We start from the raw sequence: 57,671 nt of genomic DNA on the forward strand, positions 1-57,671 counted from the left end.
ACAGTTGTTTCAACCTATCAGAAAATTGCATATCATCCCGCAATGATGCAACGCCCCACCGTTAGTATCAAACACTAATTCCATGGCATTATCATTATCGGATTTCTGAGTTATTCAGGAAACCCTACTTAAAAGCCTAATATAAATCACCACTTTCCTGTAAAGAATGTAAACGATGATAAATTCCCCCTCGATGGAGTAACTCCTCATGGTTGCCCACTTCCGCAATTTTGCCCTGATTTAGTACAATAATCTTATCCGCTTCTCTGACAGTGCTAAGACGATGGGCAATAATAATAGTAGTGCGCGTACCAAAAATTGAACGCATCGCTAACTGTATTTCCCTTTCTGACTCATAATCAAGACTAGAAGTAGCCTCATCAAACACTAATATATCAGGATTAACTAATAGCGCCCGTGCAATACCCAAGCGCTGTTTTTGTCCCCCGGATAACCTTACCCCCCTTTCTCCTACGATGGTATTATATCCTTCGGGTAATCTTTGGATAAATTCATCAATGCGCGCAATTTGACAAGCATTTCTTAACTCCGTGGCAGTAACATCAGGATTACCGTAGATGAGATTATCTAAAATTGTACCGTTAAACATATCCACCTCTTGATGCACGATAGCTAAACGGCGACGATAACGAGTAATATCAAGACTGCGAATATTTGCCCCATCCACGAGAATTTCCCCCTGTAAAGGTGCGAAATAACGAAACAATAATTTAACTAGAGTTGATTTTCCTGAACCAGAGCGCCCGACTAATGCTACTGTTTGATAAGGCTCAATGACAAAGTTAATATTATCTAACACTAGATTATCAGGATGATAACCGAAAGAAATATTTTGAAAGTGTAATTTTCCAGTGAATTGATAGGGATTTTCTGACAAATACTCAGGCAGTAAACTAGAGGCATCCTCTCCACTGGGTAAATTCATAAACTCATGGAAACGAATCATCGAAGCATAACGGCGTGCGAAAACTTCCGCTAAATTGCTGAGGGGTTCAAGTTCTGAATACGCCATACTAGCAAGGGTGTAAGTAGTGATAAAATGCCCCAGCGACATTTCCCCTCGAAAAGTAGGAATTAAAACACCGATAAAGACTAGGAATAATGATAATTGTACGACAGTGCGATTCCAAGTGGCTAACTTCACATAACCTAAGTGAATGCGATTAATTACCACTCGATATTCACGGTTTAAACGTTTCTTTTGTCGGGCTAATTCCCGCGCTTCAGTGGCAAAAGATTTGACCGTTTTTATGTTAGTAATAATTTCAGAAGTGCGACTTTCGGTATTTTCTTGATGGGTGTCTAAAAGTTGCTCTCGAATAATTAATTTTTTTAAATGAATAAAAGTCAAGGTTAAAATTAGGATAAAAGAAATAATAAAACCAAGAGCAATCCATTTTTCAATTAATAAAATAACTACAAAAATTCCTAATATTCTAATTAATTTAGGTAAAAATTCTCCTGCTATTTCAGGATAAGTCCAAGTATGGTTAGATATACCTCTGGATATTCTTCCAGCTATTCTACCCGGGTTATTTTCATCATAAAAATTAAGAGGTAATGTTAATATTTTTTCGATTACTTTTTGGGAATGATCGCGCCGTGACTTTAGCGTAATTTCCCAATGAAACCAAGAACCTAGCCATGATTGGACGGGCGCTCTCACCACTGCAATTACAAAGATTAAAAGACAAATAGCGATTAAATTAACTGATTTTTCATTGGTAGATAAACTAGAAATAAAAGTAAATTTATTAATAATGTTTTGTAGAAAAATATCAATATTTTGATTAGATAAAATGTTGAGTATTTGCCCAATTAAATAAGGAATAATAAGGTCAATTATTTCTAAAATACCAGCAGCACCAATGCTAAAAAATACTGTTAATTTATATTTACTGTAATATCTTAGTAAATCTCGAAAAGAAGCCATTATCTTTACTGGGGAATTTTTCGTTAAATAGGTAAGTAAATAGCAAGGGAAGGCAAGATAAGAGAGGGGAAGGCAAGGGGCTTAAGCCCCTTGTTATATCATTACTCATATACAATCAATTTTACCAAGAATTTATAGCGTTTTTCACTGTGATGATATACGTCTAAAGCCTTATAATTGTTAATATTTCATTCTCCACTATAAAATTGACAGTAAATTCTCTTAGATAAAAATGGAAAAAATCAAAATTGGCATAATTGGCGGTAGTGGGTTGTATAAAATGGAGGCCCTCGAAAATGTTGAAGAAATAGCCATAGATACGCCCTTCGGTAAACCTTCCGATAATTTTATAGTTGGTACTTTAGACGGCACAAAGGTGGTATTTTTAGCCCGTCACGGTAGAAATCATCATCTTTTGCCCACTGAGTTACCCTTTCGTGCCAATATTCATGGTTTTAAACAACTAGGAGTTGATTATTTAATTTCAGCATCGGCAGTTGGTTCATTACAACAACACATTAAACCCCTTGATTTTGTTATACCACATCAATTCATTGATCGCACCAAATCCCGTCAAGATACTTTTTTCGGCAATGGTATTGTTGCCCATGTGGGTTTTGGCAATCCCGTATGTACTAAATTAGCAGATATTCTCGCTCAAAGCATCGAAAATTTACAATTAAGCGACCTTGACTATCATCAAGGTGGTACTTATGTATGTATGGAAGGACCTGCATTTTCTACGGTAGCAGAATCCCATTTGTATCGCAGTTGGGGCGCTGATATTATTGGCATGACGAATTTAACGGAGGCAAAACTAGCGAGGGAAGCGGAAATTGCTTATGCTACTTTAGCTTTAGTTACTGATTATGACTGTTGGAATCCTGACCATGATCAAGTTACTGTAGAAACAGTAATTCAAAATTTACATCAAAATGCTGTGAATGCGCAAAAAGTGATTAGAGACAGTGTAAGATTAATCAGCGCCCACCCCTTCATCAGTGATGCTCATTCTGCGCTAAAAACATCGATTTTTACCCCTTTAGATACAGCGCCCCTCACCACTAAAAATAATTTGTTACCTTTATTACAAAAGTATTTATAACAATAGATAATGGACAATGGATAATTGATAATGGACAATGGATAATTAATTCTGCGCCTACCTATTCATAACTCATAATTCATAATTCATAATTATTTCTGCTTCCTAAAATCTAATCAAAAATGAAACAACTAAGAGAATTATTATTTAGACAACCGAAAAACCAGCGCCCTTCACCGCCCATAAAAACCAAAGGATTACCACCCATGAAAAAAACGGGGCGCGGTATCCAAATTAAAAACGAAGGGGAAATCGCCATTATGCGTAAAGCTGGGCAAATAGTCGCCACAGTTTTAAAAGAAATTATGGAAATGACTAAACCGGGCATGACTACCGCCGATTTGGATGCCTACGCAGAAGAAAGAATTAGGGCGATGGGCGCTAGTCCTAGTTTTAAAGGCTATTATGGCTTTCCTGCTTCTATCTGTGCTTGTCTTAATGATGAAGTGGTTCACGGTATCCCCAACCATGATAAAGTGATTAAAATGGGCGATATTGTCAAAATTGATACGGGCGCTTATTATCAAGGATTTCATGGTGATTCTTGTATTACCTTCCCCATGGGTACGGTAAAACGTAGTACACGTCAACTATTAGAAGTAGCTGAAAAAGCCATGTATTTGGGCATTGAGCAAGTTAAAGCCGGTAACTATTTAATGGATATAGCTGGGGCAGTGCAAGATTATGCAGAGAAAAATGGTTATTGTGTGGTAGAAAACTTTGTGGGGCATGGTGTGGGGCGCAGTCTTCACGAAGAGCCATCGGTGTTCAATTTTCGCACTAGAGATTTACCCAATGTTAAACTACAAGCAGGGATGACTTTAGCCATCGAGCCCATCATTAACGCTGGTTCTAAACATACTAAACTATTAAAAGACCGTTGGACAGTTGTCACGAAGGATAAACAGTTATCGGCACAATTTGAGCATACCGTATTAGTTACCCCTACAGGTTATGAAATTCTCACCGACAGGGGATAGATAACGGCACATTTGCAACTTTGAACCAAAAATTTAAGTTTTGGAAAGGGAGGTAAGGGAGAAAGGACGCTTTTTTAAGTTAATAATTTAATCAATTCTGCCACTCCTTCGGGATTATCAAAATGCAAATTATGTCCTCCTTCAATAGTACATATTTGCTCCTTGACAAATACTTGTTTTTGTGCTAACAAATCTTCAGGGCGATTAAAATTACTTTGACTGCCATAGATAACGGTGGAGGGCGCCCTCCGCCGTGCTAATAATTGTAAGTATTGATGACGAGGAATAGTATTAAAACCGACACCTACCCTTGTCGCCAAGAGAGGAGAATAAGTAAATGTCACCCCATTTTCCACAGATTTTGTCATTCTGGTGGCTAATTTTAAAGCAAAATCATCATCTAAATTAGGGCTAGTTTTTTGCAGTCTTTGCGCTACTGTGGCAACACTATCATAAACGGGTAAAGCAGGTATATTTAACAAATAATCTAGTTGACTGGTGAAACTTTCTAAGTCTTTTTCTCCTTTACTTTCTGCTGGTAAAATTGGTTCAACTAAATATAATTGCTCGATTTTTTCTGCTCGTGTATTAACATAAATACTAGCAATCATTGAACCAAAAGAATGACCTAATAAATTAACTTTATTTTCAGCAGAAAAATGATTAATTAAACAATCTAAATCAGCGACAAAATCTAGTAAATTATAAGCGCACCCCATCCCATTATGTTGCGATTTGCCATGCCCCCTTAAATCTGGAGCGATGACATAGTAACCTTTTTGAGCTAATTTTTGAGCAACTTTTTCCCATGCCATGCCCTGATCTAATATTCCATGAATAATAAACATGATAGGATTATTTTTATTACCCCAAGTGCAAACACATATATCTAAATCTCTAATTTTTACATAACTTTCTTCTACCTCAAAAAGTTGTGATTCTTGCGGTAAATTATAATTAAATTTCTCAGCAAGTTGAATAGTTAAAGGATTAAGTAAAATTGGTAATTTGATATTTTGCCACTGAGTCGCCAGACTACTATCTATTTTATTTCTAGTATTAAAATTAGGATCACCCACTGACATGGATTGTTGATATAATCCCCCTGTCATTCTTTCCCCTTCGTAGGGATTTAACAAAGATTTATCAAAGTCAATTTCTAAGAAATTACAGATATTTTGCAATTCTTTTTCAGGATTAGTTACTAAATTTTCATAGACAACGGTTAATAATTTATTGTTGTCGATAACTTGATGAAATTTGCTAGTATTTTGATTACTTTGATACCAAATATTTTCCGCTATTTCATAAGGGTTAGCATCTTTTAACGCCAATAACTTATCCATTCTCATTCTCGCAAAAGATTCAATCACCGCATAAGGATGACGCACTAAATGGATATATTTAGCTTGAGAAAAAGTTTTTTCTGCATTAAATAAAGTCTCTTTACTATTAGCATAAGTGGGAGATTTATCAACTAAAATACGATTTTGACAGAAAGATTGCAAAATTTCATATACTTCCCCAATGGTTAAATTTTCCTCAATCCATTGGTTAATTAAATCCTCACTTTGTGCCACTGTAATTGATTTTAACTCCATCAGCGCCCTCACCAGTCCTTCTTGCAAGTGGGATGAGGCTAATTCCGTTTGTCTTTCCTGCATTGTCGCAAAAGGTAACAAGTGTAATTCTGGGGGAGAGACTAATTGCGGATGACTAGCTAACATTACTCGCAACAAAGTTGACCCAGAGCGAGGACTTGATAAAATAAAAACGATAGGCTGGTGATTAGTGGGATTAAAAGTGATTTTTTCCTCTGTCTTGTCTTCCTCTGGGGTAATGATTAAAGATTGAGTGGAAGGCTTAACGGCAGTTTTTTCCCCATGACTTACGGCAAATTCATCGGCAAGATAACTCGCTAAAGCAAAGAGTTGAGGGCGCTCGTATATCTCACGAGGGTATAACATAATATTTAAGTCAGTTTTTAGGTGATTAATGGCTTCCATCACCATTAACGAATCCATCCCTAAATCCACCAGACTATCTTCTGCTTTTATCTCGTTTTTATCTTGGTGAAGTATCTTGGCAATGGTTTCCCTGAGATAGTCAATTAAAATATTTTCCCTTGCTTTAATATCTGTGGTAGTTTGTAAACGTTGAAAAATTAAGCCTTGTTTTTCTTCATCCGTAGAAGTCGGAATAAGTTTTTGTAGATAGGGAGAGGGTGGGAAATTTTGACTAATTTTTTGCCAGTCAATATTAAGTATTCCCACTTGTGGATTATTTTCTTGAAGAAGTTTACCGAGAAGATTAACAGCGCCCTCCGCCGAGATACTATTAACTCCCATATGATTAAGATGGGATTGAGTTGTGATTGCCATACCAATATCCAGCGCCCCCCAATTTATAGTTAAAGCAGGTAAATTGAGAGAGTGTCGATAATAGGCAAAACTATCAAGGTAACTATTAGCAATGGCGTAATTACTTTGCCCCATTGATCCTACCATAGAAGCAAGGGAAGAATACATAATGAAAAAATCAAGGTCAAAATCAAGGCTAAGTTGATGTAAATTATTAACACCCATAACCTTTGCGGAAATAACTTTGTTTAATTTTTCTTCTGTCATGGAGGCAATGACACCATCATCTAATACTCCAGCGCTGTGAATAATTCCTTTGAGGGGTGGTAAATTATTTTTGAGATGCTGGAAAATTTCTGTTAAGGAATCTAATTGATTAACGTCTCCTTGAGAAATAGTGATATTAATTCCTTGTTGTTGCCATTGCTTAATTTTTTGTTGAGTTTCTCCATTAGGTTGACTGCGAGAAAGTAAAATGAGATTTTTTGCGCCTTGTTTGATTAAATAGTTAGCGCTAACTAAACCCAGCGCCCCTAAACCTCCCGTAATCAAGTAGGATGATTTACTATCAAGGCTAAAGTCTTTTTTATTGTTAACGGTTAAAGATTTTCTTTGCAGACGACAATAATAAGGAAAATTATTTCTAATTGCCGTCATAGTTTCCTGTTGAGGATGATTCAGCAGATAATTAAAGAGATTGAGGGGAATATTATCGGAGTCTATATCAATCATACCGCCCCAATATTCAGGATGTTCTAGGGCGATAACTTTGCCTAATCCCCATAATCCGCCACCATCAGGGTTAATTTTTTCCTCGTTGTTAACTTGCTGACTTCGTTGAGTAATGAGCCATAACTTAGCATATTTTTGAGTATTTGTCAAGGTTTGTAACAAATTTATAACAGGAAGACATTGTAAATAGTTATTTTCCTTGAGATTATTATTTTCTTGACTACTCCAAGTATAGATAATGTGACGGGGGAGGGCGCTGGAGATAATTTCCTCATACTGTTGACGATTATCGACATCAAGATAAAATATTTTTTCCCTGACTAAAACATCATCAGCTAATAATGTATTACCTTGATTGATAGAAAGATTATCTTGTTTCTCACGGTGATAAATTAACGGCGACTGATTTTCTCCTTTTTCATAAACCACAGATACTTGATTACCAGCGAGGGTTAAATCTCTAGCCAATTTTTCTCCTAATCCTTGTTTATCTGCAAAAATAAGAAAACTTTGAGTTTGATTGTCTGCCATGGGGTTAATTTTGTCTTGCCGTGAATAAATATCTCTTTGTTAACTTATATCATTATCAGAGGTCAAATTTGTAGATAATTCCCCCGTAGGTTGGGTTGAGGCAACGAAACCCATAAAAATGCAACGCCCGAGGATTTTAATACAGGCTCAATCATTGAGGGAGTTTCTTTTTTAAATCCTTTTGATGATGATTTTAGACTAATTTAGTCAGCGCCCTTCACCATGGCGGAGGGCATTTAACCCAAAGTATCAACTACCTATTTAAAATTTTGCCATTATAAAAAGGTTTTTTGACAACTTTAAGGGGGAATAATTTACCCCGTATTTCTACTTGTAAAGATTGCCCTACTTTTGCTAACTCTACGGGTAAATAACCTAAAGCAATGGGTTTACCGAGAGTGGGGGATAATGTGCCACTGGTGACAATACCAACAGTTTTATCATCTTTGATGAGGGGATAATCATGGCGCGGAATATAGCGCCCTTCACCTTCCAGAGCCACTAAACGCTTACTTACACCTTCTTTTTTTTGCCTAACTAAAATATCTTTACCGATAAAATTGCGCCCGTCATCCACATTTACTAACCAACCCAATCCCGCTTCTAAAGGGGTGATTTTTTCAGTAATTTCCTGCCCATAAAGACTCATACAGGCTTCTAGCCTGAGGGTATCCCGTGCTCCTAATCCGCAAGGAGTTACCCCCTGAGATGTTAATTTAAGCCAAAGATTCTGTGCAAGGTGGGGGGATACCATGATTTCAAAACCATCCTCTCCCGTGTAACCAGTTCGAGCTATAAAGACTATTTCATTGTGCCAATTAATAGTGAGATGTCCAAAGCTACTTAGTTGATTCAAGTCAACACTGAAAAAAGATTGTAAAGAATCCACCGCTTTTTTTCCCTGTAGCGCTATTAAGGCTAAATGATCAGAATTATCAATTAATTCGATACCACTGGGCGATAAATGTTGTTGCAACCAAGCCCAATCTTTACTACAGGTAGAAGCATTAACAATCATTACCCCCGATTCTATTTTATTTGAATCAATACCTTGATAATAAAAAATAATATCGTCAACAATGCCCCCTTGTTCATTTAACAATACTGAATATTGAGCTTGACCTGCTTTTAAATGACTTAAATGGGAGGGAATCAGATATTCAATCTGAGAGCGTAAATTTTGTCCCTGTAACTGAAATTTACCCATGTGAGAAATATCAAACATTCCTACGGTTTCTCTTACCGCTTGATGTTCTAGTTTTAGACTACTATATTGCACAGCCATTTCCCACCCGGCAAAGTCAGTGAATTTGGCTTTTGCTTTTAAGGAAAAAGAATGTAAAGGAGTTTTTTTTAAATTTTCGCTCATTTAATATTAACGCATAGACTCTAATCATCAATTATATAGAGGTTGCCGAAAAAGTGGAGGGAAAAGAGCAAGGGGCAAAGGGCAAAGGAAATCATCAATATTAGAGTTGTTGCGAAATAGGAGATCATAAAAAAAAGCTGACTGGCGTTACTGAATTGTGGCATGAAACATTAATGAATTACAGCAAATATATAATACTCAAAATATTATTACTATTCCCTACCCCAAGCAAAAACATATTTAAAATCAGCAATGTGAAAAACTAAATTAAGTTACAAATATACAATTAATTTTGTACCATAACTGACCTTAAATCGTCACCAAAGATAAAGCCTCCCCCGTAAGACTAAACGCCCTTACCTCAGTAATTTTCACCGGCACAACTCGCCCTTTCAACTCCTCAATATTTCCAGCAAAGAAAGTTAAACGATTACCGTCAGTTCTGCCCACCACTTGCGTGGTATCTTTAGGGTTAACATCCTCTACCAAAACTTGTTGTACAGTGTTAAAATAACGCTGAGAACGCTCACCAGCTTTGATTGCCACTAGATGATTAAGCCGTTGTAAACGATCACTTTTCACCTCCTCACTAAGCTGATTTTCCCATTCCGCCGCCGGAGTATTAGGGCGAGGAGAATAAGCCGCCGTATTTAATTGATCAAAACCAATATCTGCAACTAACTGTAACGTTTTCTCAAATTGCTCCTCCGTTTCCCCCGGAAAACCCACAATGGCATCAGCACTAATGGAAGCATCAGGCATATAACCACGAATTTTGTTAATAATATCTCGATAACGTTCATGGGTATAACCCCGTTTCATGGCTTTTAAAATCTCATTATCGCCCGACTGGAAAGGGATATGGAAATGTTCACACACTTTCGGTAACTCATGACAAGCACGAATTAAGCGCTCAGTAAAATAACGGGGGTGAGAAGTGGCAAAACGTATGCGCTCAATACCTTCCACGTCATGGATAAAATAAAGTAAATCTGTTAAAGTGTGCTGATTTCTACCTGTTTCCGTTGTGCCGGGTAAATCTCGACCATAAGCATCGATATTTTGCCCTAATAAAGTTATTTCCTTAAAACCTTGACGGGCTAAGTCTTCAATTTCTGCTTTAATAACCTCTGGAGTGCGCGATTGTTCGACACCTCTAGTATTAGGTACTACGCAATAACTACATCTTTCATTACAACCATAAATAATATTAACCCAAGCAGTAACAGAGCTTTCACGGCGAGGTTTGGTAATGTCTTCAAAAATATGCACTGCTTCCGTGGCTACAATCTGATTACCTGCAAATACTTGCTCAAGAAGGCTCTCAAGGCGATTAGCGTGTTGTGGCCCCATCACGAGGTCTAATTCTGGCACACGGCGTAATAATTGCTCTCCTTCTTGTTGTGCTACGCATCCAGCCACCACGAGGGTTAAATTAGGCTCTTGATGTTTTCTTTTTGCTTGTCTGCCGAGATAGGAATATACTTTTTGTTCCGCATTGTCTCGAATACTACAGGTATTATAAACTAATACTTGGGCTCGGTTGGGGTCTTCTGTGAAGGTAAAACCCATAGTTTCCAAAATTCCTGCCATTCTCTCGGAATCAGCTTTGTTCATTTGACAACCGAAAGTTGTAATGTTATATAGTCGTTGTTGATCTGTCATTTTTTATAGAAGTAAATGTAATAGAGATTAATTTTTGCTTAACCTTTATAGTATATATCAACAACAAAAACGAGGATAATTAGTAATTGATAATTGATAATGGATAATGGATAATTGATAATGGATAATTGATAATTAATTCTTTGCCTACCTATTCATTCATAATTCATAATTCATAATTCATAATTTCCTTTGCCCTTCTTTAAATAATTGTCTTTGGTATTCTGCTAAGAGAAAAGCGGTGGCAATGGCAACGTTAAGGGATTCTACACCGTTGACGAGGGGAATTTTCACTTGATGGGTGGCAAGGTTGCTTAAATCGGAAGATAAGCCTTGAGATTCATTTCCTAATAAGATTAAAGTGGGTTGAGAAAAATCAATTTGTTGAGGGGTAAGATTCCCTGTTAGAGTAGTGGCGACAATTTGAAAGCCGAGATGACGATAGTTATTAACATGGGTAACCAAATCAGGCTCGGTTTTTGCTGGTAATTTGAACCATTCACCCACGGATGATCTTAACACTTTGGGGTGATCTAAATCAACGCTATCAGCACTAAGCCACAGCGCCCCTACCCCTACACCTACACTGGTACGAATTATTGTACCTAAATTACCGGGGTCTTGAATAGTCTCCAATACCAAACCTAGTTTAATGTTTTTTGGGTCAATATTAATATTCAGTTGCCGTGGCGCACTAGCAACTATACCATCGGGGTTGACGGTAGTAGCAATTACTTTCATCACTTCATGGCTAACGGTTTCCACTCTCTCGGCATTCTGTTGTAGTTTTGCCCACAAATCGGGGTATTTTTCTTGCCATTCCGGAGTAGCCAATAGGCAATGTAAGGGGTAGTTAACTTGCCAAGCCACTTCCAAAAGGTTTTTCCCTTCTAATAAGCATAAACCCTCTTGATGACGGTGTGGAGGGCGCTGTAATTTTCTAATTTCTTTGATTAAAGGGTTTTTTGTGCTAGTCAGCATTTTTAGAAGGGGAGACAGGGAGACGGGGAGACGGGGAGACGGGGAGACAGGAAGACAGCGGAGACGGGGAGACAGGAAGACGGGGAGACAGGAAGACGGGGAGACGGGGAGACAGGAAGACGGGGAGACAGGAAGACGGGGAGACAGGAAGACGGGGAGACGGGGAGACGGGGAGACAGGGAGACAGGGAAGCAGAGGAAGCAGGAGAGGATTATAATTCATAATTCATAATTCATAATTCATAATTCATTATTTGATGCGACTGAGGAGATAATCAGTTAATTCTAATAACGCTTCTGCGGAGGGGGAGTTACTTAAACAATCCAGATTTTCCCTTGCTAAATCACTATGATAAGAAGCCAGCGCCCTCGCCCTTTCAATACCATCACTATCTTTAACCAATTCTAGGGCTTTCTCTAAATCCCCATCCTCGCTAAATTCCCTCTCAATTAACATGGTGAGACTCGGTTTTTCCTCCATGGCAAAGATGACGGGCGCTGTGAGATTACCACTGGCTAAATCTGAGCCTGATGGCTTACCTAATACCTCCGTAGGGGAAGTAAAATCTAAAATATCATCAACGATTTGAAACGCTAAACCCAAATTTTTACCATAATCATAAATTTTGTCCGCTACTATCGCCCCTGAATCACTCAAAATTGCTGCCGCTTTACTACTATTGGCAATCAAGGAAGCGGTTTTAAAATAACTTTTCTGTAAATACTTTTCTAAAGATACATCTGTATCAAAACAACTCAAACCCTGCTGAATTTCTCCCTCTGCAAAATCCCTAATCACTTCCGACAGTAATTTGACTACCTGTAAATTATCCAAATTAGCTAAATACCAAGAAGACTGGGCAAACAAAAAATCTCCGGCTAATACCGCAATACGATTGCCAAATAAACTATTTACCGTAGGCACTTGACGGCGCAATTCGGCATCGTCCACCACGTCATCATGCACTAAACTAGCAGTATGTATCATCTCCGTAATTTCCGCTAAACGCCGATGACGCGCCGTAATTTCTTTACCCTCCATAGTAGCACGAGAAACTAATAAAACAATTGCCGGGCGGATTCTTTTGCCTCCCGCACTGAATAAATGTTCTGCCGCCGCCCCTAAAATGGGGTGCTGGGCGCCCACCAATGCAGTTAAATTGTCAATCAACAGGCGCAAATCGCTTTCAACGGGATGGAATAGGGAAGTTACAGTTGTCATTGATGAGTTAGCAAAAATAGTTTACGAAAGTTTACATATCTTATTATTATTCTAAGCTATGGTTTACTTACTGTGTCAGTAAGTGTTGATCATATCTCAAGACTGGGTAAAAAGAAAGGCTGAAAAGCTAGATAATGTAATGGTTATGGTGCTGTTAAAAAAAAATATTTTTTTTCTAATTTTTCTCATATCTGTGTTATCATAATCTTAGGGAATGATAAACATTCCTGAAATAAGAGAAACTAAAACAGTCGTGATAGTTTGGGCTTTGTTTTGTCGTTAATGGATGAACGAGCTTTCGACTGTTAGTAGGTTTTTAACTTCATTGTGATGAGAGTCAGGAAAAACAAATCAACTTCCCCAGTGGTTGATTCTATTTTGCCTTGTTTTCTGTTCTAAATCGAGATTTACTTTTCCGTCAATGTTGAAAGGTTGATCAACAATTTAGCATCATTATCAATTAATTTTATCCTTTATGGCTTATGCCAGAACCAAGGAAGTCAGCCTCTCTTTTGATGGTTTGATTTTCATTGCTATGGATTGCTGTGGATTGAATGCCAGAACGATAATATCAATATTTGTTGGTATTTTTCAGCGCCCTTCCCTAATTTTTTATTCACTCTTAACTCTCTGGAGGATTTTCCATGTTGATTCCATTTCTCGCCCTTGTCTATGTTCTTTTGATATATTTATTATTAACCATTGCCCAGAAGTTAAGAAAAGTCAATGGTAATGGATAATTAGGTGGTGCTGAAAAAGTATCTTGGTGAGGGGAGGTGTCAGGCATCAGGTGTTAGGTATTAGGTTAAAGAATTGACAAAAAACATATCTTAATTGATTTTTTATGTTCAATTCTTTGAGCAAATTATATAATCGTCTGAAACCTGCAACATGAAACCTATTATCCTTCAATGGTCGAAAAAACTTGATAATCTCGGTGTGCCAAGACGGTGAAAGCTACTAAACAACCAAACAGCGCCCCCCCCACCGTATGATGTGCTACGGTTAAAGGCTCAACCTGTAAATGAAAATAAAAAGTAGCCATACCTAATAATAGTTGAGAAATTAGTAACAAGGCGATCATTTGAGCTAAATTACGCAATTTTGTTGCCAAGGCTGGAGTGCGCCAAGCTAAAACAACTAAAATAACACTGCTAATAGTGGCAGGAAAAACCCCGATAATGTGGCTATTCATGACAAAACAAAGCTCTTTTGCACCCCAACACTGATGCGCCGCCCATTGAGTGGCAACTAATCCCCCCAATAAACATTGTACATAAACAAAAATTGCCGAGATTAAACTAACTATTTTCAAATTTCCTACGGTGGCAGTACCTTGATAAGGAGTTAATCGACAGGCAATGGTTACTAGGGTAGCAAAAAATAATAAAGCCGTGGCGAGGTGCGCTGTGACAATATCAAAACGTAATAATTGGGTAACGGTTAACCCTCCTAAAACTCCTTGAATAATAATTAACAGGAGAGCAAAACTACAAGCCCAAGGCAACCAACGGGGTAAAGCTGACTTTTGCCACCAACTATAACTCACTAATCCCAGCGCGCTCAACCCAATCAGAGAAGCATCGAGACGATGAAACCACTCTAAAAATACCTGTAAATTCATTTGCTGAGTAGGTACTAATTGCCCATAACATAAGGGCCAATCAGGACAAGCTAACCCAGCATTCATAACTCTTGTGGCGGCACCGATAGCCATTAAGATTAGAGTAGCTATGGCCATTTTCCATACTAACCATAACACAATTTTGGCAGGGAGGGCGCTGGGTGAAGGGCGCTGGAAAGATGTTGATAAGATTGAATTCGTCATGATTACTCAGCAAAATAAGTATTTAATCCTAGCTTAAGGTCAATTCTCCTTAAACTCACTAATTTTTTACATTTTTACCGTATTTTTGTTACAAAACTTAATAAGTTTAAAACAGTTTGGCTCTTCTACAGTGGTTATGATAAATTCATGAAAAACAATGGCTAAAACGCTTATTTTAGAAACTTTATACTATTATCAAAATATAAATCTTAATTATGTATAGCAGTCCTAAGTCATTTGTGAGAACTTACCATACATAAATATTTTGGCAAAATTAAAATACTATTTTTTTAAATTCTTAGAGAATCAAAATTAATGAAATTACCCGATCTTACAACAGCAGAAATTGACCGTATTATTGAAATGGCATGGGAAGATCGTACCCCATTTTCTGCCATTGAATTACAATTTAACCTCTCGGAAAAACAGGTTATTAAGTTGATGAGACGGGAAATGAAAGAATCCAGTTTCAAAATGTGGCGCAAACGAGTCTCAGGAAGACAAACCAAACATCTTAAGAAACGCAGTTTTATCGAGGGAAGATTTCGCTCCGCTAACCAAAATAGTTAATAATTGACAATGGATAATGGATATGTAAAGGTTTCAGGTATCGGGTGTTAGGTATTAGGTTTGAAAATTACACCGCGAAACCTGCAACCTGAAGCCTGAAACCTCGTTAACTTTGCTCTTTTAAGTTTTGTTGCAAAAATTCACGCTATGATGGGATACGACAAGTCCTCATGGTTATTGTTTAAGAATGGAAGAAAGATTGCCCACTCATCGCATGGAGATCACAGATGATCTCCATAGACTTTTACAGATATTGCCGTTAAATATTCAAAATGCCATTGCTTCTCACCCTAATCAAGAAAATTTGATTGAAATTGTTTTAGATTTAGGCAGAAAACCAGAAGCTAGATTTGTCCAGCGCACGTCATACCTCAGTGAGCAACCCGTCACGAGAGAAGACCTTGAACACTGTATCGCTAGGATAGGACATTTCAGCGCTGATAACCGTGCCGGAATTGAAAGCACCTTGCACCGTATCAGTGCCATGCGCAACCGCCAAGATAAAATTATTGGTTTGACCTGCCGTATCGGTAGGGCGGTATTTGGTACAATTTTGATGATTAAAGAATTGGTAGAAAGTGGGCAATCTATCTTATTATTAGGTCGCCCCGGAGTAGGAAAAACTACCGCTTTGCGTGAAATAGCAAGGGTTTTAGCCGATGAATTAGAAAAAAGAGTGGTTATCATCGATACTTCCAACGAAATCGCTGGAGACGGAGATATACCCCACCCTGCCATCGGTAGAGCGCGCCGAATGCAGGTAGCGCACCCCGAACTACAACACAAGGTAATGATTGAAGCCGTAGAAAATCATATGCCTGAAGTGATCATCATCGATGAAATCGGTACAGAATTAGAAGCTCTCGCCGCGCGTACCATCGCCGAAAGAGGTGTACAGCTAGTGGGTACAGCGCACGGCAACCACCTTGAAAATCTCATCAAAAACCCGACCCTCTCCGATTTAATTGGAGGCATTCAATCCGTTACTTTAGGTGACGATGAAGCCAGAAGGAGAGGATCGCAAAAAACTGTTTTAGAAAGAAAAGCGCCCCCCACCTTTCAAATTGCTGTGGAGATGTGGGAGCGTCAAAAATGGGTAGTCCATGAAGATGTGGCTCAAACCATCGATCATATTTTGCGCGGGAAGCAAACTATTCCCCAACTGCGCCAAGTGGATGACGCTGGAGAAGTTTCTATTACCAGAGACCCCAGTTTAGCACCCGTCAATGACATTGCCAGACCCCAAGAACCCACTTGGGCAACTATGATGGAAGCGCCCCCCAGACCAACCGGATTAAGGGCTTCAGGGAAAATGATCCCTTTGCCTAGTCCTGATTTTGAGCAAATGTTGGCTAACTCTTGGTATCAAGAGGATGAAATCATTAATAAAGTGCGCACTCCCGGACCCAATGGGGAAGATTGGCCTGTTTACGTTTATCCTTACGGTGTCGGGCGCTCACAATTAGAGCAGGTGATCAGTGTTTTGAAAATGCCTGTAGAGTTAACGAAAGATTTAGACTCCGCTGATGCGGTGTTGGCTTTACGTTCTCAAGTGAAAAATCATGGTAAATTAATGGAGTTGGCGAAAAATCGTCAAGTACCTATTTATAGCATCAAATCCAATAGTATTCCCCAAATTACGCGCACATTGCGTCAGTTGGTGAATATGGATAATCCAGACTCACCCGAATCCGCAGATTTACGTCTATTTACTAAAGCTGGTAATGATGACGAGATTGAGGCATTGGAGGAGGCGCGCTTGGCAGTGGAGCAAATCGTTATTCCTCAAGGGCAACCAGTGGAATTATTACCCCGTAACGCTAAAGTTAGGAAGATGCAACATGAACTAATTGAGCATTATCGCTTACGTTCTGATAGTTTTGGGGATGAGCCTAATCGCCGTTTGCGCATTTACCCGGCTTAAAATTTCAGTAAAAAGTAAGACGTTTTTGACTTACTTTTTCTATTGACAAGGCAAGGGGATGTGCGCCCCTTGTTACCTCCTGCCCTGTTTCATCTTCGTAATTTACCCACCGTGTAATGAATTACACGGCTAACAAGTTTACGTTCAATAAATTGAACTAAGATTATTTTTAATTGATTTGTAAGTGATCAAATGAACCTGATATTAATTATTAAAAATTGTGACTCTTCTACAGTAGTTAAGATGAATTGGCAGAAAATAATTCCTATGAATATTACTGACATATAGCGATCCTAAATCATTTGTGAAAATCTTAACGTGAGTTCCCCCCTTTTTAAGCAGGGCGTTTTCATTCTCAAAAATGTTAGTTTCTCAAACTAGCCAATAATCTGAAATTCAGAGGTTTTTAACTACTAATAAATCAATTAATAGTAAAAAATCCTCCTGTCTCCCTGTCAACCTGTCTTCTTGTCAAAAACAAATCAATTTTGATCCTGACTTTGAAAACGCCCTGCTTTTTAAGGGGGGTTAGGGGGGATCATATATGGCTCTGCGCCACTTCGTGATCGATTTCTCATAACTCATTTAGGACTGCTATAGCAAAATAAAAATTATAAATTATTAAATAATAATTTCCTGTTGCCTACCTTAACTAACAATTTACAAACATAAAATAAAAGAGCCAAAATTATGACTATCACCCCAGAATCAGTACACAATTTATTACATTCCGAAAATTTTGGAGAGCGCATCAAAGGTATTAATCAATTACGAGAATTAGATACGAATATCGCCTATGAATTGATCCTTCCTCTAATTAAAGATGATAACGTGCGAGTGCGCTATGCCGCCGTTTCTCAACTGGATACCTTGGGGGGCGCTAATCTTGATCAATGTCGAGAAATATTATTAGATCGTTTGTACCATGACCCTGAGTCAGATGTGAAGGCGGCGGCGGCGGATGCCATTGCAGGATTGAAGTTGACTTCTGCTTATCCTGATTTGGAGAAAGTTTACTATGGTTGTGAAGATTGGTTAATTCAATTTAGTATCGTGGCGGCGCTAGGTGAGTTGGGTGATACCAGAGGTTTTGATTTATTAAAAAGCGCCCTCCAATCAGACAATAGTTTATTACAGACAGCAGCCATCAGCGCATTAGGTGAGTTGGGTGATAATCGAGCGGTGGATTTATTAATCCCGTTTGTGGATAGTGATGATTGGCAAATTCGCCATCGTTTGGCAGGGGCGCTGGGCAGATTAGGGGGGGAGGGCGCTAAAATTACTTTGCAAAAGTTAACCGAAGATAAATCAGATGCTGTGGCAGAAGAAGCAAAAAATTACCTTGTTTAGTTCGGGATTGCTGAAAAACTTTTGTTGTTAAGAGAGGGAAATGGATAGGGAAAGAGGAAAAGCGCCCTTCACCCTTGCAAAAAATTATAAAATAACAACCAGCCCCCTCAACTTTTCCTGATTTTTTAATTATTTTTGTTCCTTCTTATTTTTTCTAATCTTTACTTTTCATTGATAATATTCACGACATTTTGCTGGTAAATATTGTAATATTTCTTCTCTGTCTTTATTCATATTTAGGGTCTGCTGAATAAATCAAAACCCTTGTTAAATAAAGGCTTCAAGTCTATTCTACATAACAAAAAGTGTCATAAATTGACTTTTTTTTCCAAAAATACTGTATTTCCTTCTTCCCTATCAAAAATTGTTGATACAAATGAGCAATCTATGAAAAGTAACTATTTGGCTAAAGTCTTTAATTTATAAGCATTTCACCTGAAACCTGACACCTGAAGCCTGATACCTCCCCTCACCAAAATACTTTTTCAGCACCACCTATTTACTATTCCTTCTTTCTCATTTATTTTTACCACATGAATTCCTTGTAAACATTGAAATCACTCATTGTTACCTTATCTGTTCTTTTTCCTAATTAAGGTTTATCTGATATTGTTTGATAACTTGTAAGACTATTTCTATAAATAATTCTGTTGATCCATACTCATATAACTCATCCAGTTTCCTTCGTAATTTATCGTCATTTAAGTATTCTTTTTTTACATTTTTCCTAATAATTTTTCTAGGGCTTTATCATTAAAAAATTCTGAAAATAAGTACAGAGGTTGAGAAAGAAAGCCCAAACCATTGAGAATCATTGCTTTTACCACTAATCCTTTACTAATTTTTTCAGTAGCAATAAAGGGAAATTTTTGCTAAATAATCTCCACAATCCCTATATCATCAATTATTCCAGCTATGATACCTAAATGGTCAAGATTTTGTACTTCTACATTTACGAATTGAGACATTTCTTCTGCCTAATTTGATAATGACAATTAATTTACCCTATTTTCTGGCTACTTCTATTCTTCTTTGTTGTCATATTTTTGCTTTTTTTTGAAGTATGCGGAAGGTGGGTTTGAGTATTATATATTTGCTGTAATTCATTAATGTTTCATGCCACAATTCAGTAACGCCAAAATACCTTGTCAGGTTTTAAAAGAAGGGTTTTTAAAACTTTGATTATTGGATAAGGCTAGAATTGTGATACCTAAGTTTTGTTATGGTAAAATGTAACAAAATATTAAGAATGTGAGAGATGACAAAAGAAAATAACCCTTTGCTAATTGGTCAGGGATTACCCCAATTTACAGAGATAAATCCAGCGCACGTCACCCCGGCTATAGAACAATTATTACCCACTTTACAAGCAGAATTAGAGCAGTTAGAGAAAACATTTACACCGACTTGGGAAGGCTTAGTAAATCCCCTCAATCGTATTGAAGAAAAATTACGTTGGACTTGGGGTATAATTGGGCATTTAATGGGAGTAAAAAATAGCCCTGAATTACGCACCGCTTACGAAACAGTACAACCAAAATTAGTACAATTTGCCAATCAATTAAGCCAAAATAAAGCCATTTACGAAGGTTTCAAGCAAATTCGTCACAGTGAAACATGGCAAAATCTTGATGGCGCACAACAAAGAATTATTGCATCAGCGCTAAAAGATGCGGAATTATCAGGAGTTGCTTTAGAAGGAGAGAAAAAAGAGCGTTTTAATCAAATTAAGCTCAGATTAGCAGAATTAAGCACCAAATTTGGTAACAACGTTTTAGACGCAACCAAAGCATTTAAACTAAAACTGACAACCGCCGAAGAAGTGGCAGGATTACCAGCTAGTTTACTGAGTTTAACTGCACAGATGGCGCGCGCCGACGGCGAAGAAAACGCCACCCCCGAAAATGGACCTTGGTTAATTACCCTTGACTATCCCAGTTTTGGTCCTTTTTTGAAATTTAGTGACAGACGAGAGTTGAGAGAAAAAGTTTATCGTGCCTTTGTGACGCGCGCTAGTAGCGGAGAATTTGACAATAATCCTTTAATCACCGAAATTTTAACCCTCAAACAAGAACAAGCAGAGATTTTAGGTTATGCTAACTACGCTGAAGTTAGTTTAGCTCGAAAAATGGCGGATACCGTTGCCACTATCGAGAAATTATTGGAAGAATTACGAGTCGTTAGTTATCCTCAAGCCGAAAAAGAGTTGGCAGAATTAAGAGAATTTGCCCAAATGGAAGACTTGCAACCATGGGATGTGAGTTATTGGGCAGAAAAACGCCGAGAAAAGCTGTTTGACTTCACTGAAGAAGAATTACGCCCTTATTTTCCCTTAAATCAAGTATTAGAAGGGTTATTTGGCTTGGCAAAACGAATTTTTGGCGTGACAATTTCCAGCGCCCCTCACCATGTACCCCTATGGCACGAGGATGTACAATATTTTCAGGTAGCGGATGAAAATGGCGAAAAGTGTGCTTATTTCTATCTCGATGCCTATTCTCGCCCTTCGGAAAAGAGGGGAGGGGCTTGGATGGATGATTGTATTGGTAGAGCAAAAATCATCGAAAACGGCAAGGAAATCACCCGTTTACCCGTAGCTTATCTTACCTGTAACCAATCCCCCCCAGTAGATGGCAAACCTAGTTTAATGACATTTTCAGAAGTGGAAACCCTTTTCCATGAATTTGGTCACGGTTTGCAACATATGCTTACTAAAATTGATTATATTGGCGCTTCTGGTATCAATAATGTGGAATGGGATGCCGTGGAGTTACCCAGTCAATTTATGGAAAACTGGTGTTTAGAAAAAAATACCCTCTTTGGCATGGCAAAACACTATGAAACAGGGGAAACATTACCTCAACACTATTATAATAAGTTAGTTGATAGTAAAAACTATATGAGTGCTTCTGGAATGTTACGTCAGTTGCATTTTAGTTTACTAGATTTGGAATTGCATTCGAGTTATCGAGTTGGTGACGGAGAATCACCCCACGATGTCGCGCGCCGTTTGGCAGAAAAAACACTGGTGATGAAACCCTTACCAGAAGATAGATTTTTATGTGCCTTTGGGCATATTTTCGCGGGGGGATATTCCGCCGGATACTATAGTTATAAATGGGCAGAAGTATTAAGCGCTGATGCGTTTTCAGCTTTTGAAGAAGCTGGTTTGCACAATGAAGAAGCCATCCAAGAAACTGGTAAACGTTTTCGTGATACCGTCTTAGGTTTAGGGGGAAGTATCGCACCTATGGAAGTATTTAAGCAATTCCGAGGACGTGCGCCTCAAACTGAGGCATTATTAAGACATAGTGGTTTACTCGCTTCTTAATAATTTAGGTGTCTTAATAATTTAGGTGGGCAATGCCCACCCTACAAAATCTTGTGTATAGCAATCAGGAATGATTCGTGAAAAATCAATTATTAAAAAAAAGCATCAAATATACTATCCCTGTTGCCTTTTGCCCCTTGCCTCTTGCCTCTTACGATAAGATAATTCTCATGACTCGATTACCATTGCTATATCGTTATCTTTTGCTTAATATCAGTGAACAATTTATCATATAGCGATCCTAAATCATTTGTGAGAATCTTAACGTGAGTTCCCCCCTTTTTAAGCAGGGCGTTTTCATTCTCAAAAATGTTAGTTTCTCAAACTAGCCAATAATCTGAAATTCAGAGGTTTTTAACTACTAATAAATCAATTAATAGTAAAAAATCCTCCTGTCTCCCTGTCAACCTGTCTTCTTGTCAAAAACAAATCAATTTTGATCCTGACTTTGAAAATCCCCTGCTTTTTAAGGGGGGTTAGGGGGGATCAATTTCTCATGACTCATTTAGGAATGCTATATTTAGACCATTTCCCTCATTTTTTAATCAACCGCTAAATAATCTTGATTTAGTTTCTATACCAAACCAGTGAAGACGAGAAGGATTTAAGGCAAGAGACAACCCTTTTTTATCCCAATCGAAAGCAGGATTAATTAATACCCTTAAAACTTCATGGGAATTTTGTACTTTCAAACTAACTAACAATTCTCTGCCAAAATTTTCCACTAAAAAAACATCCCCTTTTACTACTAAGTGATCGTCCTTTTTAGCTAAAGTTAAATCTTCAGGGCGAATACCAAAATAAATCATCTCTTTATCATAGGAATCATCTGGTAAAGGAATAGAAAACTCACCGAGAAAGGCTTGTTTCTGATCGCATTTTAAAGATAATAAATTCATCTGAGGACTACCAACAAAACTGGCTACAAATTTATTAGCAGGATAAGAATAAATACGTTCTGGGGGATCGAGTTGTTGTATCATGCCATCAAGTAAAACTGCCACCTTAGTTGATAAAGTCATGGCTTCTGTTTGATCATGAGTGACATATACTACGGGCTTATTTTGACTTGCAAATAACTGTTTTAACTCCTCCCGAACTTGTTCCCGAAGTAGTGCATCAAGATTACTTAAAGGTTCATCTAGCAAAAATACCTCTGGTTTGCGCACCAATGCCCTCGCTAAAGCCACTCTTTGCCGTTGCCCTCCTGATAGTTTACCCGGTTTGCGATTCAATAAGGTAGTTAAGCCCAAATTTTCACTAACAGATCCTACCCTTTCTTTGATTTCTGGTAGGGCAATTTTGCGTATCTTTAGGGGGGAGGCAATGTTTTCCCATACCGTCATGTGAGGGTAAAGGGCATAACTTTGAAATACCATTGCCATGTTACGATCACCCGCAGAAAGAGATGTTAAATTATTGTCACCAAGAAAAACTTGTCCTTGACTGGGTTTTTCTAGCCCCGCAATTAATCTCAGTAAAGTAGATTTTCCGCATCCAGAAGGACCTAAAAGAGTTAAAAATTCCCCATCATTTACTATTAGAGAAATATCCTTGACTGGAATAACATTTGGAGCAAATTGTTTACGCAGATTTTCTAATTTTAATTGTGTCATGATTTTTTATATTTATAAACTAAATGACTTATTTTTTATGACTAATTCCTTATTAAGATTTATCCTTTAACTGCTCCTGCTGTGATACCTTGAATGATACGTTTTTGAAAAATAAGAACCAAAATTACAAGGGGTAAAGTGCCAACAACAGTTGCAGACGCAATGGCACCATAAGGAATTTCAAAAACACTTGAACCGCCAATTTTAGCGACAGCAACGGGGATAGTTTGTAAAGATTCTTTGGTGATAAAAGTCAGGGCAAAAATAAATTCATTCCATGCAAAAATAAAAGCTAAAATACCTGTAGTAATAAGAGCAGGAGTTGTTAAAGGTAAGACAATCTTTAGTAAAATTGGGATTGTTTTATAGCCATCCATTCGAGCTGAATCTTCTAAGTCTTTTGGTAATTGTAGGAAAAAACTGCGTAAAATTAAAATAGTTAAGGGTAAATTAATCGCAGTATAAGGAATAATTAATGATAAATAGTTATTACCTAATCCCAAAAATTTAACTATTTCTAATAAACTGAAAAATAAGAGGACATAAGGAAATAAACTCACTACTAAAATGAAAGCAAGAATAACATTTTTTCCCGGTATATTGAGCCGTGATAGAGTATAGGCGGAGGGCGCCCCCAACCCTAAGCAAAGCATTGTAGAAATAAAAGAAATAATGGCACTATTGACTAAATAAAGAAGAAAATTTAAACCTAAATTATTATACTGTGTTAAAGTTAATTGAGCAAAACTAGGAAAATAAACTGTAGGAATTTTGATAATAGCTTCATTGGTTTTAAAAGAAGTTAATAATTGCCATAAAACTGGAGTAATGCAAAATAAAGTTATAAAAATAATGCCTAACCAAAGTAATAGTTTATTTTTGTTAATTGTTGTATTCATATTTTTAAATTTTAGTAAAGTTAATAAAAATTAAATTAAGTAATAAAATTATTTTTCACTAGAAATATCAACGTTTGTTTGAGAAAGGAAAAAAGCAATAATTCCCACCGTCAAAATTAATAAGAAAAAAGTTACCGTCACCAAAGACGAACCATAACCAAAATCTAAATAGCGACGAATGGTAGCATAGATATAGATAGCAATAGTTTCCGTTGCACCGGCTGGGCCTCCTTCTGTCATCACTTGCACCAAATCAAATACCCCAAAAGATTGAGCAAAACGAAATAAAAGAGCAATCAAAATTTGTGGAGTTAACAAAGGTAAAGTTATCTGCCAAAAACTCTGCCAAGAATTTGCCCCATCCATTTCATGGGCTTCATATAATTCAGAAGAAATAGACTGCAATCCTGCTAATAAAATCAGGGCAATAAAAGGAGTTGTTTTCCACACATCCGCCACAATCAAAGAAAACATTGCCGTCAAAGGTTGCCCTAACCAAGGAATACCCTCTTGAATCAGATTAAGACGCATTAAAATGTCATTAACGACACCATATTGATCATTAAAAATCCAAGCCCATGCTAAACCCATGACGGCGGTAGGTAAAGCCCAAGGAATTAAGGAAATCGTGCGCACCAACCCCCTTCCCAAAAAGGCTTGATTTAACACAAGGGCAAAAATCATGCCGAGAATTAATTCCCAGAAAATACTAACACCAGAAAAAATCACGGTATTGCCCAAACTTTGCCAAAAGCGCCCGTCACCCATGAGCCGATTATAGTTGCTTAATCCCGTAAAAATTGGTTCTAATTCTGTACCTAAATTTTGCTGAAAAAAACTCATCCAAAAAGAATGAATAATCGGATAAATAAAGACTAAACCTAATACTAATAAAGCTGGAATAATCAGTAACCATCCAGTTTTTTGTTCTTGATCATAATTTTTGATTTTCATAACTGATAATTTTCATCTTGACAAATATTGCGATTATCTACCTAACAATCTTCTAGTTTCATTGGCTGCTTGTGTCATAGCATTTTCCGGTGTCATTGTCTGAGTTAAAGCCGCACTTAAATAACGTTGTAAAATATCCGACGCTTGGGCATATTGGGGGATTGGAGGGCGCAAAACAGCATTTTCTACCACAGCAAGTAAATCAGGGTAATAATCATATTTAGCAACAATTTGCGGATCATTAAAAAGAGATCGTAAACTAGGAACATAACCAGTTTCCAAGATAAATTGCCGTTGACTATCTTCCCTCGTCATAAACTCAATAAAACGCCATGCTTCTTGGGGATGACGACTAGATGCCGAAATACCAAAACCCCAACCTCCTTGACAAGCACCACTTTGATAATTAGGTTGATGCATCATCGGTTTTAGGGCAAATTTACCTCGAATATCCGACTGAGAAGCTAAACCAGCCACATAGGGCCAATTTCGCAAAAATACGGTATCTCCCCCTTGAAAAAGCCGACGAGTTTCTTCTTCTGCGTAGGTAGTCACTCCAGCAGGAGAAATCCCTTTTTCAATGGTATTCAACAAAAATTTGACTCCTTCAATGGCTTGAGGAGAATCTAAGCCCACCTCAAGGGTATCAGCATTAATCCAATAAGCACCAAAACCCTCTAAAATTTCGGTAAACATGGCAGAAAGTCCTTCATATTGTCTTCCTTGCCAAACGTAACCCCAACGGGCAACATTTTTATTTTGTAAATCTTTAGAAATGTTAATTAATTCCGCAAAAGTATTTGGGGGATTGTAGCCATTTTGTTCTAACAAATCACTGCGATAGTATAGCATTCCAGCATCAGAACGAAAAGGCATTCGATATAGTTGGTTTTTATATTTTCCCCCCTCAATGTCGCCCCTTAAAAAAGTCTTCATTTGTTCATCTGTGACAAACTCATTTAAAGGTTTTAACCATTTGGCGGCGGCAAATTTTTGCACCCAAACAATATCTAAATAAACTACATCATAAGGGGAATCTCCTAATAAAAAAGCGGAAGTATATAAATCTTCGACTAAATTGGTGGCATTAGGTGCAGAGATTACTTCTAATTCAATATCAGGATTTTCCTGCTCAAATTTTCTAACTAAAGACTGCCATTGTTGTGCTTCTAAGGCTTGAAGCATTACCGTAATTTTTGTCTGCCCTTGACTAAAACTAGAGTGTGCTAAAGTCGAGGTGACAACAATTATGAGAATAAAAAGGGTAATAAATTTTAATTTTTGTTTGACCAGATTAAAGAAGGTATTGATCACTGTTAATATCATCACTGATTTTCACCTTTGAATCTTTATCCCTTAATGATACCAAAGAATCTCCCTATGTCCCTGATGTCTCCAGATAAATTTGCCACATTTGTTGATAAGCGCCCTCCATCTCTTGCGCAAATTGTCGAGTATTCCATAACGGTGACGTGCGCTTGGATTGTTTCAACTTCCAACTAATATCACGGCGCAAACCCTCATCAGCGCCCATCCTGATACCCCAGTGGATATATTCTTCCTCACTCCACGCTATACCTTCCGTGATACCGGCATTCACCAAATAAGTATAACTATTGCGTGCCGCAAAACTTTCCCCTACCCTCGTCACTACGGGAATTTCTCGCCATAACGCCTCTAGGGTTGTCGTTGAACCATTGTACGGGAAAGTATCAAGCACTACATCAGCAATACCCATATTAGCACGGTGAGTTTCTACACTAGCATCGGATTTAAGGAAGCGTAATTTATCAAGGGAAATATTATTTTCCTTCGCTACCTCTGTAACTAAATCCTTTAACACTCTTTCGTCCTTTCTAATTTTAGTAAATAAATAGCCTTTTGGGGTTGCTTCAATGATTTTTAATTGACATTTTAAAATATCAGGATTTAATTTAGCAGGATTTTGTAAGTTCATAAATACTACTGCGTCTTGTTCAATGTCTAAATCTTCCCTTGTGAGGGTGGGAGTGCCAACTTCAAAACCGTCAACGGCTAAATAGGTATGGGGTAAGCGCCAAATTTTTTCTTGATAATATTTTTGGGCATGGTCTGGTAAAACGTAGGGATCAGCGATAAAATAATCAATACTGGGTAATCCGGAAGCATCTAACCCTAACCATGTCACTTGGACGGGCGCCGGTTTACGACATAAAATCAAATCAGTAATATTGCCCGTAATACTATCCACATCCACCAAAATATCAATTTGGTCTTGATTAATTTTATGACCAATTCTGTTAATGTCTCTATCTCCAAAATAAAACTCTTTAATTTTGCTGGATTGATACCATCTTTTGGTAACATCATCTTGATGTCCTTGCACTAAATAAACATAATTTTCCACTTTTTCAGGATCAGAATGATGTAATAACCAGCGCCCGAGAAACCCCACGGAATGACGGCGAAAAGTATGCCCAATATAACCAATTTTTAACGGTCTGATTTCTTTTGTTTGGGCATAGGAAAAAACATTTTCTTCTGGGGGTTTATGAAAATCATAAAAGATTTTCGCAATATTATTACATACCGTGCGATAATTATTTAAGCTATCTTCTAAATACAATGAAGGCATTAAGTAAGATAAAAATGCTTGTTTAAAAGTGCTATTTTTTAAATCTGGTGTATCATTAATAAAATCTTGCCAAATTTGTCCTTGTTGCTCTCGAATGTTAACAATTTTTGACCATTGTCCTGACATCATATAACCTGTAAAAAGTAAACTATTGGCTAAAATAGTATCTTGTAGTTCTGATGATTGAGCTTTTAATCTTTGGGCAATATCAATGGCTTCTGGATATTTATTAACGGGAGTATAAAGGTGAAATAAAGCATGATAAAACTCAACATATTTTGGAGCATATTCCAGCGCCATTTTCAATAAATCAATACTGTAATTATGGTATAAATTTTCCATCGCCATAAATTGCGAACAGTATTTAATTTTTTCTAAAGTTTTTTGATCTGCTTTAGTGTAAATTAAGCAACTACGGGCAAAATCAATGCTAGTTTTATTAGCAACTCGTAATACTTCCCCTAAAACTTCTAATAAAAAATCTAAGTCAATTTCTGGGGGATTATCACCGCTTAAAACCTCTAAAATATCAGATTCAGTAATAAATTCAAGCTCAAATATTTTGAGAGTAATTGACAATTCAACTATTAATAATTGATTATGAATACTACTGGGATTAATGTCCTTAAGAGTTTGACAAATACCCCAAGCAAGGGCGTTATTATCTTTACTTTGTAGCGCCCTCCCCTCGTCAAATAAAATCTTAGTAAGTTGCTGAGTATATAATTCTTCTTCCGTTTCGTCAGCTTCACTAAAAGGGATAAACCAAGTGGTTTGCGCTTCCGCTTCTTGCTCATTTAATAGGTATGCTAAACCTAAATACCAATAATTTGTAACCTCATCGGGGTTATTTTCGATGATTTCTTCGTAGTGTTTGATTACAGCAGAGTAATTATTTTCGGTGAGAAAGTCGGTGACGGCAGAATCCCAATTATTCATATTATTTCTTGATGTGACATTAAAGCTATTATGCCCATATTGTAGTGAATAATGATATTAAGTTCTGATAAATATAGCAGTGCTAAATCATTTCTAGCCCATTTGCAAGTATGTATCTAAACCAGTGATAATAATGGGATTTGCTCCTACCTGTAGATTAAAGTACAGGGCACCACCACTAAGCCTACCAGTATTCCTAGGAAAGAAAATGGTTAAACTAGCGTTAGAGAGAATTGCCAGTGGATAGAAACACAAACTGGCAATCATTTTCACTGAAATGATTACCAATAGGGTGTTCTCTTTGTGTACTATAATTTATTATTAGATGAAGTGCGGAAAGTGGGCTCAAAATATTATTACTACTCCCTATTCCCTACCCCAAACAAAAACATATTTAAAATCAGCAACGCCTAAATTTGCCTTTTCACCTTTTGACTATAGTTTAACCATGAGATGGCGCCCTTCATCGAAGCTGATAAAACCCTGTTTTTGCAAATCCCCTAAAAGACGAGTGACAGTGACTCTAGTAGTGCCGATGGCGCTGGCAAGATTTTGATGGGTAAAACGCACCGTTAAACGTTTTTGAGAGTTAACATTTTCGCCAATATGATCAGCCAATAATTTTAGCAAAGAAATTAATTTATCTTCCACTCTTCTTAAACCAGCAATAGCCACTAACTCTTCCGTTTGACGAAGGCGAGAGATGGTTTGATTTAAAACTAACTGAGCAATTTCGGGAGAATTTTCAATTTCTTTGAGACTATACCATTGTAAATAAACGTCACCGTGAGCCCTTGCCTGAAAATTATCCAAAGAAGTTAACCAAAGCCCAAAAAAATGATCTGTATGTGCCCACCCCAGCCAAGTTTCCTCCCCTTCGCTATCCATTTTCATTAACTGTACAAAACCTCTACTAACCTGCCAAACTCCTTGGGTTAAAAGAGGGATTTCTTCTCCTTTACTATAAAAATGCAACTTTCTTTCACCCGGTTGGATTCTTGTGTTTAAATGCTGTTTACTAGGATAACTAACTAACATGGTGGTGTGCGCTGGATTACATGAGTTTAACCACTAGCATAAAAGACCAAAGTTAATAACAGGTAATGAATAGTTTAAATTTTGGTGAGGGAAGGTGTCAGGTTTCGGGTGTCAGGCATCAGGTGAAATGCTTATAAATTAAAAACCTTCGCCAAACAGTGACTTTTTATAAATTGCTAATTTGTATCAATAATTTTTGATAGAAAAGAAAGAAATACGGTATTTTAGAGAAAGAGAACTATGTTTAGCACTTTTTTTGAGTTTTATTGTGCTTAAAATCTTTATTTGATAAGAGTTTTGATTTATATCAAGTCTGCTTGGTCACTTACAAATTAATTAAAAATAATCTTAGTTCAATTTATTGAACGATCGGGCCATTAGCCGTGTAATTCATTACACGGTGGGTAAATTGCGAAGATATAATCTATTTGTAACTAATTATCCGAACTCTTGATATTACTCAGCAGATATTAAGTAGGTAATCAAAATTAATTGTGATTTTTATTTTTCTCGAAGCTATGACAACAAGGGGTTTATGCCCCTTGCCCTTTTCCCTTCACCTATTTATGACACAGGGATAGTAAAACCTCATCATTCTCAATTTTCAGCGCCCTCCTCCTCATCCTCAACCATTGGAGGCACAAGGGCAATCCCAGCAATAGCATCATCACCATCAAGTTTCTGCACCTTCACCCCACTAGCATTACGAGATTGGAGAGAAACCGCATTAACATCACAGCGAATGATGATACCACGGGTGGTAATAATCATGAACTCATCATCACCATTAACAATGTGTAGCGCCGCTAATTCTTCATTAGACTTACGGAAACGAATCGCTTTTAAACCCAACCCAGCGCGCCTCTGTAGCCTAAACTGAGACACTGGCACTCTTTTACCATAACCACTGCTAGTTACCGCCAAAGCCCAAGGAGCATCCTTCGCCGAATCTTGGCTTAACTCTTCTTCGTTATCATCATCTACCTCATTTTCCTCAGCTTCCTGAATCTGTGCTACAATTTGAGAAGGAAGAATATCCATACTAATAATCTGATCTCCTGAACGTAATTTCATGGATTTAACACCCTTTGCCGTACGTCCAAGGGGTCTTAGTTGGTTGTTATCCGCATAGAAATGGATTGCCATACCGCGCCGAGAACCAATTAAAACACTATCTTCCGCCGTCGCTAACCTTACCCAGCGCAATTCGTCTTCATCATTTAAACCAATGGCAATTAAACCGTTACTGCGAATATGGGCAAAAGCAGAAAGGGCAGTTTTCTTAATTAAACCCTGCTTAGTCAACATTACCAAGTATTGATTATCGGTAAATTCACTCACTGCCACAATGGAAGTAATTTTTTCTGAGGCAGAAATGGGTAATTGAGAAATAATCGGTACACCCCTTGCGGTGCGAGAACTTGAAGGGATTTGGTACGCGCTCAGGGCATAAACTACCCCACGATCACTAAAAAATAGAATGGTATCATGTTCACATCCCGTCAAAAAATGTTCTACGAGATCATCATCTTTCATTTTTGCCCCTGCTTTACCTCTGGTGGCGCGGTTTTGAGCCTCAAAGGTATTAACGAGCATTTTTTTCAAATAACCTTGTTGAGTTAAAATAATTGCTACTTGTTCATTGGCAATTAAATCAATATCAACTAAATCACCATCCCCTTGAATAATCTCCGTGCGTCTGGGGGTAGCGTGAATATTACGAATTTCGGTTAATTCCTCTTCGATAATGGCGTTAATGCGTTCCCGACGGGCTAAAATGTCTTGATAGTCGGTAATTTGGGTCATCAAGTCTTGATGCTCGGCTTCGATTTTTTCTGCTTCTAAAGCCGTTAATCTTCTTAATTGCATTTGCAAAATTGCATCCGCTTGAAATTCAGATAAAGATAAATCTGTCACTAATTGCTGTTTTGCCGTAGCAGAATCCGCAGCGCCCCTAATCAGTCTAATTACTTCATCGAGATTTCCTAAAGCAATTAAAAGACCTTGTAAAATATGATCTCTTTCTTCTGCTTTTCTGAGTAGATAACGGGTGCGTCTGGTGATGGCTTCCACTCGAAATTCGAGGAAAACTGATAAAAATTTGCTTAAAGTGAGTAATTGAGGCTCATTGCCCACCAATGCCAACATATTTGCCCCAAAATTACTTTGAATGCCTGTTTGTTTGTAGAGGTTATTTAAAACTACTTTGGCGTAAGCATCCCGTTTCAATTCAATGACAATACGCATCCCGGTGCGATCGCTTTCATCTCGAATATCGGAAATACCGTCAATTTTTTTATCATTAACCAACTCGGCAATTTTTTCAATGAGGGCGGCCTTATTGGTTTGATAGGGTAACTCGGTGACGATAATCGCTTCTTTGTCTTGTCGCCCTCTCGCTGATACTGTTTCAATATTAGCTACACCACGCATAGTGATGGAACCGCGCCCGGTTGTATAGGCATCTTTAATACCTTGTCGTCCGAGAATTTGCCCTCCAGTGGGAAAATCAGGACCGGGGATGTATTGCATCAATTCCACATCGGTCAAATCTGGGTTATGAATCATGGCGATAGTGCCATCGATCAATTCCCCTAAATTGTGGGGAGGAATATTGGTAGCCATACCCACAGCGATGCCGGTAGTCCCATTTAATAGTAACTGAGGGATGCGCGCTGGTAATACAACGGGTTCTTGTTGCGATCCGTCAAAGTTATCAATCCAATCCACTGTTTCCGCTTCAATGTCTCGTAATAAGCCGTTGGTAGCGAGGGATTGCAAACGACATTCAGTATAACGCATGGCTGCCGGCGGATCGTTATCCACACTACCGAAGTTGCCATGACCATTGATTAGAGGGTCACGCATGGAAAAATCTTGAGCCATTCTCACCAGCGCATCATATACCGCCGTATCACCGTGGGGGTGGTATTTACCTAATACTTCCCCTACTACCCTCGCACATTTACGGAAAGGGCGCTCTGGGATGAGTCCTAGTTCATACATGGCGTAGAGAATACGGCGATGCACTGGTTTTAAACCGTCCCTAGCATCTGGTAGCGCCCGTCCCACGATGACACTCATGGCATACTCTAAATAAGAGTTGGACATTTCACTGGTTAGATTTGTAGGGACAATACGTTCTTGAATGGTCATAGGTTATAAGTCACGAAATTAACCTTATTTTATCACATTCTCAGTTTTTCTCTCCTTGGTGGAGGGCGCTTTTTCCATGTCAGTATCGAAATTGATTTGTTTTGCACACAGTGGAAAGGGTAGAAAGGAAGACAGGATGATACTTTTTATTAACTGAGCAATTATTTATAGCAATTCCCGTTTTGGTGAGGTACAAAAATTTTTGTTGAAAGGCAAGAGGCAATTTAAAAAAAGTACCTCATTATGATGAAAAATACTATAGTTCATGAACTCTAAATTATCTCAATTTATAAGTGAGAGGTTCACAAAAATCATCAATGCCTTTTTTGACTGCATAAATCACCACTGGAGTCACCAACAACGGTGGACAAATTTTCAACTCAAGAAGATACTTAACTGTAGCCTCAATGTAGTTATCTTGTAAATCTGCTCTTAATTCCTCACGACACAGAGCGACACGACAACGTTTGGCTAAACCATCTAGCCAATCAATGCGATCTGGAGTTTGCCCTATGGCTAAAGCCATAGTGGTGGCAGAGTCTTCTAAATCACCCTCACCATCGGCGATCATTTCCAGCGCCCTCAACCCTATTGCACAATCGGCTAACTGTTCTTGATAATAGCTTATTTCTTCTGGTGTTAATAATTCCATAGTTTTAATAAAGGGCAAAGGGCAAAGGGGAGAAAAAATTTAGAATTTAGAAAACAATTACTTCTACACGGTGAAACAGGCATCTTGCCTGTATTTCTGGAGAGGTCTATTCTACATTCTGCATTCCTTCCATTATCAATTGTTATTAGTATTCTCCACCAACGCCAATTTTAGTATTATAAATGGTAGCCGATTCAATATTAATATTATCTAAAATTGCGTCATCGATTTGCACATCGTAAAGAATGGCATAACTCAAATCAGCGCCCCTCAAATTAACATCATTCATGGTGGCGTTAGTTAAGAAAGCCTCGTGTAAATCTGCATTTCTTAAACTCGCACCATCTAAATCTGCCCCTTCGAGGTTAGCACCTTGCAAATTAGCACCTCGTAAATCTGCATTTCTTAAATCTGCACCGATGAGGTGCGCACCGCTTAAATCTGCTCCTTTTAAGTCACAGCCCATACATTGATTAGTTTCTATTAATTGCTTCACTTGCTCTATATTTCCTGCTGTGACGGGGTGAAGGGCGCTGAAACTTAGGGCGATACTACCTACTACTGCTAAAATCTTTTTCATAATGATTTTGCCCTCTTACTTTTTAATCTACCGCTATTATAACATATTTACCTTTGTTTTAAAATCTTATAAATATTGTTGATTTATATATAAATATAGATTAATCACAGAGTGATTTATTATACTTAAAGCCCAATAATAAAATTATATTACAAACTAATAGAATCATGTCAAAAAAGAGAGATCATTTATTTTTATGCCTAGAAGTTTTTTTACAAGAAGGGGGAATACAGTCCTATTTACAGGATGTCTTTCATGCTTATAGCAAATTAAACTATCACGGGGAAGTATGGGTTTTAAGAGATAAATTTACACCAGAAAATCATAACTCTTTTGCTGGTTTAAAATTTCGTTGTTTTGCCCACCAATCCCCAATTATTGGACGCTTAAATTTTACAAGAGCGTTGTTACAATACTTAATTTTCCAGCGCCCTTCCCATGTGTATTGCACCCATATTAAATTAGCTAATCTCACTGGTTTACTATGCAATACTTTGCAGATTCCCTACACAGTTTTAACCTATGGTAAAGAAGTATGGAAACAAGTTAGTACAAATGAACGACAAGCCTTAGAAGAAGCCCAAGCCATTTGGACAATTAGCAATTACAGCGCCCGTCTCACCGCTTTACATAATCAACTTAATGCCGATAAATTTCGCCTTTTGCCCTGTGTAGTGGATGAGGAAAAATTTACCATACAACCCAAACCACCGCAATTATTAGCAAAATATCAATTAACTAATCAGCGAGTTTTATTAACCGTAGCGCGCTTGTGGGCTACTGATATTTACAAAGGTGTCGATGTCACCATTCGGGCGCTACCGCAGATTTTAGCAGTATTTCCCGATGTAGTATATTTGGTGGTGGGTAGAGGAAATGACCAACCCCGTTTAGCCCAACTGGCAAAGGATTTGGGGGTAGAAAAACAGGTGATTTTTGCAGGATTTATCCCCAATGATGAATTAGTGGCTCATTATCAAGTCTGTGATGCTTATATTATGCCCTCCCAAGAAGGTTTTGGCATTGTTTACTTAGAGGCAATGTGTTGCGGAAAGCCCGTTCTCAGTGGTGATGATGATGGTTCGTCAGACCCTTTACAGAATGGACGTTTGGGGTGGCAAGTTCCCCATCGTGATGTAGATGCTGTAGCACAAGCCTGTATGGAGATATTACAGGGTCATGATGTTAGGTGTGACGGGCGCTTTTTAAGGGATGAAACCATTAAAAAGTTTGGTCAAACTATCTTACATCAACGTTTACAAGCATTAATTATGAATTATAAATTATAGATTATTACATATCTCCTTTACCCTTTGCCTTTTTAAGGCTATTTTTGTTCAAACAGCGTTGTTTATGCCTATTTTTTGACCCTTGTAATATGCAGAAAACCTTAATAATTGTTATTTTTTATTCTCATTCGCAAACTCTAAGTAGGCATAGTCCAATAAATTAGATTAAACTAAAGTTACTAAAAATCTTCTTGTTAAAATTTTGAAATGAATAAATTAGACATAATTGAAGCGAAATCTAATCTATCAAAACTTCTTGATTTGGCTATTCAAGGAGAAGAAATCGTTATTACTCAAAATAATCAACCCATAGCTAAAATCTCTCCGATTAAACGGCTATTAAAGCGAGGAAGTGCTGAAGGAAAAGTATGGATGAGTGACGACTTTGATCAACCACTAGAAGATTTTATGGAATATATGTAATGAACTTTTTATTAGATACACATATATTTCTTTGGTTTGTTAATGACAATCCTCGATTGAGCAATAATCTTAAAGATGTGATCGAAAATGAGAGCAATTTTAGCTATCTTAGTGTGGCAAGTCTTTGGGAAATGTCTATTAAATACAGTTTAGGAAAGTTAAAATTAGAACCTTCTTATGAAGATTTTGTCGAGAAAGAGGTAAAAGAAAGTAATATTATTTTACTAGATATTGAGTTGAAGCATCTTGAAATTAACGCAACTCTCCCTTTCTATTTTCTTCCTAAAAAACTAAATTGAAAAGCCAAAATAAGGGAAATATAAAAAAAATATAAAAAGAAATTCTTATTCATGGTCAAAAGTGACATTCATTAGCTACATTAGAAGTCAACTATTAATCTCGTTTGATTGTGGGCAAATTTAGTATTGCAGGTCACAAATTTAGTTAAGAATAAGTGATTTATTAAATATTGTCTCAAAACAACGGGACTGCGTTAAAAAGAGGAGTAATCAAAATGAATCAGTTAATCAGCGCCCTTCACCTCCATAATGAAGCAATCAACACAGAAACAGACCGAGATTTGACAGAAATCATTGCCGAATACACTGACGAAATCGATGCGAAAAAATCAAGGGGAAATAGCCCCAAAGCAGAAGATTCTGTAGGTTCTTTTTTCAAAGAAATGGCGCGCTACCCCCTCCTCAGTGCCTCAGAAGAAATTGATCTCGCCTATGCTGTTAAATTTTTAATGGAATGCGAAGAAAAACAACAGTTGTTACATCATCAATTACAGCGCACTCCTAGTAAAAAAGAACTAGCTCAAGTGATGGGCTTAGAAAATGAGCGTCAATTAGACAATCGCTTGTATAAAGGAAGAGTTGCCAAACGTAAAATGATTCGCTCTAACCTGCGTTTAGTAGTATCCATTGCCAAACGTTATCTTAATCGTGGTGTGCCTTTCTTGGATTTGATTCAGGAGGGCGCTATTGGCTTAAATCGCGCCGCCGAAAAATTCGACCCCAACAAAGGCTATAAATTTTCTACCTACGCCTATTGGTGGATTCGTCAAGCTATCACTCGCACCATCGCCAATGACTCTCGCACCATTCGTTTACCCATTCATATCGTTGAAAAACTAAATAAACTCAAAAAAGCTCAACGGGAATTAAAACAAGACTTACAGCGCAACCCCACCGAAACCGAATTAGCGGACGAAATGGGCATCAATCAACAGGGTTTACATCAGCTATTGCAACTAAAAAGACAATCTTTATCACTTAATCATCGAGTGGGGAAAGGAGAAGACACCGAATTATTAGAATTACTGGAGGACACAAACTTACTACTGCCTGAAGAAAAAATAAATGAAGCGATGATGCACCAAGAAATCGTTTCTGTGTTAACCGACGTTTTAAGTGAAAGAGAAAAGGAAGTAATTGTTTTGCGCTATGGTTTAGCTAGTTCTAAACCCCATACCTTAGAAGAAGTGGGACAAATTTTTGATCTGTCGAGGGAGAGAGTGCGCCAAATCCAAACTAAAGCAATGCGTAAACTTAGAAGACCTCAAGTTGCTAGACGTTTAAAAGGTTGGTTAACTTAAACAAACACCGTATATCGGGCTTCTAGCCCGATCACTCATCCCAAATATTATTGAGAGCAATTAAAATAAAACCAATGGCAGCTAATCCTTTGAGTAATTTTACTGGTAAAAATTCACCGATGGCAACTCCAGCAATTACTCCCAAGAAACTAGCTAGAATTAGGGCAACGATTGAACCAAAAAAGACGGCTTGAGGTGATTTTGAACCACCACTGAGGGCGATGGCAGCTAACTGGCTTTTATCGCCTATTTCTGCGACAAATACGGTGACAAAGGTTAGGCTTAATAATTCCCAATCCATAATATTTTTTGTTAAATGTTTCCTTCCAAGAAATTATAACACTGGTCAAAAGCGCAACGACTTTAATAATTTATAATTCATGATTAGGGTGTGCTGAATAAATCAAAACCCTTGTCAAATAAAAGTTTAAAGTCTATTCTACATAACAAAAAGTGTCATAAATTGACTTTTTTCTCTAAAAATACTGTATTTTTCCATGCCAATCAAAAATAATTGATACAAATGAGCAATTTATGAAAAATAACTATTTGGCTAAAGTCTTAAATTTATAAGCATTTCACCTGAAACCTGACACCCGAAGCCTGACACCTCCCCTCACCAAAATACTTTTTCAGCAACCCCTACTTACTCATCCTCATCGCAGATAATTTCAATGGTGCGGGGTTGAGATGACTCTTTTTCTTCCTTTACCGTATTATTTTGTTTTGCTTTAGCTTGGTTAATGGTTTCATCAACAAATTTTCGAGCTTCTTCCGTTGTCATTTTGCCTTTATTCACCATATCATCTGCCATTTGCTGGATTTCTTGAGCAAAATTAGGATTATTGATAACTCTCTCCGCATTTTTGCGCACCTCCTCTAGGGTGTCTCCCGCTTTTTCGGCAGCATAACCAGCAATACCAATACCTAGATATAAGGCTTTTTGTAAGAAGTTTTCGGGTTTGTTTTCAGGGGCGCTCATTTTTCCTAACTCTTGTATAGATTGACAGTATTATCCTAGCTTATCCTCATATTCTCGACCGATTAAAATAATGTCGTGATTCCCCCACAGTGTGATATTCGGGCGAGAAGCCCGAAATATGGTCGATGTCTATAATTATTCTGCCGTAACTTTTCCTCGAAATACAAAATAATTATAAATGTTATAAAACAACATAATAGGGATTAAAAATCCAATAAACACTAACATAAATACCAAAGAACTAGGAGATGCGGCCGCTTGATATATGGTAATACTAGGGGGAATAATATAGGGAAAAACTACCAAAGCTAAACCCACAAAAGTTAACAAGAAAATTAGGATAGTAAGAATAAAAGGAGTTCTTTCTTGCTTTTTGTTTAGGCTAATAAATAACAAAACAACTAAACCTAATCCAATGATGGGAATAGCACTGAAAATATAAATAAAAGGTTCTTCAAATAGTCGATTTCGTGCAAAGATAGAAAAAATTGGGGTTACTGTAGTAATGGCAATAGCACCTAGTAAGGTAGTAATCGAGGCAAGTTTAGCAGTTTTATAATGGGTTTGCTGTAAACTACCAGAAGTTTTCATAATCAGATAACAAGAGCCAATCAAAACATAACCTTGGATTAAGGTTAAGGCAATCACCACACTACGCCAGTTAAACCAATCCCAAGTTGAGCCGATAAAATGCCCTGTTTCATCCACATGGATTCCTTCGATTACACCAGCAAGGGCAAAACCTTGCCCTATAGTTGCAACTAAACTACCAATGCCAAACGCTAAATTCCAAAAAAACTTTTGGTCAGAATTTTCTCGAAACTCAAATGCTACCGTGCGAAATACTAACCCCATTACCATCATCATAATAGGAATATAAAGAGAGCTTAAAATAGTGGCATAGGCAAGGGGAAAAGCCCCAAATAAACTACCCCCCATCAAAATTAACCAAGTGGCATTAGCATCCCAAACGTTACTTAAACTTGTCATTAATATTCCCCTCCTCTCCTCAGTAGAAGAAGTTAGGGAAAGAATGCCTACCCCCAAATCAAAACCATCTAACATCACATACATGAACAAAAATAACGCCAAAATGGCAAACCACACTAGGGGCAGTAAATAGTCTAATGATTCCATTACAAAATTCCTCGCAATTAATCGATAATTGTTGTTAGTTGATACTTGAAACGTAACTATCCAATATTTTTAGTAATATCAAGTTCGGATAATTAGTTACAAATAGATTAGCTCTTCGCACTTTACCCACCGTGTAATGAATTACACGGAACCAATAGGTTTACGTTCAATAAATTGAACTAAGATACTGATATTACTAATTTGTAAGTGATCGCGCAGCGGCAGCCTTCGGCTGATCAAACAGACTTGATGTAATCGGGCTAGAAGCCCGAAATACAGTCAAAAAAGGCTACTTTTTACAGAAGTTTATCCCTTAGCCGTTAATTAATAGGGCGACTATTAGGAATATGTTTAGCTGGATTTACTTCTAAAGGTGTTACTTTTTCTGTAGCGCCCGGCAAAGGCAAATCAAAATCAGGTCCTTTTCTGATGATGCGACTGCCGAAATATAAGGCAGAAAAGAAAAGTAAGGTATAGATAACTAGAAAAATGCTTAAAGAGGTTAGCACATTTCCTGATGGTAAATTAGATACGGCATCGGCGGTGCGAATTTGCCCATATACTACCCAAGGTTGTCGGCCTACACAGCGCACGATCCACCCTGATTCTACCGCTAAATAACCAGTAGGGGCGCTGAATACCCATGCCCACATTAATAGTTTTTGATTAGCTAAATTTTCGGGGGTGAATTTGCCCCTAATCCATTGAATTACTGACACTGCCATGATGCCCACAAACAAAAAAGCAATGCCACTCATGAGACGAAACGCATAATATACTAAACCTACCATGGAGGGACGATCTTCAGGTTTCCACTCTTTTAAACCCATGACAGGCTCACTGAGACGGGGTTTAAATTCTAAGATATAACTTAGGGCATTGGGTACTTTGATTTCCCAGTTGTTACTTTCTGTTTGATTATTTGGGGAAGCCAAAAGACTCCAATCTGCTTTCTCCCCTGCTGGTACCGTATCCCACAACGCTTCCATGGCAGCTAATTTGGTGGGTTGATAGTGATATACTTGCTCGGCGCTTAGATGCCCGACATAGACTTGTAAGGGGGTAATGGCGATGGCTATTACTAACACAATTTTAAGGGAGCGAGTAAAAAAAGCCTGATGATGTTTTTTGAGTAAATACCAAGCACTAATGCCTCCAATCACGAATAAGGAAGTTTCAAGGGTAGCCAAAAACATATGGGAAACACTTTTCACCATGAAAGGGTTTAACATCCCTTCAAAATAGTTACTTACCACAAATTTTCCTTCCACAAATTCACCACCGGCAGGGGTTTGCATCCAAGAATTGGCGATCAGAATCCAAAAAGTAGAAAGGTTTGCCCCAACTGCTACTAAAATAGTCGCCATGTAGTGGATAACGGGGTTTACCCTTTCCCAACCGAATAGCATGATGCCCAAGAAACCAGCTTCTAGCATGAATGCCATGGTTGCTTCAAAACCAAGAATACTACCAAAAAAGTCTCCTACTGACTCGGAGAAGGGCGCCCAGTTAGTGCCGAATTGAAATGCCATGGGTGAGCCAGAAGCCACGCCAATGCCGAAGTTTAGCACATACAATTTAGCCCAAAAACGAGCGTGGTAGTAGTAATCTGGATTTTTAGTTTTTAGCCATAATCCTTCCACAATTACTAAATAAATTGCCATGCCCGTAGTTAATACGGGCCACAGCATATGAAAAATTGCAGTGAAGGCAAATTGCATTCTTGATAAAACTAGCGTGTTTGAAAGAAAGTCCATAGTTATAGAAGTGAGGAATTACATTCTCTTTTATTCTAATCACTATTTTTCTTTGACTAACTGTCTTTTTTTGTAAATTGATGATTTATTCACGGTGTTATGAATTAAACGGCTAACAAGTATCGCTCCATTAGCCCATTAAAATAACATTATCGATAACGTGAATAACGCCATTATCTGCTTCAATGTCACTGGCGATAACGGTGGCATTTTTTACCTCAAAACTTTCATCATTACAATCAATAGTAATGGGAGAACCTTCTACAGATTCCACTTGATCAAGTTTTTCTAAGTCTGCTTTAAATAATTTTCCTGATACCACATGATAGGTTAAAATCCGAGCTAATTGGGGAGGATTTTGTACTAAAGTTTGTATGGTGCCGGGGGGAAGTTTGGCAAATGCTTCATCAGTGGGGGCAAATACGGTAAAAGGTCCGGGACTTTTTAATACTTCCACTAAGTCGGCAACCTGCACGGCTGTCACAAGGGTTTTGAAGTTATCGTTATTAACAGCGATTTCAACTATATTAGGCATTTTCTATTATTGTTGTTAACTAATTCTAATAGCTATTGTATAGGATGGTCGTTGATTTTTTTCTCGATAAGTTTTAACTATTCTTAAGTTGTCGCTCATATAAATATGTTCAAAATATGGTTTAGCTTGGGCTGTTGTTTGTAGTTTTTTGTACCATTTTTTATTAAATCTATTTTCTTTTACTTGTACTGATTCGGGATTAAGTTTGTTTTTTTTATCCAAATTTTTAAGGGTTTTGTTAAACCATTTTTCTGCTTTTTCTTGGTTAAATGATGATAAGTTTGCTAACGATATTTTTTGATTGACGGCAATATTTTCAATTACCCATTGTTGATTTTCAATGTAATATTTTTGAATGATCATTAAGTCATAAGCTGGGGAAAATATTTTTTTGAGAAAATTAATGCCATTTACTGGTAAATATCGAGCTATATTAGCATAATAATTTTCGTTAAATATTTGATAGGATTGATTGCCAATACGACCGGGTATAATGTCCACAAAGGGAATTGTTGTCCACAGGGGAAGCCAGACACCGATGAGGGGCGCTGTTTGATTCTCTGGATTCGGAAATTTTGATGCTTTTTTTAGGTTCTCAATGATTGGTAATAATGTTTGTTGATAGTAGTCATTTTTTTGTTTGAGGGGTTCAGTATCTTTGTTAATTATTAGGTTTATTAATTCGGCTTCGGGCGCTGAAAATTTTGTTTTATCTATTATTATTTTATCTTTATTTTCTGTTTGTAACATTTGTTTTTGTTTTCATGAAATAAACTATTAAAATTAACTAAAAATACTTAAAATTTTATCAGATACAACAGTTTTACTCCCTTAAATCTCTCTTTGAGTAGTAGTAAATTTTTTTTCGTTGATCTCAAAATACTTTGCCCTCTCCCCAACCCCTCTCCCACAGGAGAGGGGAGTAATATTTTCTAATAATTGATTAGTTTGAGAAACTAGGATTTTTGAGAATGCAAACGTTTTGGTTAGTAAGGGGAGGAAGGGAGAAGATTTTTTTAATTTATAAGAATTTCACCTGAAACCTGACACCTGAAGCCTGACACCTCCCCTAACCAAAATACTTTTTCAGCAAACCCTAATTATGATTATTTTCATAGGCAGAGACAATTTTTTGGACGAGGGGATGGCGAATAACGTCGGCTTGGGTTAGGTAGCAAAAACCAATGCCTTCGACATTTTTGAGAATGTGACTGGCAACGATTAAGCCTGATTTTTGATTGGTGGGTAAGTCGGTTTGGGTGACATCTCCTGTTACTACCATTTTTGAGCCAAAACCAAGACGGGTTAAGACCATTTTTAGTTGTGCTGGGGTGGTATTTTGGGCTTCATCCACGATAACAAAAGCGTTACTTAAAGTTCTACCTCTCATGTAGGCGAGGGGCGCTACTTCAATTTTGCCTTTTTCCATCAATTCGGGAATTTTGACGGGATCGATAAATTCATATAAGGCATCATAAAGGGGGCGCAAAAAGGGATCAACTTTTTGTTGTAAGTCACCGGGTAAAAAGCCTAGTTTTTCTCCTGCTTCTACGGCAGGGCGTGTTAAAATTAATCTCTCACACTGATTTTGGAGTAGGGCTTGTGCGGCTAAAACGGCGGCGAGAAAAGTTTTTCCTGTACCAGCTGGACCGATCCCAAAGGTTATATCATGGGTTTGAATAGTTTTAATGTACTGTTTTTGTTTGAAGGTTTTAGCTCGGATAGATTCGCCGTTACGGGTGCGCGCTAATACTTCTTGTTGTATGGTTTGATATTCGCCCATTTGATCGGTATTGAGGGCATGGAAGGCGGTGAGAATATCAGGCTCTGTAATTGGTTTACCCTCTTGCCAGTAAGTTTGAAGGGCGCTGATAATAGCTAAACTACGCTTAACGGCGTTGGTTTTACCATAAACTGCTACTTCTTGCCCTTGTAAAGATAATCCAGCGCCCGTCATCCTAGCAATATATTTTAAATTTTCTTCATTACTACCAGCCAAAGCGATGGCACTTTCAATACTAGGAAGGGCTATAGTTTGATTATCTTCACTCATTAGCTATTTTGTCGATATTTTATTTTTTACTCTATCATAATTTATAAGGTAGGAGAGCAGTTGAGTGCTTCGTTACAAATAGATTATATCTTCGCAATTTACCCACCGTGTAATGAATTACACGGCTAACAGTATTTCGTTCAATAAATTGAACTAAGATTGTTTTTAATTTATCTATTTATAGGTGATCAAACGAACTTGATATAATGCCAATGAAAACTTTATTTCTCAGGATATTTTTCATCTAACGTTAAAGCAATTTTAGAGCTAATACCAGCCAACCAATTTTCATCCTGTTTGCTATAACTGCGAGGGATATTAGTTGCCATCATCATCACTCCATCATGATTTAATGGTAAACAAATTAAACCTTGAATATTATCAGGAAAATAATCAAATTCTACTTTACCCGGATAGTGTTTTAAATCCACTAAATAAACTGGCTTCTGAGTCTTAATTACTCTTTCAGTAATTGCTCCTAATTTTATTTCTTTTTTATTACTTAAAATACCTCTTCTTAGTAAAGTTTTACCTTGATAAAAAATAATAATAGATTTAGTTACTGTATTATTAATAATTAAATGACTAGCCCAAGCTAATTCAGTTTTCAATGATTCTGATAAATTTTGCTCCAATTCAAAGCCTTCTTCCCCGTTTAAAATTACACTCTGAGGAGGAACTGAATTAATCTCTCTAGCTAAAATGCTAGTCAGAAGTAACATCGCACATAATAAGATACCGAGAGCGTCGGAGCGCGCTTGAGAGTCTAAAAGAGTGGGAGTAACTAATCGATTAATCATTAATAAAGTTCCCCCTAATATTCCAGCGATTAAGGGTAAGTTTTTTAATAATTGATTGGTGTCTGATTTTTTACTCTTTGTCATACAAAAAGATTATTAAGTTAATAATGTGTTGGGTTTCGTCTGCTCAACCCAACCTACATAATATTTTAATTAGTGGGAACTCTTTTTTCTCCCGGTTCTAGGATACGCTGAAATAAATATCCTGTACCTCTAGCGGTGAGGATTAATTCAGGATTACTAGGGTCCTCCTCCAATTTAGCGCGCAAACGGGAAACATGGACATCCACCACTCTAGTATCCACATGACGCTCAGGGGTATAACCCCATACTTCTTGTAATATTTCGGAGCGTGAAAAGGCATCGCCAGATTTGCTCACTAATAATTCTAATAGGCTAAACTCCATCCCTGTCAAGCGAATGCGTTGATCTCCTTTATAAACCTGTCTTTTGTTGGTATCGATACGGATGGCGTTAACAGAAATCACCCCAGAACTAGGTATTCCAGCGCCCCCCTCCTTATCCACACGTCTTAAAACTGACCTAATTCTCGCTTCTAATTCTTTGGGGGAAAAGGGTTTAACCACATAATCATCAGCGCCTAACTCCAAACCCGTAATACGATCAGCTACATCACCCAGAGCGGTTAACATGATGATAGGAATATCTGATTCTTTGCGTAATTCCTGACAGACACCATAACCATCTAATTTGGGCATCATGACATCTAACACCACTAAATCAGGTTGGGTTTCATGAAAAGTAGCAATGGCATCTTCCCCATCGGCGGCGGTGACTACGTCATAACCAATCATGGATAAACGGGTTTCGAGAATCCGTCTAATACTGGCTTCATCATCAACTACTAATATTCTTTCTTTTTGGTTTTCCAATGAACTAAACTCCTTTGTTCTTTAATCCTTAAAATTAATTATATGTTGATCAAAATTAATTTATATTGTTTGCTTTGTTAAACGCTATATTAGTAATTTACAATAATTTGGCTTAATTTTAGTGATCTAAGTCAAAAATCAGGTAAAGGGCAAGGGGCAAAGGGCAAAGGTTAAAATGCTTTAAAATAAATGGCATTAAGTGATACGTTTACAGTGCATCAACTGTTAATCTATATCAATTATTTTTGGTAATGGTGTAGGAAAGAGGATATTTTTAGAGAAAAAGGTCAATTTATAGCACTTTTTGTAATGGAAAATAGACCTAAACCTCGTCTTTTCAGAGGTGAGCAAATTTAATGGCAATCCAAGCTATCTTTAAATTTACCTTTGCCCTTTGCCGTTTTGAGAGTACAATATTTTAAGCAAAAAATTGATTATAAATAAAAAGTATAAATATAATGGAGCATAAAGGCGTAACAATTTGGTTTACGGGGTTAAGTGGTGCGGGAAAAACCACCATTAGCCAAGTGGTAGCCCAAAAACTGAAAGATGCTGGTTATAAATTAGAAGTGCTTGACGGCGACATCGTGCGCACTAATTTAACTAAAGGATTGGGTTTTAGTAAGGAAGACAGAGACGAAAATATCCGCCGTATCGGTTTTGTCTCGAATCTTTTAACCCGTAATAATGTGATTGTCATTGTCTCTGCCATTTCTCCTTATCGTGCGGTTAGAGAGGAAGTGAGGGAAAAAATCGGTAATTTTGTGGAAGTGTTTGTTAATGCACCTTTAGCTACTTGTGAGGAGAGAGACGTTAAGGGTTTGTATAAAAAGGCGCGCGCCGGGGAAATCAAGATGTTTACGGGAATTAGTGATCCTTATGAAGCGCCCCTCACCCCTGAAATTGAATGTAGGACTGATTTAGAGGAGTTGGACGAAAGTGTTAACAAAGTTTTAGATAGTCTCAAAAATTTAGGTTATCTTAGTTAGATTATCGCCCTTTGCCCTTTTGACAGGTAGAGGGCAGGGGAAAATATTTAGGCTAAGATAATGTTAAATGTTTACTTTCCGATGAAAATATGCAAGGAATTGATTTTGTAATTGACGAAAAAGGCATCAAAAAAGCTGTATTAATCGATTTAGAACAGTGGGGAGAAGTTTGGGAAAATTTTTATGATATTCTGGTTTCAAAACAAAGAGACGATGAAGAAGAAATTTCATGGGAGGAATTAAAGCAAGAATTAGAATCTGAGCAAAATTTACATGATTGAATATCAAATAAAGTTCAAATCATCAACAGTTAAAGAGTTTAAAAATTTACCCTCAAGTATGCAAAAGCGTATTGGTGATATTTTAGAAAAAATGAAACAAAATCCTCGAACTTCTGGAGTATTAAAACTGAAAGGGGATAGCCAACTATACAGAGTTAGAGTAGGAGATTATCGTATAATTTTTAATATTGATGATGAGCAAAAATTAGTTAAAGTTACTAGAATTAGACATCGTCAAGATGTTTATAAAAAATGATTATTTTTGATAGTATAAATTGGTCTAATCCTTGGTTAACCGCCGTAATTTTAAATACCATTTTAATTATTTTGGCGTTTATTTTGCCCAAAAAGTTATTAACCGTCATGGGTTATCTTAATGCTTGGTTTTTGGGGATAATTGTCTGGGGTTGCTTGGGGTGGCAAGGTTACACGGTGGTGATGTTTTATTTCCTCGTGGGTTCAACGGTAACGCGCATCGGGAAACAGGAAAAGGAGGCGCTGGGTATTGCGGAAAAGCGTGATGGCATGAGAGGCCCTGAAAATGTGTGGGGGAGTGCGCTGGTGGGCGCTTTATGTGCTTTAGGGGTGTTATTTGTTTCTACTTCTTGGCAATCTTTATTAATTCTTGCTTATGTAGCTAGTTTTGCCACGAAGTTATCGGATACTTCTGCTTCGGAGGTGGGTAAGGCTTACGGTAAAAATACTTTTTTGATTACTACTTTTCAACCCGTCAAAAGAGGCACGGAGGGCGCTGTTAGTTTAGAGGGGACGGGCGCTGGAATTATTGCTAGTATATTAATCTCTCTGGTGGCTTTATCTCTAGGCATGATTTCCCCTATGGGAGTTGTAATCGCAATAATTGCTTCTTTTATCGCTACCAATATTGAAAGTTTTATCGGTGCTACTTTGCAAACTAATTTCGATTGGTTAACTAATGAGTTAGTCAATGTTATTAATACACTGGTGGGGGCGCTGGTGGCGATTTTACTAGGTTATTTCTTCATTCTTTAAAACTATTATCCCCCTCTCCTCCCGCTTGAAGATCAGGGTTTTTGCCAAATTAAACCAAAAATCTAAATTTTTGGAAAGGGAGGCAGAGGAAGAAAGAGAGAAAATTAATTATCCATTATTCATTTATAAAACATCTTGCAGATTAACACCGACGGTGGAAATTTCTAAAAATGCTGAACCCATTTTCTTTGTTTCAAGGCGCTCTTTGACTTTAGTATAAACAGGACTAGGGAAGGTAATATAACCAGACTCAGCAACCAAATCTCCATTAGCTTCATCAGCATAATAGTTAGCAAATGCCTGAACCTCAGCGCGCGCCAACGCAGATTCACTAACATAGATAAATAAAGGACGAGCTAAAGGCTGATAAAGTCCTTGTTCCACATTGGCAACAGTAGGCTCAACACAACCATCACCGCCATCATTAGGGTCTTCATTATCAATATTAACACCATGAATCTTGTCTACATTTTCCTCTAAATAGGCTAAACCGAAATAGCCCAAACTACCAAGGTCACCACTGACACCCTGCACAATAACGTTATCATCTTCCGTAGAGGTGACGTCTCCCCTAGCAACCCCTCCGTCACCATTGATAGCTTCCGTAAAGTAATCAAAAGTACCCGAATCAGTACCCGGTGCATATAAACTTAAAGGTTGGTCAGGAAAATTATCTCTAACTTGATTCCAGTTAGTAATTTTACCTTGTGCTCCTGGTGACCAAACCTTTTTCAATTCAGCGGCGGTTAAGCAATAAGCCCAATCATTATCCTTATGCACCACCACAGAAAGGGCATCAAAAGCCACAGGAATTTCAATGAAGTTGATACTATTTTTAGCGCACTCCTCCGCCTCTGAAGGTTTAATGGGACGAGAAGCATTGGAAATATCCGTTTCACCAGCGCAAAACTTCTTAAAACCGCCCCCAGTGCCAGATACACCTATGGCAATCCTCACATCAGGGTAACTATTTTGAAATTCCTCACTCATGATCTCGGTGAGAGGGAAAACCGTGGAAGAGCCATCAATACTAATCGAACCACTCAGACTAGAAGTTTTATTCCCCGTAGAATTATTGCCCGAAGTGGCTGTAGTATTGTTACTGGCACAACTGCCTAAAACTCCAGCTAATATCAATGGAAAAACTAAGTAAAATTTATTTTTAGAGTTACTCACAAACATTGTGTTTTTTCCTGTATTATTCTATGCAATTAAGTTTCTTTTACACTGTTTAGCATAGAATATTTACATTAAGATTAAGTTAAAAAAATATAGTTTAAAAGTTAAGATAAAGTTAAGGAAAAAAATACTTGAAATAAGTTAATAATATCCTTACAATTGGTTTAAATAGACTGTAACAATTATATTAAACACATCCAATGGCTACTATATTAACGGAAAAGGTAAAAACTTTAGCGGAGTTACCCTTCGATAATTATCGGGTAAATGCAGATGTTTTAACAGGAATGGTGGAGAATCATTTATTGGAAAACCCCACTTTATCTGGGTTTTTTATTCTAAAAAATAATGATATTTTTGGAATAGTATCTCGCCGAGATTTTTTTGAGTTAATGAGTAAAGAATATGCTAGAGATATTTATACAAAAAGACCTATTGAGTTATTAAATAACAGTTATGATAAAAAACCATTAAGAATTGATATTGATACGGAAATTAATGAAGCAGTAAAATTTGCTTTAGAGCGCCCTCCAGAAACAATTTATGGACCCATTGTGGTAGTAAGAAATGGTTTGGAAGTGGGAATGTTAGAATTAAGTGTATTAATTTTAGCCCAAGCCCAAATGTTTTCTAGTATCAATGAAAAATTAGTGTTACAAGAACAAGATTTACGGCGCTACGCTCAAAAAATTGAAAAGGAAAAGCAGAAAGTAAAAGAATATTCCGAACAGTTAGAAGAACAGCAAGTAGAGTTGAGAACTAGCAACGAATTACTAAAAGTACAAACCCGAAAATTAGAACAAAGTAAGGAAGAAATTTCTCGCAAAAGTGAAAGAATTGGTAATCTTAACCGCAGTTTTGCGGAATTGGGGATGTTATTGTCAAAAGAGGGTAGAAACACCTTTGATGCGCTTGGTAGCGGTGTTACTTCCATGGTTAACTTTAGTGAAGAAATCGCTAAAATTTGTGATAGTTTTCGGGATAAATTTAAAAGCATCGATCATGGTACTTTCTTAATTCAAAGAATCAGTAAAAAAGTAGATAATTTATCTCATCAAACATCGATTATTGCCGCTGGTTTACCTGCTGATGATAGTCGGGCTTCTTCTTTTAATATGATTGCCGAAGAAATCAAAAATTTGAGTCAGCAAATTGCCGAAGCCAATAGCACCATTAACAGCATGGCACAACAATTAAAACCAGAGATTAAGTTTTTGTTGAAAACCTCTGAAAAAAATAAGACTGTGGTTAAAAGTTTAGAACGTAACTCTCAGGGTACGCAATCAGCTCTGGACAGTTTAGCAAACTTAATCGATCAGGGGCAAGGCAATGAATAATACAGAATTAAACAACCAAACTAACATTTGGGGAATATTCAAGAAATACGGTTTGGAAGGGTTAATTGTTTTTGTGGGTTTTGTCCCCATTTTAATCACTTTCGGTATTTTATTTATTTTCCTCACTCAAACTTGGGCATTTTTTAATGTAGTTTCTTTGGTGGATTTTTTCACCCAGAGGGAATGGACGCCTGATTTTACTGATCCCCAATATGGCATTATTGTCTTACTATCAGGAACTATTTTAGTGACCGTTATCGCCTTAGTTGTTGCCATACCTTTAGGCATTTTGGCGGCGATTTATCTTTCTGAATACGCATCCACTAATGTGAGGCGAGTTTTAAAAATTGGGTTAGAATCTTTGGGCGGTATTCCGGGAGTTGTCTATGGTTATTTTGCTTTATTATTTTTCACTCCTTTGTTAAAAAGTTGGTTTTTTCCTGATTTGGGTACTTTTAATGCGCTGAGTGCTGGGCTTTGCGTAGGCATTTTGATTACGCCAATTATTTCTTCTTTAACGGAAGATGCTTTAGCTAATGTTTCTGATGACTTGCGCAATTCTGGTTACGCTTTGGGGCTAACTAAGTTTGAAATTGTCAGCAAAATTTTGCTACCTTTGTCATTCCCGACAATTCTTTCTTCTCTCACTTTAGCCACTTCCGTGGCGCTGGGGGAAACTATGATTGTAACCATTGCATCTGGACAAAGGCCAAGTTTGACCTTTAATCCTTTAGATCAAATTGAAACTATTACTTCTTTTATTATTAGAGTTAGTTTGGGTACGGTGCAGTTTGATTCTATTTTGTTTAAAACAATTTTTACTTTAGGTTTTATTTTATTTGTAGTTACTTTTAGTTTGAATAGTCTTAGTTATTGGTTGCAAAATCGTGCGGAGAAGAGGTTATTTTCTATTAATCAAAGTGTTGTCGGGGATCAGAAAGTAACGAGGAATGATGCTATTATTGAAGACTTAGCGCCCATCGTTAGTAAATACCAGCGCCCTTCACCATTACCAAAACCAGCAGTTGATTTAATGGCGGATATTCCCCCAGTCAGATTATGGCTGAATCGTCTATTTGGGTTACTAACTTTAATGGCTGGGGTGTTTGGGGTGGTGTTTATTGCCGTGTTTCTCTGGGATTTGGGACAAATGGGATTAAGTAGAATTAACTGGACTTTTTTAAGTAGTTTTGCGTCTCGCCGTGCGGAGGAGTCTGGTATTTTGAGTGCGCTGGTGGGTAGTTTATGGCTATTCATCCTCAGTTTAATTATGGTGATTCCTTTGGGGGTTGGTAGTGCGGTATATTTACAGGAATACGGTAAAAATACTAAATTAGATCGTTTTTTGAAAGTTAGTATTGCTAATTTGGCGGCAATTCCTTCCATCCTTTACGGTTTGTTAGGATTAGAATTATTTGTACGCCTTTTGCGTCCTATCACGGGAGGAACAACTATACTATCAGGGGCGCTGGTGTTAACGGTGATGATTTTACCGACTCTCATCATTGCCAGTCGCACTGCCATCAAAAGTAGTGGTAAAAAATTACGCGCCAGTGGTTATGCTTTGGGTATGACGAAAGAGCAAGTTTTGATGCGTTTGATTTTACCTTCTGCTTTACCCGGTATCCTCACGGGAGTGTTATTGGCACAGGCAAGGGCGCTGGCGGAAACGGCAGCGCTGATTGGGGTGGGTGCCGCTGCCTCCGTGCGTTTTTTACCGCCTTTGTCATGGGAAGGCTTACAAAGTAGTTATACGACTTTACCAGTACAAATTTTTAACTGGTTGAAGACTCCCACCGAAGAAGTGCAACAGTTAGCGGCGGCGGCGACGATTATTTTGGTAGTTATCTTAATCATTATCAATTTATTTTCTGTTTTAATCAGAGAATTTTTCAGTCGTAATCAGGATTAATTTTTTATTATTTATATTTTATCAAGAGGTTATTATGAGTCAGCTAAACGGTATTATTAATGTGGAGAACGTATCTATTTTTCATGAAAGTACCCCTTTGGTGGTGGGCGCTAATATTGAAATTAAACCTAACAAAGTTACAGGTATAATCGGGCGCTCTGGTTGCGGAAAAAGTATGTTATTAAGATGTTTAAATCGTCTTAATGATTTGGTAGAAGGTATCAATGTCAGTGGAAAAGTTTATTTTAATGGGCAGGATATTTATGGTAGTCAGGTTAATACGGTGCAGTTGAGGCGCGCTGTGGGTATGGTATTCCAGCGCCCGACACCGTTTCCCACATCGATTTATGAAAATATTGCCATGGGCTTAAAAGTCAACGGCTATGAGGGTAATTTAGATGAAGTGGTGGAAGATGCCTTGCAAAAAGTCGGTTTATGGCATGAAGTGAAAAACAAACTACGCAAAAACGCCATGATGCTTTCTGGAGGGCAAAAACAGCGCCTTTGTCTGGCGCGCGCCATTGCACTGCAACCGCAAGTAATACTCTTGGATGAACCTTGTAGCGCCCTTGATCCTATTTCTACCCTCGAAATTGAAAATTTACTCTATGATTTAAAGAATGAATATACTATTGTGATGAGCGCCCATGACTTGAAGCAAATTGCGCGGGTGTGTGATGAGGTGGTATATTTGGATGTGCAAGAGGATGACATGGGGCATCGTGTGGGTTTTGTGGTGGAGCAAAATTCAGTGGAAACAATCTTCCTTAATCCCACCCAAAGTGAGACTCTTAATTATACCAGAGGTGGTATTGCCAATCCTTTTAATAATTAATGCGGTGGAGGGCGCTTTTTAAGTAAAAAGGAAAAAGTAGGTTGGGTTGAGTAACGAAACCCAACAAAAAGTAATAACCAATAGTGTGATTCTTTTTGGAGATGGGGAGACAAGAGGATTATAACTCATAACTCATAATTCATAATTCATCCCTATGTTTCAAGCCACCCGCCGAAGACTAGCTTTATACTACACAATCGTTACAGCCGTATTGTTGATAATTTTTGCAGTGGGCATCTATAGCTATGTGTATAAAACGTTGATTGATCGTATTGATGATACCCTCAAACACGTTATGGAAATAGTTGAACCTTCTTTGGTGATTGAAGAAGTGAGTTTAGCAGAAGGAAAATATCAAATTAATCTCGATGCTAGTTTTCGACAACATCCTAATACTATCAATAAAGTAGAAGATGACCACATCGATTTAGAGTGGTTTGATGCAAATGGTGAGTTAGAGTGGCAAACCCTCGAAAATCCTCTCCCCATACCCCTTTCCTTTCACTCCGGAGGGAAAACTATTCGTATTTCTAGCGATTACCTCTTGCGCCAAGTTACCAAACGTATCGAAATCGGGCGCTATGTTTTAGGTTATTTGCGTGTATCTCATCCTCTTTTTGACGTAGTTAAGCCCATCCGTGAATTAGTCATTGATCTTAGTATAGCCGTTATTTTTTTGATTAGTTCGGTGGGCGCTATGGGTTGGTTTTTATCGGGTTTAGCCATGGAACCAGTTAAAGAGTCTTATCAAAGTTTAAAACAATTTACTGCCGATGCTTCCCATGAATTGCGCAATCCTATTGCCACTATCAAAACTAATGTTCAAACTCTGTTAAATTATCCTGATATTGATCAAAAAACCCAAACTAAACAATTAGAAATTATCGATCGTTTAACCGCTAGATTAACTAATTTAGTCAATGATTTGTTGTTTTTGGCGCGCGCCGATAGCCGAATTAATTCCCCTGAATTTGAATTAATTCCCCTTGATTCTCTTTTGTTGGAAGTGGTAGAAGAACAAAAAATTATTGCTCAACAAAAATCAATCAATCTGCAATTAAATATTATTGAAAGTAATATTTCTTTAGGACCTGAAGATGAAAAAAATCAAGAAATTTTGTATAACTTAGAAGGAGATTGGCAACAATTAAATAGACTTTTTAGTAATTTAATTAGTAATAGTTTAATTCATGGGTTTCCTAACGATTCAAATTTTATAAAAAAACTGATTAAAGTTAATTTAGAAACTATTAAAAAACAGCAAAAAAGTTACTATCAAATAGAAATAAGTGATAACGGCATTGGTATTAAATCAGAAATTTTACCTTATATTTTCGACCGTTTTTATCGAGGAGACAGCGCCCGTCACCGCAACACGAATACTAGCACAGGATTAGGCATGGCTATTGTTCAGGCTATCGTGGAAAATCATCACGGTACCATAAAAGTAGAAAGTCAACCATCACAAGGTACAAAAATAATCATCATTTTACCTATACCTAAAAACGAAAATTATTGATGCAAATGAGCAACTTATGAAAAATAACTAGGTGTTGCTGAAAAAGTATTTTGGTGAGGGGAGGTGTCAGGCTTCTGGTGTCAGGTTTCAGGTGAAATCCTTATAAATTAAAAAGTTAAGCCTTTAAACCTTTGCCCTTTTAACTTATTGCCAAGATTTAGCCCATAATCCTGTTAAAACACCTTGACTAGGACTAAATAAAAAAGCTAATAAAAATTGTATTGTTATCACTAAAACAATAGTAGCGCCCGAAGGTACATTCCAATGGTAACTCAAGTAAATACCCAGCGCCCCTCCCACCGAGCCAAAAATACTGCCAAGAATCATCATTTGATGTAATTCCTTTACCAATAAATAAGCAGTAATACTAGGACCTACTAATAAAGATACCACTAAAACCACTCCGACCCCTTGCATACTGGCAATAATCGTTAAAGTAATGGCTGATACTAAGCCTAAATTAATTAATGTTACCGGTAAACCTACGGCACGGGCGCCGAGAGGATTAAAAGTATAAAAAAGTAAATAAGGATAAAATAATTTAGTAAAAATAATGATAATTACAGCAATAAAAAAAGTACGCCATAAATCAAAACCCGTTACACCTAAAATATCACCAAATAAAAATTTGTGTAAATCAATATTACTTCTCAATAAACTAATTAATAAAATACCCAAGGCAAAGAAACCAGAAAAAACTAAAGACATAGCCACATCAACTTTAACTCTGGAATTGGCTTGAATCCAAGCAATAATTAAACTGCTAAACATTCCCGAAATAAAAGCCCCAATAAAAATATCAATGCCCACAAAAAAAGCAATAGCTAAACCCGGTAACACAGCATGGGCAATCACTTCACCCAGAAAACCCATTTTTTGTACGATTAAAAAACTACCTGTAATAGAACAGAGAATGCCCAATAAAACTATCATTATTAAAGCATTACGAATAAAACCAAATGATAAAGGTTCAATAAAAAAATTAATCATTATTGTTTAGATGAAGGGCAAAGGGCAAGGGGCAAAGGTGAGTAGGTTTCAGGTTGCAGGTTTCAGGTGTAATTTTCAAACCTACTAATACCTAACATCAAGTCGGCTTGAACACTTACAAATCAATTAAAAACAATCTTAGTTCAATTTATTGAACGATCGGGCCATGAGCCGTGTAATTCATTACACGGTGGGTAAATTACGAAGATATAATCTTTTAATAACTAATTGCCAGAACTTAAGACAATTCTACCTTTTGATTTATTTAGCAAACCCTAATTAGGATTTTAGCTAAAAAAGAAGCGCCCTCCACCGCAGGGAAAAGCGCTGATTATAAAATTAATAAAAAAGATTAAGCAGTAACTAATTCTTTTTGAGGACGTTTACTATTACGGATACCTTGGATAGCTTCCGCATAATCAGGAGCTTTAAACACCGCAGAACCAGCTACAATGGCATTAGCGCCCGCCTCCAATACTTGCCAAGTGTTGCTAGGTTTCAAACCGCCATCAACCTCAATCCAAGGGTCTAAGCCTCTTTCATCACACATTTGACGTAAAGCTCTAATTTTAGGCACAACACCCGGAATGAAACTTTGACCACCAAAACCGGGGTTAACACTCATAATTAACACCAAATCGCAAACATCGATGACATACTCAATCAATTCCAAAGGAGTAGAAGGATTTAATACCACTCCAGACATTTTACCAAGTTCTCTAATTTGGCACAAAGTACGATGTAAATGAGGAGAAGCGTTATGTTCAGCATGAACAGAAATAATATCTGCTCCAGCCTTAGCGAAATCCTCTACATATTTTTCAGGTTCAACAATCATTAAATGAACATCTAAAGGCTTTTTAGTATAAGGGCGGATGGCGCTAACAATTAAAGGTCCAATGGTAATATTAGGTACAAAGCGCCCGTCCATTACATCCACATGAATCCAATCCGCACCAGCTTCGTCAACTGCTTTAATTTCATCCCCTAAACGACTGAAATCAGCCGACAAAATAGAAGGAGAAATAACTATTTCTTTTTTACTCATAGTATTTTGGTAATATTTTTTTTTAGTATGGTATTGATTATCACAAAATGTACTAATCTTTTTCATTTTATCAGCTATTGACTCAATCACAAACAGGAAGCAGGAAAGGGAAGAAATGAATAATTTACCTTTGCCTTTTGCCCTTTTCACGAATTAGGTTTGCTGAATAACTCAGAAACCTAATTAAACAAAGACTTTAAGCGTAATTTGCATTAAAAAAAGTGCAAAAAATAACGTTTTTTCTTCAAAAATACTGTATTTCTTAGTTACGAATCAAAAATAATTGATACAAGTGAGCAATTTATGAAAAATAACTATTTGGCTAAAATCTTTAATTCATAAGCATTTCACCTGAAACCTGACACCCGAAACCTGACACCTCCCCTCACCACAATACTTTTTCAGCAAACCCGAATTACCCAATTAATTCCAAATAATCTTGTAATTGACGGCGGTTATTAGGCTCTTGTAACTTAGACAGCGCCCGTGCCTGTATTTGGCGCACCCTTTCCCTAGACAAGTCCATGATTTTTGCAGTATCACTGAGAGAGTGACTTTTGCCATCCTCAAAACCGTAGCGTAAACGGATAATTTGCGCTTCCCGATCATTTAAACTAGCTAGTAGATGGCGCAAGTCACGCCCCATTGCTACCATCATCAAATTTTCTTCGGGGGTAGCCGAATTGGTTTCAATCAATTCGATTAACTCGGTGTTAAAATCATCGCCTACTTTAGTTTCTAGGGAAATAGAG

Annotated in this window: 50 protein-coding genes and 1 pseudogene (1 of these 51 running past the window's edge); 19 read left to right on the forward strand and 32 right to left on the reverse strand. The window is 37.4% G+C overall.

Annotated features, from left to right (window positions below; genetic code table 11):
- Positions 1-136 precede the first annotated feature (136 nt).
- The gene (locus IGQ45_14025; GenBank protein MBF2058294.1) at positions 137-1,954 is read right to left on the reverse strand and encodes an ABC transporter ATP-binding protein; all 1,818 of its coding nucleotides are present in this window, start codon (positions 1,952-1,954) and stop codon (positions 137-139) included.
- Between the two features lie 232 nt (positions 1,955-2,186).
- Between IGQ45_14025 and IGQ45_14030 the strand changes: the two genes are divergently transcribed.
- A complete protein-coding gene (locus IGQ45_14030) occupies positions 2,187-3,059 on the forward strand; it encodes an S-methyl-5'-thioadenosine phosphorylase (GenBank protein MBF2058295.1) in 873 nt (290 codons plus the stop codon).
- A 122-nt stretch (positions 3,060-3,181) separates the two neighbouring features.
- On the forward strand, positions 3,182-4,039 hold the full coding sequence (map, locus tag IGQ45_14035) for a type I methionyl aminopeptidase (protein MBF2058296.1): 858 nt from the start codon (positions 3,182-3,184) through the stop codon (positions 4,037-4,039).
- 74 nt (positions 4,040-4,113) lie between these two features.
- Here the strand turns inward: map and IGQ45_14040 are convergent, their stop codons facing one another.
- From IGQ45_14040 to sds, 5 genes are all read right to left on the reverse strand, one after another.
- Positions 4,114-7,662 carry an alpha/beta fold hydrolase gene (locus tag IGQ45_14040; GenBank protein ID MBF2058297.1) on the reverse strand — a complete coding sequence of 1,183 codons (3,549 nt, stop codon included), beginning with the start codon at positions 7,660-7,662 and terminating at the stop codon, positions 4,114-4,116.
- 253 nt (positions 7,663-7,915) lie between these two features.
- Complete coding sequence (gene gcvT / locus IGQ45_14045; GenBank protein MBF2058298.1) at positions 7,916-9,031, reverse strand: glycine cleavage system aminomethyltransferase GcvT; 1,116 nt, start codon at positions 9,029-9,031, stop codon at positions 7,916-7,918.
- A 309-nt stretch (positions 9,032-9,340) separates the two neighbouring features.
- Positions 9,341-10,696: a tRNA (N6-isopentenyl adenosine(37)-C2)-methylthiotransferase MiaB gene (gene miaB / locus IGQ45_14050; GenBank protein MBF2058299.1), complete on the reverse strand. Its 1,356-nt coding sequence runs from the start codon at positions 10,694-10,696 to the stop codon at positions 9,341-9,343.
- Between the two features lie 180 nt (positions 10,697-10,876).
- A complete protein-coding gene (locus IGQ45_14055; GenBank protein ID MBF2058300.1) occupies positions 10,877-11,677 on the reverse strand; it encodes an RNA methyltransferase in 801 nt (266 codons plus the stop codon).
- 249 nt (positions 11,678-11,926) lie between these two features.
- A complete protein-coding gene (gene sds, locus IGQ45_14060; GenBank protein MBF2058301.1) occupies positions 11,927-12,898 on the reverse strand; it encodes a solanesyl diphosphate synthase in 972 nt (323 codons plus the stop codon).
- A gap of 475 nt (positions 12,899-13,373) precedes the next feature.
- On the opposite strand from sds, the gene IGQ45_14065 reads away from it, so the two are divergent.
- A complete protein-coding gene (locus tag IGQ45_14065; GenBank protein ID MBF2058302.1) occupies positions 13,374-13,631 on the forward strand; it encodes a hypothetical protein in 258 nt (85 codons plus the stop codon).
- A 168-nt stretch (positions 13,632-13,799) separates the two neighbouring features.
- Here the strand turns inward: IGQ45_14065 and IGQ45_14070 are convergent, their stop codons facing one another.
- Complete coding sequence (locus IGQ45_14070) at positions 13,800-14,726, reverse strand: heme A synthase (protein MBF2058303.1); 927 nt, start codon at positions 14,724-14,726, stop codon at positions 13,800-13,802.
- Between the two features lie 315 nt (positions 14,727-15,041).
- On the opposite strand from IGQ45_14070, the gene IGQ45_14075 reads away from it, so the two are divergent.
- The 3 genes from IGQ45_14075 to IGQ45_14085 all read left to right on the forward strand — a co-directional run bounded on the left by IGQ45_14075 (position 15,042) and on the right by IGQ45_14085 (position 18,570).
- Positions 15,042-15,296, forward strand: a complete 255-nt coding sequence (locus IGQ45_14075) for a TIGR03643 family protein (protein ID MBF2058304.1) — start codon at positions 15,042-15,044, stop codon at positions 15,294-15,296.
- Between the two features lie 187 nt (positions 15,297-15,483).
- Complete coding sequence (locus IGQ45_14080) at positions 15,484-17,220, forward strand: AAA family ATPase (protein ID MBF2058305.1); 1,737 nt, start codon at positions 15,484-15,486, stop codon at positions 17,218-17,220.
- Positions 17,221-17,910: 690 nt separating this feature from the next.
- Complete coding sequence (locus IGQ45_14085; GenBank protein ID MBF2058306.1) at positions 17,911-18,570, forward strand: HEAT repeat domain-containing protein; 660 nt, start codon at positions 17,911-17,913, stop codon at positions 18,568-18,570.
- Positions 18,571-19,158: 588 nt separating this feature from the next.
- Here the strand turns inward: IGQ45_14085 and IGQ45_14090 are convergent.
- Genes IGQ45_14090 through IGQ45_14100 form a run of 3 tightly spaced genes read right to left on the reverse strand, consistent with a single transcriptional unit; the run spans position 19,159 to position 19,538 of the window.
- Positions 19,159-19,305, reverse strand: coding sequence for a DUF4277 domain-containing protein (locus IGQ45_14090; GenBank protein MBF2058307.1), 147 nt, complete (start codon positions 19,303-19,305; stop codon positions 19,159-19,161).
- Complete coding sequence (locus tag IGQ45_14095) at positions 19,287-19,397, reverse strand: DUF4277 domain-containing protein (protein ID MBF2058308.1); 111 nt, start codon at positions 19,395-19,397, stop codon at positions 19,287-19,289. Before IGQ45_14095 ends, IGQ45_14090 begins: the two co-directional genes overlap by 19 nt.
- A gap of 45 nt (positions 19,398-19,442) precedes the next feature.
- Positions 19,443-19,538, reverse strand: a complete 96-nt coding sequence (locus IGQ45_14100; GenBank protein ID MBF2058309.1) for a DUF4277 domain-containing protein — start codon at positions 19,536-19,538, stop codon at positions 19,443-19,445.
- A 290-nt stretch (positions 19,539-19,828) separates the two neighbouring features.
- Here IGQ45_14100 and IGQ45_14105 point away from each other — a divergent pair, with 290 nt between their 5' ends.
- Positions 19,829-21,901, forward strand: coding sequence for a M3 family metallopeptidase (locus tag IGQ45_14105; GenBank protein ID MBF2058310.1), 2,073 nt, complete (start codon positions 19,829-19,831; stop codon positions 21,899-21,901).
- Positions 21,902-22,446: 545 nt separating this feature from the next.
- Here IGQ45_14105 and IGQ45_14110 read toward each other — a convergent pair.
- From IGQ45_14110 to IGQ45_14150, 9 genes are all read right to left on the reverse strand, one after another.
- The gene (locus IGQ45_14110; GenBank protein MBF2058311.1) at positions 22,447-23,517 is read right to left on the reverse strand and encodes an ABC transporter ATP-binding protein; all 1,071 of its coding nucleotides are present in this window, start codon (positions 23,515-23,517) and stop codon (positions 22,447-22,449) included.
- A 59-nt stretch (positions 23,518-23,576) separates the two neighbouring features.
- Positions 23,577-24,416, reverse strand: coding sequence for a carbohydrate ABC transporter permease (locus IGQ45_14115; protein ID MBF2058312.1), 840 nt, complete (start codon positions 24,414-24,416; stop codon positions 23,577-23,579).
- A gap of 48 nt (positions 24,417-24,464) precedes the next feature.
- Positions 24,465-25,370, reverse strand: a complete 906-nt coding sequence (locus tag IGQ45_14120; GenBank protein MBF2058313.1) for a sugar ABC transporter permease — start codon at positions 25,368-25,370, stop codon at positions 24,465-24,467.
- 33 nt (positions 25,371-25,403) lie between these two features.
- Positions 25,404-26,696, reverse strand: a complete 1,293-nt coding sequence (locus IGQ45_14125) for an ABC transporter substrate-binding protein (protein ID MBF2058314.1) — start codon at positions 26,694-26,696, stop codon at positions 25,404-25,406.
- Positions 26,697-26,748: 52 nt separating this feature from the next.
- A complete protein-coding gene (locus IGQ45_14130) occupies positions 26,749-28,923 on the reverse strand; it encodes an O-linked N-acetylglucosamine transferase, SPINDLY family protein (protein MBF2058315.1) in 2,175 nt (724 codons plus the stop codon).
- A 435-nt stretch (positions 28,924-29,358) separates the two neighbouring features.
- On the reverse strand, positions 29,359-29,961 hold the full coding sequence (locus tag IGQ45_14135; protein ID MBF2058316.1) for a Crp/Fnr family transcriptional regulator: 603 nt from the start codon (positions 29,959-29,961) through the stop codon (positions 29,359-29,361).
- Between the two features lie 597 nt (positions 29,962-30,558).
- Entirely contained in the window at positions 30,559-33,117 is a 2,559-nt protein-coding gene (gyrA, locus tag IGQ45_14140; protein MBF2058317.1) for a DNA gyrase subunit A, read from the reverse strand.
- 277 nt (positions 33,118-33,394) lie between these two features.
- Entirely contained in the window at positions 33,395-33,769 is a 375-nt protein-coding gene (locus tag IGQ45_14145; protein ID MBF2058318.1) for a hypothetical protein, read from the reverse strand.
- A 145-nt stretch (positions 33,770-33,914) separates the two neighbouring features.
- Positions 33,915-34,349, reverse strand: coding sequence for a pentapeptide repeat-containing protein (locus tag IGQ45_14150; protein MBF2058319.1), 435 nt, complete (start codon positions 34,347-34,349; stop codon positions 33,915-33,917).
- A 167-nt stretch (positions 34,350-34,516) separates the two neighbouring features.
- Here IGQ45_14150 and IGQ45_14155 point away from each other — a divergent pair, with 167 nt between their 5' ends.
- From IGQ45_14155 to IGQ45_14170, 4 genes and pseudogenes are all read left to right on the forward strand, one after another.
- Complete coding sequence (locus tag IGQ45_14155) at positions 34,517-35,638, forward strand: glycosyltransferase (GenBank protein ID MBF2058320.1); 1,122 nt, start codon at positions 34,517-34,519, stop codon at positions 35,636-35,638.
- A gap of 207 nt (positions 35,639-35,845) precedes the next feature.
- Positions 35,846-36,061, forward strand: coding sequence for a type II toxin-antitoxin system Phd/YefM family antitoxin (locus IGQ45_14160; GenBank protein MBF2058321.1), 216 nt, complete (start codon positions 35,846-35,848; stop codon positions 36,059-36,061).
- Positions 36,061-36,336, forward strand: a pseudogene (locus IGQ45_14165) (type II toxin-antitoxin system VapC family toxin). The gene IGQ45_14160 and the pseudogene IGQ45_14165 overlap by 1 nt, the downstream one beginning before the upstream one ends.
- Positions 36,337-36,575: 239 nt before the next feature.
- Positions 36,576-37,661, forward strand: a complete 1,086-nt coding sequence (locus tag IGQ45_14170) for an RNA polymerase sigma factor, RpoD/SigA family (GenBank protein MBF2058322.1) — start codon at positions 36,576-36,578, stop codon at positions 37,659-37,661.
- A gap of 31 nt (positions 37,662-37,692) precedes the next feature.
- Here IGQ45_14170 and IGQ45_14175 read toward each other — a convergent pair whose 3' ends face one another.
- From IGQ45_14175 to IGQ45_14215, 9 genes are all read right to left on the reverse strand, one after another.
- Entirely contained in the window at positions 37,693-37,962 is a 270-nt protein-coding gene (locus IGQ45_14175) for a TMEM165/GDT1 family protein (GenBank protein MBF2058323.1), read from the reverse strand.
- A 345-nt stretch (positions 37,963-38,307) separates the two neighbouring features.
- Positions 38,308-38,643 (reverse strand): hypothetical protein, encoded by a 336-nt coding sequence (locus tag IGQ45_14180; protein ID MBF2058324.1) that lies wholly within the window; start codon positions 38,641-38,643, stop codon positions 38,308-38,310.
- 135 nt (positions 38,644-38,778) lie between these two features.
- Complete coding sequence (gene cydB, locus IGQ45_14185) at positions 38,779-39,780, reverse strand: cytochrome d ubiquinol oxidase subunit II (GenBank protein ID MBF2058325.1); 1,002 nt, start codon at positions 39,778-39,780, stop codon at positions 38,779-38,781.
- 320 nt (positions 39,781-40,100) lie between these two features.
- Positions 40,101-41,537 carry a cytochrome ubiquinol oxidase subunit I gene (locus IGQ45_14190; GenBank protein ID MBF2058326.1) on the reverse strand — a complete coding sequence of 479 codons (1,437 nt, stop codon included), beginning with the start codon at positions 41,535-41,537 and terminating at the stop codon, positions 40,101-40,103.
- A 130-nt stretch (positions 41,538-41,667) separates the two neighbouring features.
- Positions 41,668-42,072, reverse strand: coding sequence for a fasciclin domain-containing protein (locus tag IGQ45_14195; GenBank protein MBF2058327.1), 405 nt, complete (start codon positions 42,070-42,072; stop codon positions 41,668-41,670).
- A gap of 15 nt (positions 42,073-42,087) precedes the next feature.
- Complete coding sequence (locus IGQ45_14200) at positions 42,088-42,822, reverse strand: hypothetical protein (GenBank protein MBF2058328.1); 735 nt, start codon at positions 42,820-42,822, stop codon at positions 42,088-42,090.
- 346 nt (positions 42,823-43,168) lie between these two features.
- A complete protein-coding gene (locus IGQ45_14205; GenBank protein MBF2058329.1) occupies positions 43,169-44,125 on the reverse strand; it encodes a PhoH family protein in 957 nt (318 codons plus the stop codon).
- A gap of 221 nt (positions 44,126-44,346) precedes the next feature.
- Positions 44,347-45,009, reverse strand: a complete 663-nt coding sequence (locus tag IGQ45_14210; protein MBF2058330.1) for a cofactor assembly of complex C subunit B — start codon at positions 45,007-45,009, stop codon at positions 44,347-44,349.
- A 65-nt stretch (positions 45,010-45,074) separates the two neighbouring features.
- On the reverse strand, positions 45,075-45,818 hold the full coding sequence (locus tag IGQ45_14215) for a response regulator transcription factor (GenBank protein ID MBF2058331.1): 744 nt from the start codon (positions 45,816-45,818) through the stop codon (positions 45,075-45,077).
- Between the two features lie 458 nt (positions 45,819-46,276).
- On the opposite strand from IGQ45_14215, the gene cysC reads away from it, so the two are divergent.
- From cysC to IGQ45_14235, 4 genes are all read left to right on the forward strand, one after another.
- On the forward strand, positions 46,277-46,807 hold the full coding sequence (gene cysC / locus IGQ45_14220; GenBank protein MBF2058332.1) for an adenylyl-sulfate kinase: 531 nt from the start codon (positions 46,277-46,279) through the stop codon (positions 46,805-46,807).
- 89 nt (positions 46,808-46,896) lie between these two features.
- Positions 46,897-47,088: a hypothetical protein gene (locus IGQ45_14225; protein MBF2058333.1), complete on the forward strand. Its 192-nt coding sequence runs from the start codon at positions 46,897-46,899 to the stop codon at positions 47,086-47,088.
- Entirely contained in the window at positions 47,081-47,344 is a 264-nt protein-coding gene (locus IGQ45_14230; protein MBF2058334.1) for a type II toxin-antitoxin system RelE/ParE family toxin, read from the forward strand. Before IGQ45_14225 ends, IGQ45_14230 begins: the two co-directional genes overlap by 8 nt.
- Entirely contained in the window at positions 47,341-48,099 is a 759-nt protein-coding gene (locus IGQ45_14235; protein ID MBF2058335.1) for a TIGR00297 family protein, read from the forward strand. Before IGQ45_14230 ends, IGQ45_14235 begins: the two co-directional genes overlap by 4 nt.
- A gap of 123 nt (positions 48,100-48,222) precedes the next feature.
- Here the strand turns inward: IGQ45_14235 and IGQ45_14240 are convergent, their stop codons facing one another.
- Positions 48,223-49,281 carry a PstS family phosphate ABC transporter substrate-binding protein gene (locus IGQ45_14240; protein ID MBF2058336.1) on the reverse strand — a complete coding sequence of 353 codons (1,059 nt, stop codon included), beginning with the start codon at positions 49,279-49,281 and terminating at the stop codon, positions 48,223-48,225.
- 197 nt (positions 49,282-49,478) lie between these two features.
- Between IGQ45_14240 and IGQ45_14245 the strand changes: the two genes are divergently transcribed.
- The 4 genes from IGQ45_14245 (at position 49,479) to IGQ45_14260 (ending at position 54,881) form a co-directional block, all read left to right on the forward strand.
- Complete coding sequence (locus IGQ45_14245; GenBank protein ID MBF2058337.1) at positions 49,479-50,615, forward strand: hypothetical protein; 1,137 nt, start codon at positions 49,479-49,481, stop codon at positions 50,613-50,615.
- Positions 50,608-52,527, forward strand: coding sequence for a phosphate ABC transporter permease PstA (gene pstA, locus IGQ45_14250; protein ID MBF2058338.1), 1,920 nt, complete (start codon positions 50,608-50,610; stop codon positions 52,525-52,527). Before IGQ45_14245 ends, pstA begins: the two co-directional genes overlap by 8 nt.
- Before the next feature lie 34 nt (positions 52,528-52,561).
- The gene (locus tag IGQ45_14255) at positions 52,562-53,362 is read left to right on the forward strand and encodes a phosphate ABC transporter ATP-binding protein (protein MBF2058339.1); all 801 of its coding nucleotides are present in this window, start codon (positions 52,562-52,564) and stop codon (positions 53,360-53,362) included.
- Positions 53,363-53,516: 154 nt separating this feature from the next.
- Complete coding sequence (locus IGQ45_14260) at positions 53,517-54,881, forward strand: HAMP domain-containing histidine kinase (protein MBF2058340.1); 1,365 nt, start codon at positions 53,517-53,519, stop codon at positions 54,879-54,881.
- Between the two features lie 144 nt (positions 54,882-55,025).
- On the opposite strand, the gene IGQ45_14265 is transcribed toward IGQ45_14260, so the two are convergent.
- From IGQ45_14265 to IGQ45_14275, 3 genes are all read right to left on the reverse strand, one after another.
- Positions 55,026-55,871 (reverse strand): metal ABC transporter permease, encoded by an 846-nt coding sequence (locus IGQ45_14265; protein MBF2058341.1) that lies wholly within the window; start codon positions 55,869-55,871, stop codon positions 55,026-55,028.
- A gap of 352 nt (positions 55,872-56,223) precedes the next feature.
- The gene (locus IGQ45_14270; GenBank protein ID MBF2058342.1) at positions 56,224-56,919 is read right to left on the reverse strand and encodes a ribulose-phosphate 3-epimerase; all 696 of its coding nucleotides are present in this window, start codon (positions 56,917-56,919) and stop codon (positions 56,224-56,226) included.
- A gap of 415 nt (positions 56,920-57,334) precedes the next feature.
- Positions 57,335-57,671, reverse strand: partial view of a sigma-70 family RNA polymerase sigma factor gene (locus IGQ45_14275; protein ID MBF2058343.1) — the 3' portion only. The gene runs 860 nt beyond the window's last position; 337 of the gene's 1,197 nt are visible here — the last part of the coding sequence; its start codon lies beyond the right edge, outside the window — the gene reads right to left on this strand; the stop codon is at positions 57,335-57,337.

Source organism: Cyanobacterium sp. T60_A2020_053 (assembly GCA_015272165.1).
Classification (GTDB): Bacteria; Cyanobacteriota; Cyanobacteriia; order Cyanobacteriales; family Cyanobacteriaceae; genus Cyanobacterium.

What these genes read in the sequence shown, in the direction of transcription:
- IGQ45_14025 (MBF2058294.1), bottom strand. Translation starts at nt 1,954, where the DNA reads ATGGCTTCTTTTCGAGATTTACTAAGATATTACAGTAAATATAAATTA.
- IGQ45_14030 (MBF2058295.1), top strand. Translation starts at nt 2,187, where the DNA reads ATGGAAAAAATCAAAATTGGCATAATTGGCGGTAGTGGGTTGTATAAA.
- map (MBF2058296.1), top strand. Translation starts at nt 3,182, where the DNA reads ATGAAACAACTAAGAGAATTATTATTTAGACAACCGAAAAACCAGCGC.
- IGQ45_14040 (MBF2058297.1), bottom strand. Translation starts at nt 7,662, where the DNA reads ATGGCAGACAATCAAACTCAAAGTTTTCTTATTTTTGCAGATAAACAA.
- gcvT (MBF2058298.1), bottom strand. Translation starts at nt 9,031, where the DNA reads ATGAGCGAAAATTTAAAAAAAACTCCTTTACATTCTTTTTCCTTAAAA.
- miaB (MBF2058299.1), bottom strand. Translation starts at nt 10,696, where the DNA reads ATGACAGATCAACAACGACTATATAACATTACAACTTTCGGTTGTCAA.
- IGQ45_14055 (MBF2058300.1), bottom strand. Translation starts at nt 11,677, where the DNA reads ATGCTGACTAGCACAAAAAACCCTTTAATCAAAGAAATTAGAAAATTA.
- sds (MBF2058301.1), bottom strand. Translation starts at nt 12,898, where the DNA reads ATGACAACTGTAACTTCCCTATTCCATCCCGTTGAAAGCGATTTGCGC.
- IGQ45_14065 (MBF2058302.1), top strand. Translation starts at nt 13,374, where the DNA reads ATGGCTTATGCCAGAACCAAGGAAGTCAGCCTCTCTTTTGATGGTTTG.
- IGQ45_14070 (MBF2058303.1), bottom strand. Translation starts at nt 14,726, where the DNA reads ATGACGAATTCAATCTTATCAACATCTTTCCAGCGCCCTTCACCCAGC.
- IGQ45_14075 (MBF2058304.1), top strand. Translation starts at nt 15,042, where the DNA reads ATGAAATTACCCGATCTTACAACAGCAGAAATTGACCGTATTATTGAA.
- IGQ45_14080 (MBF2058305.1), top strand. Translation starts at nt 15,484, where the DNA reads ATGGAAGAAAGATTGCCCACTCATCGCATGGAGATCACAGATGATCTC.
- IGQ45_14085 (MBF2058306.1), top strand. Translation starts at nt 17,911, where the DNA reads ATGACTATCACCCCAGAATCAGTACACAATTTATTACATTCCGAAAAT.
- IGQ45_14100 (MBF2058309.1), bottom strand. Translation starts at nt 19,538, where the DNA reads ATGTCTCAATTCGTAAATGTAGAAGTACAAAATCTTGACCATTTAGGT.
- IGQ45_14105 (MBF2058310.1), top strand. Translation starts at nt 19,829, where the DNA reads ATGACAAAAGAAAATAACCCTTTGCTAATTGGTCAGGGATTACCCCAA.
- IGQ45_14110 (MBF2058311.1), bottom strand. Translation starts at nt 23,517, where the DNA reads ATGACACAATTAAAATTAGAAAATCTGCGTAAACAATTTGCTCCAAAT.
- IGQ45_14115 (MBF2058312.1), bottom strand. Translation starts at nt 24,416, where the DNA reads ATGAATACAACAATTAACAAAAATAAACTATTACTTTGGTTAGGCATT.
- IGQ45_14120 (MBF2058313.1), bottom strand. Translation starts at nt 25,370, where the DNA reads ATGAAAATCAAAAATTATGATCAAGAACAAAAAACTGGATGGTTACTG.
- IGQ45_14125 (MBF2058314.1), bottom strand. Translation starts at nt 26,696, where the DNA reads ATGATATTAACAGTGATCAATACCTTCTTTAATCTGGTCAAACAAAAA.
- IGQ45_14130 (MBF2058315.1), bottom strand. Translation starts at nt 28,923, where the DNA reads ATGAATAATTGGGATTCTGCCGTCACCGACTTTCTCACCGAAAATAAT.
- IGQ45_14135 (MBF2058316.1), bottom strand. Translation starts at nt 29,961, where the DNA reads ATGTTAGTTAGTTATCCTAGTAAACAGCATTTAAACACAAGAATCCAA.
- gyrA (MBF2058317.1), bottom strand. Translation starts at nt 33,117, where the DNA reads ATGACCATTCAAGAACGTATTGTCCCTACAAATCTAACCAGTGAAATG.
- IGQ45_14145 (MBF2058318.1), bottom strand. Translation starts at nt 33,769, where the DNA reads ATGGAATTATTAACACCAGAAGAAATAAGCTATTATCAAGAACAGTTA.
- IGQ45_14150 (MBF2058319.1), bottom strand. Translation starts at nt 34,349, where the DNA reads ATGAAAAAGATTTTAGCAGTAGTAGGTAGTATCGCCCTAAGTTTCAGC.
- IGQ45_14155 (MBF2058320.1), top strand. Translation starts at nt 34,517, where the DNA reads ATGTCAAAAAAGAGAGATCATTTATTTTTATGCCTAGAAGTTTTTTTA.
- IGQ45_14160 (MBF2058321.1), top strand. Translation starts at nt 35,846, where the DNA reads ATGAATAAATTAGACATAATTGAAGCGAAATCTAATCTATCAAAACTT.
- IGQ45_14170 (MBF2058322.1), top strand. Translation starts at nt 36,576, where the DNA reads ATGAATCAGTTAATCAGCGCCCTTCACCTCCATAATGAAGCAATCAAC.
- IGQ45_14175 (MBF2058323.1), bottom strand. Translation starts at nt 37,962, where the DNA reads ATGGATTGGGAATTATTAAGCCTAACCTTTGTCACCGTATTTGTCGCA.
- IGQ45_14180 (MBF2058324.1), bottom strand. Translation starts at nt 38,643, where the DNA reads ATGAGCGCCCCTGAAAACAAACCCGAAAACTTCTTACAAAAAGCCTTA.
- cydB (MBF2058325.1), bottom strand. Translation starts at nt 39,780, where the DNA reads ATGGAATCATTAGACTATTTACTGCCCCTAGTGTGGTTTGCCATTTTG.
- IGQ45_14190 (MBF2058326.1), bottom strand. Translation starts at nt 41,537, where the DNA reads ATGGACTTTCTTTCAAACACGCTAGTTTTATCAAGAATGCAATTTGCC.
- IGQ45_14195 (MBF2058327.1), bottom strand. Translation starts at nt 42,072, where the DNA reads ATGCCTAATATAGTTGAAATCGCTGTTAATAACGATAACTTCAAAACC.
- IGQ45_14200 (MBF2058328.1), bottom strand. Translation starts at nt 42,822, where the DNA reads ATGTTACAAACAGAAAATAAAGATAAAATAATAATAGATAAAACAAAA.
- IGQ45_14205 (MBF2058329.1), bottom strand. Translation starts at nt 44,125, where the DNA reads ATGAGTGAAGATAATCAAACTATAGCCCTTCCTAGTATTGAAAGTGCC.
- IGQ45_14210 (MBF2058330.1), bottom strand. Translation starts at nt 45,009, where the DNA reads ATGACAAAGAGTAAAAAATCAGACACCAATCAATTATTAAAAAACTTA.
- cysC (MBF2058332.1), top strand. Translation starts at nt 46,277, where the DNA reads ATGGAGCATAAAGGCGTAACAATTTGGTTTACGGGGTTAAGTGGTGCG.
- IGQ45_14225 (MBF2058333.1), top strand. Translation starts at nt 46,897, where the DNA reads ATGCAAGGAATTGATTTTGTAATTGACGAAAAAGGCATCAAAAAAGCT.
- IGQ45_14230 (MBF2058334.1), top strand. Translation starts at nt 47,081, where the DNA reads ATGATTGAATATCAAATAAAGTTCAAATCATCAACAGTTAAAGAGTTT.
- IGQ45_14235 (MBF2058335.1), top strand. Translation starts at nt 47,341, where the DNA reads ATGATTATTTTTGATAGTATAAATTGGTCTAATCCTTGGTTAACCGCC.
- IGQ45_14240 (MBF2058336.1), bottom strand. Translation starts at nt 49,281, where the DNA reads ATGTTTGTGAGTAACTCTAAAAATAAATTTTACTTAGTTTTTCCATTG.
- IGQ45_14245 (MBF2058337.1), top strand. Translation starts at nt 49,479, where the DNA reads ATGGCTACTATATTAACGGAAAAGGTAAAAACTTTAGCGGAGTTACCC.
- pstA (MBF2058338.1), top strand. Translation starts at nt 50,608, where the DNA reads ATGAATAATACAGAATTAAACAACCAAACTAACATTTGGGGAATATTC.
- IGQ45_14255 (MBF2058339.1), top strand. Translation starts at nt 52,562, where the DNA reads ATGAGTCAGCTAAACGGTATTATTAATGTGGAGAACGTATCTATTTTT.
- IGQ45_14260 (MBF2058340.1), top strand. Translation starts at nt 53,517, where the DNA reads ATGTTTCAAGCCACCCGCCGAAGACTAGCTTTATACTACACAATCGTT.
- IGQ45_14265 (MBF2058341.1), bottom strand. Translation starts at nt 55,871, where the DNA reads ATGATTAATTTTTTTATTGAACCTTTATCATTTGGTTTTATTCGTAAT.
- IGQ45_14270 (MBF2058342.1), bottom strand. Translation starts at nt 56,919, where the DNA reads ATGAGTAAAAAAGAAATAGTTATTTCTCCTTCTATTTTGTCGGCTGAT.